The 56,876-nt window shown below is 67.6% G+C and carries 50 protein-coding genes and 1 pseudogene (1 of these 51 running past the window's edge); 28 read left to right on the top strand and 23 right to left on the bottom strand.

What is annotated here, in order from left to right; translation table 11 throughout:
• The first annotated feature begins 73 nt into the window (after window positions 1-73).
• From ULB03_RS26950 to ULB03_RS26925, 6 genes are all read left to right on the top strand, one after another.
• The gene (locus tag ULB03_RS26950) at window positions 74-547 is read left to right on the top strand and encodes an Lrp/AsnC family transcriptional regulator (protein WP_322486160.1); all 474 of its coding nucleotides are present in this window, start codon (window positions 74-76) and stop codon (window positions 545-547) included.
• Window positions 548-780: 233 nt separating this feature from the next.
• Entirely contained in the window at window positions 781-2,040 is a 1,260-nt protein-coding gene (locus ULB03_RS26945) for a sensor histidine kinase (RefSeq protein WP_322486249.1), read from the top strand.
• Between the two features lie 146 nt (window positions 2,041-2,186).
• Entirely contained in the window at window positions 2,187-3,812 is a 1,626-nt protein-coding gene (locus ULB03_RS26940; RefSeq protein WP_322486159.1) for a PAS domain S-box protein, read from the top strand.
• The gene (locus ULB03_RS26935; protein ID WP_322486158.1) at window positions 3,782-5,080 is read left to right on the top strand and encodes an ATP-binding protein; all 1,299 of its coding nucleotides are present in this window, start codon (window positions 3,782-3,784) and stop codon (window positions 5,078-5,080) included. The genes ULB03_RS26940 and ULB03_RS26935 overlap by 31 nt, the downstream gene beginning before the upstream one ends.
• The gene (locus tag ULB03_RS26930; protein WP_322486157.1) at window positions 4,987-5,181 is read left to right on the top strand and encodes a response regulator; all 195 of its coding nucleotides are present in this window, start codon (window positions 4,987-4,989) and stop codon (window positions 5,179-5,181) included. Before ULB03_RS26935 ends, ULB03_RS26930 begins: the two co-directional genes overlap by 94 nt.
• A complete protein-coding gene (locus ULB03_RS26925) occupies window positions 5,178-5,753 on the top strand; it encodes an Hpt domain-containing protein (protein ID WP_322486156.1) in 576 nt (191 codons plus the stop codon). Before ULB03_RS26930 ends, ULB03_RS26925 begins: the two co-directional genes overlap by 4 nt.
• Window positions 5,754-5,763: 10 nt before the next feature.
• Here the strand turns inward: ULB03_RS26925 and ULB03_RS26920 are convergent, their stop codons facing one another.
• From ULB03_RS26920 to ULB03_RS26885, 8 genes are all read right to left on the bottom strand, one after another.
• On the bottom strand, window positions 5,764-6,519 hold the full coding sequence (locus tag ULB03_RS26920; RefSeq protein ID WP_322486155.1) for a proteasome-type protease: 756 nt from the start codon (window positions 6,517-6,519) through the stop codon (window positions 5,764-5,766).
• Between the two features lie 244 nt (window positions 6,520-6,763).
• The gene (locus ULB03_RS26915) at window positions 6,764-7,714 is read right to left on the bottom strand and encodes an alpha-E domain-containing protein (RefSeq protein WP_145735868.1); all 951 of its coding nucleotides are present in this window, start codon (window positions 7,712-7,714) and stop codon (window positions 6,764-6,766) included.
• A gap of 6 nt (window positions 7,715-7,720) precedes the next feature.
• A complete protein-coding gene (locus ULB03_RS26910) occupies window positions 7,721-9,112 on the bottom strand; it encodes a circularly permuted type 2 ATP-grasp protein (RefSeq protein ID WP_416211201.1) in 1,392 nt (463 codons plus the stop codon).
• 424 nt (window positions 9,113-9,536) lie between these two features.
• Entirely contained in the window at window positions 9,537-10,427 is an 891-nt protein-coding gene (locus tag ULB03_RS26905) for a LysR family transcriptional regulator (RefSeq protein ID WP_322486153.1), read from the bottom strand.
• A gap of 98 nt (window positions 10,428-10,525) precedes the next feature.
• Entirely contained in the window at window positions 10,526-11,485 is a 960-nt protein-coding gene (locus ULB03_RS26900) for a hypothetical protein (protein ID WP_322486152.1), read from the bottom strand.
• A gap of 8 nt (window positions 11,486-11,493) precedes the next feature.
• Window positions 11,494-12,993, bottom strand: a complete 1,500-nt coding sequence (locus tag ULB03_RS26895) for a radical SAM family RiPP maturation amino acid epimerase (protein ID WP_322486151.1) — start codon at window positions 12,991-12,993, stop codon at window positions 11,494-11,496.
• A 49-nt stretch (window positions 12,994-13,042) separates the two neighbouring features.
• Complete coding sequence (locus ULB03_RS26890) at window positions 13,043-13,486, bottom strand: Nif11 family protein (protein WP_322486150.1); 444 nt, start codon at window positions 13,484-13,486, stop codon at window positions 13,043-13,045.
• A 52-nt stretch (window positions 13,487-13,538) separates the two neighbouring features.
• A complete protein-coding gene (locus tag ULB03_RS26885) occupies window positions 13,539-13,952 on the bottom strand; it encodes a Nif11 family protein (RefSeq protein ID WP_322486149.1) in 414 nt (137 codons plus the stop codon).
• A gap of 504 nt (window positions 13,953-14,456) precedes the next feature.
• Here ULB03_RS26885 and ULB03_RS26880 point away from each other — a divergent pair.
• Genes ULB03_RS26880 through ULB03_RS26870 form a run of 3 tightly spaced genes read left to right on the top strand, consistent with a single transcriptional unit; the run spans window position 14,457 to window position 16,725 of the window.
• A complete protein-coding gene (locus ULB03_RS26880) occupies window positions 14,457-15,488 on the top strand; it encodes an ABC transporter permease (protein WP_322486148.1) in 1,032 nt (343 codons plus the stop codon).
• Complete coding sequence (locus ULB03_RS26875; RefSeq protein WP_322486147.1) at window positions 15,458-15,718, top strand: ABC transporter permease; 261 nt, start codon at window positions 15,458-15,460, stop codon at window positions 15,716-15,718. Before ULB03_RS26880 ends, ULB03_RS26875 begins: the two co-directional genes overlap by 31 nt.
• Window positions 15,670-16,725 (top strand): ABC transporter permease, encoded by a 1,056-nt coding sequence (locus ULB03_RS26870; protein ID WP_322486146.1) that lies wholly within the window; start codon window positions 15,670-15,672, stop codon window positions 16,723-16,725. The genes ULB03_RS26875 and ULB03_RS26870 overlap by 49 nt, the downstream gene beginning before the upstream one ends.
• A gap of 52 nt (window positions 16,726-16,777) precedes the next feature.
• Here the strand turns inward: ULB03_RS26870 and ULB03_RS26865 are convergent, their stop codons facing one another.
• Complete coding sequence (locus ULB03_RS26865) at window positions 16,778-17,809, bottom strand: YeiH family protein (RefSeq protein ID WP_322486145.1); 1,032 nt, start codon at window positions 17,807-17,809, stop codon at window positions 16,778-16,780.
• Window positions 17,810-17,931: 122 nt separating this feature from the next.
• Entirely contained in the window at window positions 17,932-19,083 is a 1,152-nt protein-coding gene (locus ULB03_RS26860) for a D-alanyl-D-alanine carboxypeptidase family protein (RefSeq protein ID WP_322486144.1), read from the bottom strand.
• A 436-nt stretch (window positions 19,084-19,519) separates the two neighbouring features.
• Between ULB03_RS26860 and ULB03_RS26855 the strand changes: the two genes are divergently transcribed.
• Window positions 19,520-20,722 carry an MFS transporter gene (locus ULB03_RS26855; protein ID WP_322486143.1) on the top strand — a complete coding sequence of 401 codons (1,203 nt, stop codon included), beginning with the start codon at window positions 19,520-19,522 and terminating at the stop codon, window positions 20,720-20,722.
• A 57-nt stretch (window positions 20,723-20,779) separates the two neighbouring features.
• Here the strand turns inward: ULB03_RS26855 and ULB03_RS26850 are convergent, their stop codons facing one another.
• A complete protein-coding gene (locus ULB03_RS26850; protein ID WP_322486142.1) occupies window positions 20,780-21,898 on the bottom strand; it encodes an NAD(P)/FAD-dependent oxidoreductase in 1,119 nt (372 codons plus the stop codon).
• A 286-nt stretch (window positions 21,899-22,184) separates the two neighbouring features.
• Here ULB03_RS26850 and ULB03_RS26845 point away from each other — a divergent pair, with 286 nt between their 5' ends.
• Window positions 22,185-23,774, top strand: coding sequence for a hypothetical protein (locus ULB03_RS26845; RefSeq protein WP_322486141.1), 1,590 nt, complete (start codon window positions 22,185-22,187; stop codon window positions 23,772-23,774).
• A gap of 30 nt (window positions 23,775-23,804) precedes the next feature.
• Here ULB03_RS26845 and ULB03_RS26840 read toward each other — a convergent pair whose 3' ends face one another.
• From ULB03_RS26840 to ULB03_RS26825, 4 genes are all read right to left on the bottom strand, one after another.
• A complete protein-coding gene (locus ULB03_RS26840) occupies window positions 23,805-24,458 on the bottom strand; it encodes a type 2 periplasmic-binding domain-containing protein (protein WP_322486140.1) in 654 nt (217 codons plus the stop codon).
• 305 nt (window positions 24,459-24,763) lie between these two features.
• Window positions 24,764-26,944, bottom strand: coding sequence for a formylglycine-generating enzyme family protein (locus ULB03_RS26835; protein ID WP_322486139.1), 2,181 nt, complete (start codon window positions 26,942-26,944; stop codon window positions 24,764-24,766).
• Between the two features lie 12 nt (window positions 26,945-26,956).
• Window positions 26,957-27,943: a nucleoside hydrolase gene (locus ULB03_RS26830; RefSeq protein WP_322486138.1), complete on the bottom strand. Its 987-nt coding sequence runs from the start codon at window positions 27,941-27,943 to the stop codon at window positions 26,957-26,959.
• A gap of 157 nt (window positions 27,944-28,100) precedes the next feature.
• Window positions 28,101-30,302 (bottom strand): TonB-dependent receptor, encoded by a 2,202-nt coding sequence (locus ULB03_RS26825; RefSeq protein WP_322486137.1) that lies wholly within the window; start codon window positions 30,300-30,302, stop codon window positions 28,101-28,103.
• Window positions 30,303-31,076: 774 nt separating this feature from the next.
• Here ULB03_RS26825 and ULB03_RS26820 point away from each other — a divergent pair.
• From ULB03_RS26820 to ULB03_RS26800, 5 genes are all read left to right on the top strand, one after another.
• Window positions 31,077-31,931 carry an ABC transporter permease gene (locus ULB03_RS26820; RefSeq protein WP_322486136.1) on the top strand — a complete coding sequence of 285 codons (855 nt, stop codon included), beginning with the start codon at window positions 31,077-31,079 and terminating at the stop codon, window positions 31,929-31,931.
• Window positions 31,932-31,934: 3 nt separating this feature from the next.
• Complete coding sequence (locus tag ULB03_RS26815) at window positions 31,935-32,690, top strand: ABC transporter ATP-binding protein (RefSeq protein WP_322486135.1); 756 nt, start codon at window positions 31,935-31,937, stop codon at window positions 32,688-32,690.
• A gap of 62 nt (window positions 32,691-32,752) precedes the next feature.
• Window positions 32,753-33,634, top strand: coding sequence for a hypothetical protein (locus ULB03_RS26810; protein WP_322486134.1), 882 nt, complete (start codon window positions 32,753-32,755; stop codon window positions 33,632-33,634).
• Between the two features lie 15 nt (window positions 33,635-33,649).
• Window positions 33,650-34,417, top strand: coding sequence for a hypothetical protein (locus ULB03_RS26805; protein ID WP_322486133.1), 768 nt, complete (start codon window positions 33,650-33,652; stop codon window positions 34,415-34,417).
• Window positions 34,418-34,474: 57 nt separating this feature from the next.
• On the top strand, window positions 34,475-35,662 hold the full coding sequence (locus tag ULB03_RS26800) for an AGE family epimerase/isomerase (protein ID WP_322486132.1): 1,188 nt from the start codon (window positions 34,475-34,477) through the stop codon (window positions 35,660-35,662).
• A 3-nt stretch (window positions 35,663-35,665) separates the two neighbouring features.
• Here ULB03_RS26800 and ULB03_RS26795 read toward each other — a convergent pair whose 3' ends face one another.
• The 4 genes from ULB03_RS26795 to ULB03_RS26780 form a co-directional block, all read right to left on the bottom strand.
• Window positions 35,666-37,432 carry a hypothetical protein gene (locus tag ULB03_RS26795; protein ID WP_322486131.1) on the bottom strand — a complete coding sequence of 589 codons (1,767 nt, stop codon included), beginning with the start codon at window positions 37,430-37,432 and terminating at the stop codon, window positions 35,666-35,668.
• Window positions 37,433-37,470: 38 nt separating this feature from the next.
• Window positions 37,471-37,776, bottom strand: a complete 306-nt coding sequence (locus ULB03_RS26790) for a glycosyltransferase family 2 protein (RefSeq protein ID WP_322486130.1) — start codon at window positions 37,774-37,776, stop codon at window positions 37,471-37,473.
• A 14-nt stretch (window positions 37,777-37,790) separates the two neighbouring features.
• Window positions 37,791-39,608 (bottom strand): glycosyltransferase, encoded by a 1,818-nt coding sequence (locus tag ULB03_RS26785; RefSeq protein ID WP_322486129.1) that lies wholly within the window; start codon window positions 39,606-39,608, stop codon window positions 37,791-37,793.
• 95 nt (window positions 39,609-39,703) lie between these two features.
• Complete coding sequence (locus tag ULB03_RS26780; protein ID WP_322486128.1) at window positions 39,704-42,415, bottom strand: response regulator; 2,712 nt, start codon at window positions 42,413-42,415, stop codon at window positions 39,704-39,706.
• Window positions 42,416-42,673: 258 nt separating this feature from the next.
• On the opposite strand from ULB03_RS26780, the gene ULB03_RS26775 reads away from it, so the two are divergent.
• Both ULB03_RS26775 and ULB03_RS26770 read left to right on the top strand, forming a co-directional pair.
• On the top strand, window positions 42,674-44,737 hold the full coding sequence (locus ULB03_RS26775) for a methyl-accepting chemotaxis protein (RefSeq protein ID WP_322486127.1): 2,064 nt from the start codon (window positions 42,674-42,676) through the stop codon (window positions 44,735-44,737).
• A 58-nt stretch (window positions 44,738-44,795) separates the two neighbouring features.
• A complete protein-coding gene (locus ULB03_RS26770) occupies window positions 44,796-45,260 on the top strand; it encodes a GNAT family N-acetyltransferase (protein WP_322486126.1) in 465 nt (154 codons plus the stop codon).
• Window positions 45,261-45,277: 17 nt separating this feature from the next.
• On the opposite strand, the gene ULB03_RS26765 is transcribed toward ULB03_RS26770, so the two are convergent.
• A complete protein-coding gene (locus ULB03_RS26765) occupies window positions 45,278-45,700 on the bottom strand; it encodes a rhodanese-like domain-containing protein (protein WP_322486125.1) in 423 nt (140 codons plus the stop codon).
• Between the two features lie 180 nt (window positions 45,701-45,880).
• Between ULB03_RS26765 and ULB03_RS26760 the strand changes: the two genes are divergently transcribed.
• Both ULB03_RS26760 and ULB03_RS26755 read left to right on the top strand, forming a co-directional pair.
• Window positions 45,881-46,228 (top strand): VOC family protein, encoded by a 348-nt coding sequence (locus ULB03_RS26760; RefSeq protein WP_322486124.1) that lies wholly within the window; start codon window positions 45,881-45,883, stop codon window positions 46,226-46,228.
• A gap of 125 nt (window positions 46,229-46,353) precedes the next feature.
• Complete coding sequence (locus tag ULB03_RS26755) at window positions 46,354-46,716, top strand: hypothetical protein (RefSeq protein ID WP_322486123.1); 363 nt, start codon at window positions 46,354-46,356, stop codon at window positions 46,714-46,716.
• A gap of 114 nt (window positions 46,717-46,830) precedes the next feature.
• Here the strand turns inward: ULB03_RS26755 and ULB03_RS26750 are convergent, their stop codons facing one another.
• Entirely contained in the window at window positions 46,831-47,142 is a 312-nt protein-coding gene (locus tag ULB03_RS26750) for a type II toxin-antitoxin system RelB/DinJ family antitoxin (RefSeq protein ID WP_322486122.1), read from the bottom strand.
• 138 nt (window positions 47,143-47,280) lie between these two features.
• On the opposite strand from ULB03_RS26750, the gene ftrA reads away from it, so the two are divergent.
• Window positions 47,281-48,282, top strand: a complete 1,002-nt coding sequence (ftrA, locus tag ULB03_RS26745; protein ID WP_322486121.1) for a transcriptional regulator FtrA — start codon at window positions 47,281-47,283, stop codon at window positions 48,280-48,282.
• 34 nt (window positions 48,283-48,316) lie between these two features.
• On the opposite strand, the gene ULB03_RS26740 is transcribed toward ftrA, so the two are convergent.
• Window positions 48,317-48,688, bottom strand: coding sequence for a hypothetical protein (locus tag ULB03_RS26740; protein ID WP_322486120.1), 372 nt, complete (start codon window positions 48,686-48,688; stop codon window positions 48,317-48,319).
• A gap of 216 nt (window positions 48,689-48,904) precedes the next feature.
• Here ULB03_RS26740 and ULB03_RS26735 point away from each other — a divergent pair, with 216 nt between their 5' ends.
• Entirely contained in the window at window positions 48,905-51,223 is a 2,319-nt protein-coding gene (locus ULB03_RS26735; protein ID WP_322486119.1) for a beta-glucosidase family protein, read from the top strand.
• A gap of 117 nt (window positions 51,224-51,340) precedes the next feature.
• A pseudogene (locus ULB03_RS27600) lies at window positions 51,341-52,980 on the top strand (GMC family oxidoreductase).
• Between the two features lie 14 nt (window positions 52,981-52,994).
• On the opposite strand, the gene ULB03_RS26725 reads toward ULB03_RS27600, so the two are convergent.
• The gene (locus tag ULB03_RS26725) at window positions 52,995-53,291 is read right to left on the bottom strand and encodes an ArsR/SmtB family transcription factor (protein ID WP_322486118.1); all 297 of its coding nucleotides are present in this window, start codon (window positions 53,289-53,291) and stop codon (window positions 52,995-52,997) included.
• A 146-nt stretch (window positions 53,292-53,437) separates the two neighbouring features.
• Here ULB03_RS26725 and ULB03_RS26720 point away from each other — a divergent pair, with 146 nt between their 5' ends.
• From ULB03_RS26720 to ULB03_RS26700, 5 genes are all read left to right on the top strand, one after another.
• Window positions 53,438-54,184: a glucose 1-dehydrogenase gene (locus ULB03_RS26720; protein ID WP_322486117.1), complete on the top strand. Its 747-nt coding sequence runs from the start codon at window positions 53,438-53,440 to the stop codon at window positions 54,182-54,184.
• A 46-nt stretch (window positions 54,185-54,230) separates the two neighbouring features.
• Window positions 54,231-54,584, top strand: a complete 354-nt coding sequence (vapB, locus tag ULB03_RS26715; RefSeq protein ID WP_322486116.1) for a type II toxin-antitoxin system VapB family antitoxin — start codon at window positions 54,231-54,233, stop codon at window positions 54,582-54,584.
• A 1-nt stretch (window position 54,585) separates the two neighbouring features.
• Window positions 54,586-54,993 carry a type II toxin-antitoxin system tRNA(fMet)-specific endonuclease VapC gene (gene vapC / locus ULB03_RS26710; protein ID WP_322486115.1) on the top strand — a complete coding sequence of 136 codons (408 nt, stop codon included), beginning with the start codon at window positions 54,586-54,588 and terminating at the stop codon, window positions 54,991-54,993.
• A 469-nt stretch (window positions 54,994-55,462) separates the two neighbouring features.
• Window positions 55,463-56,668 (top strand): ABC-three component system protein, encoded by a 1,206-nt coding sequence (locus tag ULB03_RS26705; protein WP_322486114.1) that lies wholly within the window; start codon window positions 55,463-55,465, stop codon window positions 56,666-56,668.
• Window positions 56,665-56,876: the 5' portion of an ABC-three component system middle component 5 gene (locus ULB03_RS26700; RefSeq protein ID WP_322486113.1), read on the top strand. 289 nt of this gene lie beyond the right edge of the window; the window shows 212 of its 501 coding nt (coding positions 1-212); the start codon lies at window positions 56,665-56,667; its stop codon lies off the right edge, out of view. Before ULB03_RS26705 ends, ULB03_RS26700 begins: the two co-directional genes overlap by 4 nt.

Raw genomic sequence — 56,876 nt, 5'->3', positions numbered from 1 at the left:
CTTGAGAAAAATCCCAAACTGTCCCACAGTTGCAGCACAGTTGGTTGATTTTTTCCCAGGCTGATGGCGATTTATGGAACATCTTGATAAGACGGACATCCGCCTGCTGCAATTGCTGCAGGAGGACGCGTCCCTGTCCATCGCGCAGTTGGCGGAGACGGTGGCGCTTTCGACCAATGCCTGCTGGCGCCGGGTAAAGCAGTTGGAGGAGGCGGGCATCATCCGCCGCCGCGTCGCCCTGCTGGACGCGGACCTGCTGGGATGCGGCATCACGGTGTTCGTGGCCATCCGCACCAACCAGCATGACGAGGAATGGCTGGAAACCTTCGCCCGGGGCGTGGCCGAGATTCCCGAGATCGTGGAATTCTATCGCATGAGCGGCGACGTGGATTACCTGCTGAAGGTGCTGGTGGCCGACATCCCCCATTATGACCGGGTCTACAAGCGCCTGATCAAGGTGACGCGCCTGACGGATGTCAGTTCCAGCTTCGCCATGGAACGCATCAAGTCCACCACCGCCATCCCGCTGCCCCCAGCCAAACCTTGAGCCTGTCAAACCTTGAGCCCGGAGAGGCGGATGGCCCCGCCGGCGCTACCCCCGCCGGCACTACCAGAGTGGGCATACGCCTAAGGCAAGATCGCCAAGGCGTCGTAACTGCGGCATGGTCCGACTTTCACCAAGCCCGTCCGTGTGTGTAGCGCGGGGGGCTTTTTCATGAGCGGTCGGCGCGCCATTTATGGTTCAGGCGCGCATCGGGGTGAGGGGCGCAGGCCGTGGAAATGCTGCTGCGACAGCGGGTGCGACTGGCGGGGCTGGCGGCCCTGGGCGGAATCGTCGCCCTGCTGTTGATCATGCAATCCATCTTCGCGGAGGTGGTGAGCAGCGAGAGGTTGGTGAACCACAGCCACCAGGTCCGCACCACCGCGGTCCTGGCGCTGAGCCAGATCCTGTCGGCGGAATCGTCCCAACGGCTGTACCTGCTGATCCGGGGGCCGGAGGCACGGGACCGCTTCCAGGGCTATCGCGACGATGCCACCAACCAGTTGCTGGCGCTGAGCACCCTGGTCAGCGACAACCCGGACCAGACCCGCCGGGTGTCGACGCTGACGGCACTGGCCAATGCGCGGTTGGACGCCCTACAGGTGCTGATGCAGACACCCGCCGGCATGCCTCCCGACAGCATCACGGTGGAACGGGGCGAGTCCCTGATGGCCGAGGTGCGCGAACAGGTGGCGGTCATCGATGGGGCGGAGCAGACGCTGCTGGCGCAACGGCAGGGCCGAGTGGCCACCCTGCGCCTGTTGTTCGTGGCCGGCAGCGTGGTCATCTGCCTGGTCGCGGGCGGGCTGGTATGGCGCCTGTCCAGCGGCGCCATGACCGAGGCCGACCGGGAAAGCCGCATGCGCCAGCAGTTGCAGGAGATGCTGGACGAGAAAGGCCGCCTGCTGCGCGAGATCAACCACCGGGTTGGCAACGGCCTGTCCATGATCGGCACCCTGCTGCAGTTGCAGACGCACGACACCAAGGACCCCCAGGCGGAGCGCGCCCTGGCGGAGGCCCGCACCCGCGTGCTGGCCATCAACGAGGTGCACAAGCGCATGCTGCAGGCCGAAACGGTGGATGAGGTGGAGTTCGGCGCCCTGCTTCCCGCGTTCTGCCGGGAAGTGGCGGCGGAGTACGGCGCCTTGGACCGGGTGCAGGTCACCAGCACACCCGTGCTGCTGCCGGTGGAAACGGGCGTGGCGCTGGCCCTGATCCTGAATGAGATGCTGACCCCCACCCTGCGGCGGTCTGACCAGCTGTCCAGCCCGGTGACCCTGGGGCTGACGGTCGTGGACAACCGCCTGTCTTGCATCATCGATGACCCCAGCGGCCAGTTGCCGGCCGACATGGGGGCCGCCCGCCTGGCCGGTATCGGGATGACGGTGGTGCAGGCGCTGTGCCGGCAGATCGGGGCGGAGATGGCCTTCGACAAGGCGGGCACACAATTCTACATTTCAGTCACCGTGCCCCGGCCCCGGAAGGTGCGCGCCGCCTGACGTGGCGCCCCGCCGATTGATGGTCACCGCTAATCATTTGAGAAATCGGATCCGCAACGACCCGCTATACCTCTGCGCCTGTATTTTGTGGCGGCTTTCGCTATGATGGCGACGCCCTCTAGGATTGGCCGGAAAGGTACGACGGCTTGCCACCCCACTACCTGAAGCTGCGCGGCAGAGGCCTGCGTGCGCGGCTGCAAATCCTGTTGCTGGTGGTGGTGGCGCCCCTGACGGCCCTGTCCATCGCCGATTATGGCGCCCGGCGGTCGGAGGCCGTGGCCGCCGCCCAGGCCCAGGCCCTGAGCCTGGCGCATGCCATCGCCGGGCAACAGGCCCTGCTGGTCACCCAGGCCCAGCACATCGCCGATACCCTGCTGAGCGAAAGCGCCAACCTGCCGTTGGACCAATGCATCCAGGACGCCCGGCTGATGAAGCAGGCGCATCCCTGGATCAACAACGTCAACCTGATGGGCCCGGACGGCCAAGTCTTTTGCTCATCCGCCGAACGGCCCTTCCAGAATTTCAGCGACCGCGACTATTTCCAGGAGTTGCTGGAAACCGGCCAGCCCACGATCAGCGACTTCCTGATCGGCCGAACCAACGGCAAGCCCATCATGGTGGTGACGCGGGTGCGGGCAACGCCCGGCGGCGGTGTCACCCAGGTGGCCGGCACCGCCATCAACCTGCAATGGCTGGAGGATATGGGCCGCCAGATGGCGGCGCGGCGCCATGCCGTTTTCCTGGCCGTCGACCGCCATGGACACGTCCTGGCACGCTATCCCGACAAGGACGCCGCCTTGGGCGTGGGCGATGTGGGCCGGCCCTTGATCAGCACCATCCTGGCCACGGCGGACGGTACGGCCGACATGGCCGACTTGCGGGGTGAAAAGCAGCTTTTCGGCATCACCAGCGTGGGCGACACCGGCGCCCGGGTGGCCGTGGGCCTGTCCAAGGCCGAGGTGCTGGCCGCCGCCAACATCGATTTCCGTCGCAACCTGGTGGCGGTTCTGGCCATCACCCTGCTGGCCTTCGCGCTGGGGGTCGCGGGGCTGGAATTGTCGGTGCTGCGCTGGTTGCAGACCTTGGGCGAAGCGGCCCAACGCATCGCCGCCGGCGACCGCGCCATCCATCTCGACAGCCCCGGCAGCGGGCCGGAACTGGAGGCGGTGGCCCAGGCCTTCAACGCCATGGCCGACGCCGTGGCCCGGCAAGAGCAGGAACTGGTCGCGCGCGAGGAACGCTTTCGCGACCTGACGGAGGTGTCGACCGACTGGTATTGGGAAACGGATGAGACCCACCGCTTGACCTACATTTCCGACGGGATCCGGTTCGTCGGCATGGAGATGGCCTCGCTGCTGGGCCATACCCGGCGTGAGCTGTCCGCCGACGCCGATGCCGCCCACTGGGCGATCTATGAGAGCTTCCTGAACAACCGCGTTCCCTTCCGCGACTTCAGCTATTCCGTGCGCGGTCCCGATGGCGGGATGCTGCACCTGGAAATCTCCGGCCGGCCGTACCATGGGCTGGATGGGCAGTTCCGCGGCTTTCGCGGTATCGGCCGCAACATCACCCCGTTGGTGGAGGCCCGCCAGCGCCTGCAGGATCGCGACCGGCTGCTGACCGCCATCCTGGAATCCATCGACCAGGGCATCGTCGCCTTCGATGCGCGGTTGCGCCTGTCCATCCGCAACCACCAGTTCCTGGACCTGATGGAGCTGCGGCCGGAGGACTGCCCCCCGGCATGCCCCTGGCGGATGTGGCGGCCCTGCTGAAGGATCGCGCCGACGCCCCGCTGGTCGGGATGCCCCCGCAGGGTCCTCAAGGCCCCGATGTGGATCCTGCCACACCGGACGGCATGACCCCGGTGATCTACGAACTGGCACGGCCCGACGGCAGCACGCTGGAGGCGCAGGCCATCCCCATGGCGGGCAGCGGCTTCGTCGTCAGCTACCGCGACATGACGGTTCAGCGGCGGCAGGTGGGCGACCTGATCGACGCTCGTGACCGGCTGGCGGCCCAGGCGCGGGAGCTGCGCACCCTGGCGGAGGAGCTGGACGCGGCGCGGCGGGCGGCGGAGGCGGCCAACGCGGCCAAATCCGACTTCCTGGCCCATATGAGCCATGAGATCCGCACCCCCATGAACGGTGTCATGGGCATGGTGCAATTGCTGCAGGAAAGCCCCCTGACCCCCGATCAGGCTGCCTACACCGCCGTGATCCGCGACAGCGCCGACGCCCTGCTGTCCATCATCAACGACATCCTGGACATCTCGAAGCTGGAAGCCGGGCGCGTGGAGCTGGAGGAGGTGCCGTTCGCGCTGGCCGACGTCACCGCCGGCGTCATGGCCATCCTGGGTCCCCGTGCCAGGGACAAGGGCATCCGGTTGGAAACGGTGACAGGCGGCGCCCCCTCGGGGCATTATCGGGGGGATCCCCTGCGCCTGCGCCAGGTGCTGCTGAACCTGGTGGGCAACGCCGTCAAGTTCACGGAGAAGGGATCGGTCGTGCTGGAGGTCGAGGTGGGCATCGCCCAGGATGACAGGGCGCCGCTGCATTTCGCGGTGCGTGATACCGGCATCGGCATCAGCGCCACGGCCCAGGCGCAACTGTTTCGCAAGTTCGGCCAGGCGGACACGTCCATCTCGCGCCGCTTCGGCGGGTCCGGGCTGGGGCTGGCCATTTCCCAGCGCCTGGTGGCGCTGATGGGCGGGGCCATCGATCTGGAAAGCACCCTGAACCAGGGCAGCACCTTTTCCTTCACCATCACCCTGCCGGTCGTCCCGGCCAAGGACATGCCCAAGACCAGCCCCCCCAGACCGTGCCGCAGGCCCCACCGGCCCGCGCCGGACGAACCCCGAAGACCACGCGCCACGGCCTGCCCGGCGGGGGCGGCGCCCACTTGCTGGTGGTGGACGACAACACCATCAACCAGACCGTGGCCAAAACCATGCTGGAACGGCTGGGCTATCACGTCACCCTGGCGGGCGACGCGCGGACGGCGCTGGAGCTGTATGAGCGGAACACCTTCCAGGCCGTGCTGATGGACATCCAGATGCCGGAGATGGACGGCGTGCAAGCCACCCAGCGCATCCGCGCCATCCAGCAGGCGGCGGGCGCCCCCGCACCCCCGTCATCGCCATGACGGCCAACGCCATGGCCGGCATGCGGGAGGAATACCTGGCCGCCGGCATGGACGACTACATCGCCAAGCCTTTCGCCCTGCCCACCCTGGCGAACACCGTGGCGCGCTGGGTAGGCGTGGCCCAAGCGGCGGCCACAGCCCCTGCGGCCACACCGACGCCAGCGCCCGTCCCGGCGGCCGTCCCCCCGCCCGTGCATGAACCCCCGGTGCTGGACCCGGCGCCGCTGCGGCAGTTGGCGGAGTTGCTGGACACCGACACGCTGGCGGACCTGGTCATGTCCTCCGTGGCGGAGTGCGAGGCGCGGGTGGCGACGCTGCAGACGCTGGCGGCCACCAATGACGCCGACGCCATGGCCAAGGCCGCCCACACCCTGATCGCCACCGCGGGCGACATCGGCCTGCGGCAGATACAGGCCCTGGCCACGCGCATCCAGACGGCGGCCCGCGCCGGCAAGGCGGAGGCCTGCCGACCCGATATCGCCGCCCTGGGGGGCAACCTGCCCGCCGGAATGGCCGCCGTGGCCGCCGTGCTGAAACCGTTGCTGAAAAAGGGCCGGGAGGGGACGGCCTGACCCAAAAGGGTCAGCCCCGCTGCTCCCCCGCCCACCACTCATCCGCCGTGGGCAAGGTGCCGTAGCTTTGGCGCAGCGCGTTGGACCAATGGTCCCGCACATGCTGGAAATAGCTGTCGGTTTCGGTGATGCGGCGGTGGATGCGCAATTGCAGGTCGTCGCGGTGATAAACCGCGAGGTCGATGGGCATGCCCACCGACAGGTTGCTGCGCAGGGTGCTGTCCATGGACACCAGCACCAGCTTCACCCCGTCCTGCACCGGCGTGTCGTAGGAGACGACGCGGTCCAGGATGGGCTTGCCGTATTTGTGCTCCCCGATCTGCAGGTACGGCGTCTCGGGCGTGGCCTCGATGAAATTGCCGGGGGAGTAGATCTGGAACAGGCGCATGCCCCGGCCCTTGATCTGCCCGCCCAAGAGGAAGGAGGCATCGAAGCCCACCCCCTGGGCCTTCATGGCCAGGCCGTCGGTGTCGTACACGGCGCGGATGGCGGCGCCCACCAGTTGGGCCGCGCGGAACATGGACGGGACGGTGGCCAGCGTTTCCGGCTCCGCATCGCCGATGGCGACACCTTCCTGCAGGCGGTTGACCACCGACTGGCTGATGGACAGGTTGCCCGCGGAGAGCAGGACCATGCAGCGGTCGCCCGGCGTTTCGAACCGGTGCATCTTGCAGAAGGTGGAGATGTTGTCGACACCGGCGTTGGTGCGTGTGTCCGACAGCATCACCAGCCCGGCCCTCAGGAACAGGGCGACACAATACGTCATCTCTTGGGCCTCGACATCGCGGTTGCCGGCCCTTGGACTGGGCGGCGTTTTTCTTCAGATGAGGGACGGGCGGCCCCCCGGACAGGGGCCTATCCCGATGCCCCCTCATACCTCGAAACCCAGGGCCGCGACCAGGGGGTGCGCACGTTAAGTATTGGCGACGCCCCCGCCCGCGCAACAAATGGCCCCGCCCCGGCCCCCATGAGGGCGACCTCCATGCGGGGCGGGGGGCGGGACGCGGCGATCAGCGGACGTTCAGGTAGAAGCCGCTGATCTCCTGGCCCAGGCGCAGCATGTCATCGATGAACTGCGTCAGATATTCATGCAGGCCGAACTGGAAGATATCCTCCACCCGGCCATAGCGCAGGCGGGCGTGGATTTCGCCCGCAAGGCGATGGCATTCGCCCCGCTGGCCACCGTAGCGCACGGCCATCGCCTCCAGCAGGTCCACCACATGCGCCAGGCAGGCGACCAGGGAACGGGGCATCTCCGGCTTCAGGATCAGCAGTTCCGCGATCAGCCAGGGCTTCAGCCGGTCATGGTAGACCCAATGATAGCTGCGCAGCGCCGACACGGCCCGCAGGATGCTTTGCCACTGGTAATAATCCAGCACCCCGCCCACGCCCTCGTGGTCCGGCAGCAGGACGTGATACTTGACGTCCAGGATGCGGGCGGTGTTGTCCGCCCGCTCCAGCAGCGTGCCCAGATGGGTGAACAGGTAGCTGTCGTTGCGCAGCATGGTGTTGGCATAGCTGCCGCAGAACAGCAGGGAGCGTTGCACCACCCAGTCCATGAGCCCGGGCAGGCTGTCCGCCGCCAGGCGGTCGGCCTTCAACGCCCGGGTCTGCTGCCATGTCTCGTTCAGCGCCTCCCACGTGTCCACCGTCAGGGCGGTGCGCACGGCGCGGCCGTTGCGGCGGGCGGTTTCGATGCAGGACACGATGCTGGACGGGTTTTCCGGGTCCAGCACCAGGTAATCCAGCACCAGCGAGGGCACCACCTCGCCATGCTTGGCGAGGTAGCCCGGCTCCGTGCCCACGGCGATCAGGGTGGAGCGCCATTCATTGCCCGGATTGTCCAGGGACAGCGACATGTTGGACATGCGGTTGCCCACCTGAACCAGGCGCGCGACACTGGCCGCCCGCTCCATATAGCGGGCCAGCCAGAACAGTCCGTCTGCGGTACGGCTCAGCATTTCTCGTCAGCGCTCCAGTACCCAGGTGTCTTTGGTGCCGCCGCCCTGGCTGGAATTCACCACCAGGGAGCCCTCGCGCAGGGCGACGCGGGTAAGGCCGCCGGGCACCACCCGGATCTCCCGCCCGTTCAGCACGAAGGGCCGCAGGTCGACATGGCGGGGGGCGATGCCCTGTTCCACGAAGGTGGGGCAGGTGGACAATGCCAGCGTGGGCTGGGCGATGTAGTCGGCCGGCCGCGCCTTGATGCGGTCGGCGAACACCGCCCGGTCGGCGGCAGTGGATTGCGGGCCGATCAGCATGCCGTAGCCGCCCGAGCCGCGCGTCTCCTTAACGACCAGTTCGTGCAGGTGCTCCAGCACGTATTTGCGGTCGTCATCGCGTTCGCAAAGGTAGGTGGGCACGTTCAGCAGGATGGGCTCTTCCCCAAGATAGAAGCGGATCATTTCGGGGACGAAAGGATAAATCGCCTTGTCGTCGGCGATGCCGGTGCCCACCGCGTTGGCCAGGGTGACCCGGCCGGCGCGATAGGCCGCGAACAGGCCGGGCACACCCAGCGCGCTGTCGGGGCGGAAGGTCAGCGGGTCCAGGTACTCGTCGTCGATGCGGCGGTACAGCACGTCCACCCGCTTCGGCCCCTGGGTGGTGCGCATGTAGACGAAGCCCTCGTCCACGAACAGGTCGCCGCCCTCCACCAGTTCCACGCCCATCTCATCGGCCAGGAAGGAGTGCTCATAATAGGCGCTGTTGTAGGACCCGGGCGTCAGCACGGCCACGGTCGGCGCGTCCCGGCAGGCCGGCGGCGCCACCGACTTCAGCGTGTCCAGCAGGTCTTCCGGGTAATGGGAGACGGGCGCCAGCTTGTGCATGCCGCAGAGATCGGGCAGCAGGCGCAGCATGGCCTCGCGGTTCTCCAGCATGTAGGAGACGCCGGAGGGCGTGCGGCAGTTATCCTCCAGCACATAGAAATTGTCCGGATCCAGGCGGACGATGTCGATGCCGGCGACATGGGTGTAGGCGCCCGCCGGCGGCAGGAAGCCCTGCATCTCCGGCCGGAAGCTCTCATTCCCCAGCACCATGCGCTCCGGCACCTTGCCCGCCCGCAGGATGTGGCGTTCGCCGTAGACGTCGGCCAGGAAGGCGTTCAGCGCCTTGACCCGCTGCTGCAACCCCAGCGATAGCCGGTCCCATTCGGCGCGCGCCAGGACGCGCGGAATGATGTCGAAGGGGATCAACCGTTCGGGATCGCCGCCCTCGGTATACACCGCGAAGGTGATGCCCACGCGCCGGAACAACGTCTCCGCCTCGCGGCGCTTCAGTTCCAGTTTGTCGGACGGCATCTCGCGCAGCCATCGTTCGATGTCCGCATACGGGCCGCGCACCTCATCCGACATGCCCATTTCATTGAATGGACCGTCTGCTTTCGCCATAAAACCCTTCCCCATCGGTAGGCCCGACTGTGTGATTGAGCAAGAGCCACGCCAACTTGGCCTAGCCAAGGAATTGCCCAGGAAACGGGCGCGGCACCGGGGAAGGTAACGCCCCGACGCCCAATTCGCAGGCAATACCCGGCCGCTCATCGCCCATAAATTGTGCAGCAACCATAGCAGACAGCCCACAGGCCGTCCCTCGCGCCCCGGATGGCGGCATCTCCACGCGCACTCCCTCCTCAACGCGCGCCCGGCCTGGATGGTAGGCACAAAGGCGCGCTTATCCTTGGCAGCCTTCAATCGGATAGGCCCTGCGCCAGGTCAAGCCCCTGGCGGAACAGTCAAAAGAAGTTCATTTCGCTGGCCCTGGTTTTCAAGCGGCGGGCGCTATCGCTTAAGCGAGGTCGGGGCGGCCCATTTCGTCTAGAAAGGCGCTAGCCGCGCGGCTTAGCCCACGCCCCGCATGGCGGACCAGGGTGAAGGCGCGGGGCGCCAAGGTCAGGCGCACGGGGTGCAGCAACCCCACCTCGATGCTGCCGCTGGCGACGGACGCGGACAGGGCCGCCGCCCCGCCGCCCGCCTCGACCGCCGCGCGCACCGCCTCGTTTGAGGGCAGTTCCAGGGCGATGCGCAGGGCGGCGGTGTCGACGCCCAGGTCCGCCAGCGCGGCCAGGAAGGCGGAGCGGGTGCCCGACCCCGGTTCCCGCATGATCCAGGGCGTTTCATGCAGCACCGCCGCCGGCACGGTCTCGCGGAAGGCCCAGGGATGATGGGGGGCGACCACCACCACCAACTGGTCCTGCGCCACCTGGTGGGCCGACAGGTCCGGGCTGTCCACCGCCCCCTCGACAAAGCCGAGGTCGGCGGTGCCGTCCAGCACCGCGGCGGCCACCTGGGCGGTATTGCCGATGGCGAGATCCAGGTCCACGCCGGGATGCCGCTCGCGGAAAGCGACCAGGTGGCGGGGCAGCCAATAGCTGGCGATGGTCTGGCTGGCCTGCACCCGCAGATGGCCCCGTTGCAAGCCGGACAGCTCGGCCAGCGCCCGTTCCGCCCTGTCGGCCCGCGCCAGCACGGCCTTGGCCTCCGCCAGGAACAGGCGTCCGGCCTCGGTCAAGGTGATGCCGCGCCCCACGCGATGGAACAGCGCCGTCTGGTAGCGGTCCTCCAGCGCCGCGACCGCGGCACTGGCCGCCGACTGCGCCAGGTTCAGCGCGCGGGCCGCCTGGGTGACATGCTGCCGTTCCGCCACGGCCACGAAAATGCGCAACTGTTCCAGCGTCAAGGAAGAGGCCCCGTTGGTGAGGGAGCCGCCGGAGGCGGCGGCGTCGCCACCACTGTAGCGCAGGCGGCTGGCCCGGGTGAATTGTCCCGGCCAGCCCTTCAGCGGTTACCCTGGCAGGTCAAAACGGGCGGCAGGTCAAAACGGGCGAACAGGCTGAGACGCTCGATGGCCGGGGGCAGACGCCTGCAGATAAAACGGGCGAAGCGGTCCTGGAACAAGTCACAGGTGAAGGCCAAGCGGCGGATGCCCAGAGCCTGCTGCCGCTGCAAGGCCAGGCGCCACAGCAGCAGGATGGCTACCGCCCCTTCATGCCCCGGCCGCACGGCGGAGCAGGTCCAACTCAGCGTGTCCAGGCCGATGCGGCAGGGCAGGTGCCAGGCAACCACCCGCCCGCCCCGCAGCAGGGCCAGGCTGAGGGCGGGGAGCGCCCTGGCCTCATAGCCGGCCGGGTCGATATTACGGCGCTGCAGCGGCGGCAGGGCAGCCAGGTCGGCGGTCAGATCGGCCCGCTGGGCGGCATCCACCACTGTCCAGGGAACAACGGCATAGCCCTCGCGGGGCTGGCCATGGGCGCCAAGGAAGGGCAGGGCCAGCATGGCCGCCGTCGTGGCCCGCACCACCAGCCGTTCCACCGCCGGCCCCCGCCAACCGCAGCCCTGCAGCAAGCCCGGAGTCAGGACGTCGTCGGCGTCGTAGGTGGCATAATACAGCCCCTGTGGCCGGCCGGCGGCGGCGCAGCGCCGGGCCAGGGCCTGCAACAGCGCCTGGCGCACCCGGCCGTCGGTATCGTCTTGGGCGCCCAGGCTGACGATCTCAAAGCCGTCGGAGGCCAGCATGGCCAGGGCCAGGCCACGCGGCCGGCGATCGCCGGCCGCGGTTACCTGGTCGGCGGCAACGTGCACCAGGCCGCTGGTGCCGGGACCCAGGTGGCGGTGATACAGCGGGTCGACGAAGGCGGCATAGCGCCGGGAGTCCGCCGCGTCGATGGAGCCCACCCACAGCGCCGCGGTGGCGTCCATCGGCACGGCCACCGGAACGAGGCTGGCGAATGAGGTCATCCGGCCCGTCAGGCGGCTTGCGGCGGCAGGGAGCGGCGCACGCCACTGATGCCCGGCCGCCCCGGCTCCTCGCTCAACACCCCCAGGGCGAACAGGCGGTGCAGCAGATTGGCCAGAGCCCGCAGATCGATCCCGGCCGTCAGGCAGGCGCGGTAAGCGTCGCGCACCGTGTGCCTCCCCTGCAGCAGCAGCGGCAGCAGCAGCGCCGCCGCCGGGTGGTGCACCTGATACTGCTGGCCCGCGTCGCGCAGGGTGAAGCCGGCGGCGTCCGGGGTGGCAGCCAGATCGGGGCGCAAGGTCAGGACGTCATCCATGGCCAGTTCGTCGGGCACCTGGGCCAGCAGGTAGCGCAGGGCGGCGCCAAACTCATCCGCGGTGGTGAAAGACGCCTCCCCCAAGGTGTGGAAACCGTCGGGACAGGCGTCGGTGGCGCGGGTGGGCGTGACCAGCCGCACCGTGCGCTGCGGCAGGTTGACCAGGAAGCCGGTGACGCAGGCGATGGTGGGATGGTCCTGCGCCTCGTCCAGCGGGCGCTTGGCGGCCGGGCGGCGACGGGCACGGCCCGCGAAGGCCTTGGCGTTGAGGCTGTCCTGCTGTTGCAGCACCAGTTCCACCCCCAGCAGTTCCTCCGCAGTGAAGGCGGCGTGGATCTGCCGCAGCAGCCGGGTGTTGAGCACCGAGAAGCGGTTGATGGTGGTCTGGTGACGCTCGGTCAAGGCCAGCACGGCGCGGGTGAGGTCAGGGTTCTTCAAGGGCGCGGCGGTGGTGGTCTGCGGCACCACCCCGATGGCGGCGTGAAAGTCGGCGATGAAGGCTGGATAGTCGGGATTGTCGGCGGGATCGGTGGCCCAATAGCAGAAGCCGGTGCCGGCGGCGGTGGCGCCGAAAAAGGCCACCGTCTGGGCCAGCATGCCCCGCCACAGCACTTGGTTGTCGGCGTAGGGCGCGTGGCCGGCGAAGGCGCCGGCGGAAATGCCGCAGAACCAGCACCCTACCGAGCAGCCAGACGACAGTTCGAAGGCCACCACTGGATGGACGATGGAGGAAGCGGTGGATCCCAGTTCGCCACGGCAGCGGGCGATCTGGCGGCGACGCCAGCGGTCATAGGCTGGGTTGTGCCCGCCGGTGTCACCGCGCACCACCACCCCGTCGCGGTAGGCGAACTGGCTGGCCATGTGTGCCTGCCACAGGCGTACCAGGGGATAGTCGGCGAGATCACCGCCAAAGCCCGGCTCCAGCAGCGGCCGCAGGGCGCGCACGTCCACCGTGATGCCGTGTTCCCGGTGCAGCGCGGCCGCCCCGTCATCCGCGTCCTCCCCACTCTCCACAGCCCCGCCCACGGCCCTGCCTTCCATGGCGGGACTGGCCAGCAGCACCTGACAGCCTTGGCGGAACGCGCTGTCGCCCAGGAAACGTTCCAGGCAGCGCTTGATCTCCGCTAATTGGCGCCGCTCCTCCGGCGGGCGGCGGAAAAAGGCCGGTCCCACCGGCGACGCGCTGTCGGTCATGGTCTGGCTTCCTGACGAGGGAGACGGGCTGAAGGGCGGGAAGGCTGCCTCAGGCGACGGCGGCAACCGTCACCGTGGTGGTGGCTGCCGCCCCCGCCACGCCGACCGCAGCGGCGGCGGCAAGCGCGGTGGAGATGAGGCCGTCGACGGCGGCGGCGGTCGCCACGTCGATGGCCGCCGCTCCCACCGCCGCATTGACGACGGCACCGATGGCGCCGCCAGCAGCGGCGATACCCACCGCCACCTTGGAATGGCTGGCCACGGCGCTGTGGTGCTTGCGGGCGGCGGACGCCCCGGTCAGCGTTGCGTCGGTCGCCTCGCCCTCCGGGTGCGCGTCCAAATAAGCCTGCACGTCGGCGGCGGTGATAGCGTAGCCATGGGCGTTGGCGTAGGCGATGATGCCGGCGGCATCACCCAGGCCGGGCAGCGCGTCTAGGATTTGCGGGTTGGCCTGGATGTCGGCCAGCAGGCGATCCACTTCGGTTTGGCTCATGATGTCCTCATGGGGCGGGAGGGCGGGGGAAGGAGCGGAGGCGGCGACGCCGTCAGGCCACGCCGATGGCGGTGGTGGCGGTGGCCGCAGCGATGCCGGCAATATTGATGGCGGCGACGCTGCCCACCGCCGCTGCGGCCACCACTTCCGAGGCGGCGGCACCGCCGATGGCCACCGTGCCGCCCACGGCGGCGGCGTTGGTGATGCCCACCGCCACCTGCCCATGGGAAGTGACGGCGTTATGATGCTTGCGGGCGGCGGACGCCCCGGTCAACGCCGCGTCGGTCGCCTCACCCTGCGGATGCGCCTCCAGATAGGCCTGCACGTCGGTGGAAGTTATGGCGTAGCCATGGGCGTTGGCGTAGGCAACGATGCCGGCGGCGTCACCCAGGCCGGGCAGCGCCTCCAGGATCTGCGGGTTGGTCTGGATGTCGGCCAGTAGGCGGTCCACTTCGGCCTGGCTCATGGCGTTCTTCTCCCATCGCGGATGCCGCTTGTGGGGCAGCCGCCGCAGGGGGCGGGCGGCAATGCTCTGGAGACATATTTCAATTTGTGATAATTTGCTGCAGAATTACTACTCCTAAAAGCAATCACGCTCAACTATTTTTTCTTCCTTTAAGAGTGTCCATCCGTATAGGGTGGTTGTGCGCTGGGCTGCGGCAAACGGGGTCGGAGAACGTGCCGCCACCTCAGCGGAAGTTACTTGGCGCTTGCGCCCCCGGCTGGATTGCGGCCGGCAGGCCTTCCCCCTCAACCACGTCCGAAACGCCTCAACAGATGCCGCGGTTCGGATAAGGTATGGCGTGTTCACAGACCATTGTCCGGAAGCGGGCAACAGGGCTGTCCGGAAACGGACAAGGCGCGGTTCCGAACAGTGGCTTCGGGGCTCCATCTTCAGTCTCTGAGGTGGTCCGCGCTTTGCTTACAAGTGCCGCGATCCCGAAAACGGGTGGGGAACAGGGAAGCGACCATGCTGTACATCGCGGCAAGCCAGGCCATCCGGTCCTTGCGGCAGGCGAAGGCCGACATCGTCATCAGCCTGGCCGGGCTGGTGGTGGGGCTGACGGCCAGCCTGTTGATGGCGCTGCTGATCCGCGACCAGATGGCCTACGACACCTTCCTGCCCGACCATGCGCAGCTGTACCTGGTGGACAGCGTCCTGGCCCCGGTGGATGAGGACCGGGAGACGGGACCCTTGGTACGCTGGCGCACCCCGCCCGACCTGGCCGCCACCCTGGTGGCGGAGGCGCCGGAGGTGGAGGCCGCCGCCCGCCTGCTGGACGACGCGCGCAAGATCCGGTGGGGCGATGAGGCTTTCCGCGAGTTCGTCACCTGGGTCGACCCGTCCTTCGCCGACATTATGCACCTGCCGGTGGTGGAGGGCGACCTGAAGGCCAGCCTGGCCGACCCCGGCGCCGTGGCCCTGACGCAGACCATGGCCCGCAAGCTGTTCGGGCCGGAGCCCGCGCTGGGCAAGCGCATCGACCTGGATGAGCGCACCACGTTGCGCGTCCGCGCCGTGCTGCGGGACCTGCCCTTCCGCAGCCATATGCACGAGGTGATGCTTCTCGCCTCCTCCGCCTCCGTCTATTCGCCCTTCAGCGCCCCCCAGTCACGTGTCAATGGGCCGCGCACCGACGGCGGCGACGCCGACCCCGCCAGGGGGCGGACGCTGGGCGACGTCTACACCTATGTCCGCCTGCGCGACGGGGCGGACCCGGTGGCGGCGCAAGGGACGCTGGACGGGCTGGCGGCCCGGCACTGGGGGGCGGGACACCCGGGCGGCCAGTCGCCGCAACTGGTGCCCATGACCGACCTGCAGTTGCATGCCGGCCTGAACCCCGACCGGCTGAACCGCATGTGCATGATCGGCGGCATCGCCCTGCTGACCCTGCTGATCCCCTGCATCAATTTCATCAACATGGCCACGCCCAGGCCACCCGCCGGGCCGTGGAGGTGGGGGTGCGCAAGATGGGCGGCGCGCGTCGGCGCGACCTGGTGACCCAGTTCATGCTGGAAACGCTGATCCTGGTGGGCATCGCCATGGTCATCGCCCTATCGCTGACCGAACTGGCCATCCCCCAGGTCAGCCGCTTCCTGGACGCGCGGCTGTCGCTGGACGCCGCCTCGCCCGAGGTGGGGCCATTGTCGCCGGCCTGGGCGCGGGCGTCACGCTGCTGGTCATGCTGCTGGTGGGCGCCTCGGTCACCTATCGCCAGCAACAGCTGCTGACCCGCGACAGCGTCTCCTACGACACCGCCGACATCCTGATCCTGGACGGCAGCTGCCCGGAATCCATTCGTATGGGCCTGCAGCACCTCGATGGGGTGAAGGGCGTAGGTTGCACCGGCATGGAAAGCCTGGAGCGCAGCCGCCCCCTGGTGACGGCCACGCTGGACAACAGCCATGCCGTCCGCCTGAACCGTGTGGCGGCCGATCCCGGCTTCCTGCCCGTTTTCCACCTGCCGGCCCTGGCCGGGCAGCTGCCGGATCCCAAACGCCCCAGCACCGTGCGCCACAAGGTGGTGATCAACGAGACGGCCGCGCGGGCCCTGGGCAACGACCAGCCGGACGACGCCCTCGGCCAGGCGCTGCACCTGCCCGGCGTGGACGGCGATGTGCAGGTGGCGACGGTGGTGCCCGACTTCCCCATGGGGTCGTTGCAGGACAAGATCGCCCCCACCTTCTTCGTCAGCGATTCCGGCGGGTATGAACTGATGTACGTGAAGCTGGCGCCCGGCGACCGCACCCGGACCCTGGCCGCCATCGACACGCTGTGGCACCGCATGGGGGAACTGTCCCCCAGCGGCCGTTATTTCTTCGACGATCACCTGAACTCGCTGACCAGCCTGATCCGGCATGAGACGCAGATGATCACCCTGTTCAGTCTGATCAACCTGGGCATGGCCTGCGCCGGCATCTATGGCCTGTCGGCGGTGACGGCGGAGCGGCGCACCAAGGAGATCGGGGTGCGAAAGGTCTACGGCGCCTCGCTGGCCGACATCCTGCGCCTGCTGCTGTGGCAGTTCACCAAGCCCGTGCTGCTGGCCAGCGCACTGGCCTGGCTGCCGGCCTATCTGTTCCTGCGCCACTGGCTGGCCAGCTTCGCCTATCACGTGGACATCGGCCCCTGGACCTTCCTGGGTCCTACCGCCCTGGCCATCGCCGCCGCCACCGTGGCCGGCCAGACCATCCTGGTTGCCCGCGCCCGGCCGGTGCTGGCGCTGCGGTACGAATAGGGGGCCCGCCGGCGGCACCGGCGGGCCTTTCGTCAAATGGTCGAGGATCGCTTCACGCCCACACCGTCACGATCAGCGCCAGGCTGAGACCAGCGATGAACAGGCTGGCCAGGGCGCCCAGGGCCAGGGGGGCGAGACCCTTGGCGGCCATGCGGCCGACGTGGGTGTGCAGACCCATGGCGGCCAGGGCCAGGGTCAGCAGGCTGGTGGTGACACCGGGGGCCCAGTCCTTCACCACGGCGGGAACGGCGTGCAGGCTGTTCAGGGCGACCAGGGCGACGAAGCCCAGGATGAACCAGGGCATAGGCATGGGCTTGCCGCCCGTGCCTTCGCGGCGGCGGCGCAGGGCGCCCAGGGACAGCACCAGGGGGGCCAGCATGGCGACACGGGTCAGCTTGGCCACCGTGCCGAATTCGCCGGCCTGCTGGCCCGACTGGAAGGCGGCGGCAACCACCTGGGCGATCTCATGGATGGACGCGCCGGCCCACAGGCCGACGGCCCGCGGCGCCAGGTGCAGGGCCGCCCCCAGGGCCGGATAGCTCAGCATGGCGATGCTGCCGAAGACGGTGACGCAGGCGACGGCGTAGGCCGCGTCCTCATCATCCGCCTGGGTGACGGTGTTGGCCGCGACCACGGCCGAGGCACCACAGATGGAGGTGCCGGCGGCGATCAGTTCCGCCAGGGGGGCCGGCACGCCCAGCCAGCGGCCCACGGTCTTGGTGAAGACGAAGGTGGCCACCAGGCTGAAGGCGATGATGGCCACGCCGGTGGGCCCCACCGCCGCCACCTGGGCGGCCGTCAGCTGCAGGCCCAGCAGGGCCACGGCGATGCGCAGCAGGCGTTTCAGCACGAAGGTCACGCCGGCCTGCGTCGCCCTCGGCAGGCCGACCGCGCTGCGCAGCGCCATGCCCACCACCACGGCCAGGATCATGGGGCTGAACAGCCCCAGGGCCGGCACGCGATGCAGGGCCAGGCCCGCCACCGCCGGGATGAGGCAATAGCCCAGACCGGGCACGAGGCGGGTAGCGGAGGCCAGGGCGGACCGGTGCGAGCGGGGAGCGGCGATGTCGGCGGTGTGGGCCATGATGCGATGCCTTGATGAGGAAAGGGCGCGGCCCTGTGACTGGACCCGCGCCCCCTGAACATCGCTATTTCACACAAACCATTCCAACGGATAGTTCCGCTGATATTGATCTGATTTCCAGATTATTCAGCGGCGACCTTGCGGTGGTGGTGCGCCTTGGCCGCGACCTTGGCCTTGCCGGCGTGGCCCGCCACCTTGGCCGCCTTGCCGTGAGCATGAGCCTTGGCCACCACATGCTTACCGGCATGCTTGCCAGCATGGGCGGACGCCACGCGCCGGTGGGCGGCGGCATGGCCGCGCCGCTGCACCGGCGTCACCGACGCGTGGGCCACGCGGGCGCGGCCAGCGTGGGCGACACGGCCGGTGCCCCGGGCGCGCGCCACCCGGGCCAGGGGGCGGCCGGCCGCCAGGGCCACCAGCTTGGGGTCGGTGTCGCGGTTGGCGAAGGCGTTGTCCAGCAGGGTTTCCATCAGCTTGTCCCGCGCCTTGGCGCTGCTGCCGCCGAACACGACGCCGAACAGGCGGCGGCCATCATGCACGGCCGACGACACCAGGTTGGAACCCGAAGCGTTGGTAAAGCCCGTCTTCATGCCGTCCATGCCCGGGTAGCGGTACATGAGGCGGTTGTGGCCGGTGAGGTGCCGGCCCTCGAAGTCGAACTCACGCGTGGCGAAGTAGTGGTAGTCCTGGGGGAAATCGTGATGGAGGGCCATGGCCAGGCGCGACATGTCGCGCGCCGTCGTCACCTGCTCCCGATCCGGCAGGCCCGAGGCGTTGCGGAAGACGGTGTTGGTCATGCCCAGCTGACGGGCCTTGTCGGTCATCATGCGGGCGAACACCGACTCGCTGCCGCCGGCCAACGCCTCGCCCACCACGGTGGCGCCATCGTTGGCGGAAATGACGATCATGCCCAGGACGCAATCCTTGACGCTGATCGTCTGCCCCACCTCCAGCCCCAGCTTGGTGGGTTCCTTGTTGGCGGCGTTGCGCGACACCGGCAGCTCGTCCTCCCAATGCAGGCGCCCCTGGTGGATGGCCTCGAAGGTCAGGTAGAGCGTCATCATCTTGGTCAGCGACGCGGGATGGTTCGGCTCATCCGGGTTGACGGCGTTCAGCACCGCCCCCGTACCGCCATCCACCACCAAGGACGCGTACCCCGCCTGCGCCGGGTGCGGCACCGCCAGACAGGCGACAACCGCCCCGATCGTGGCGATGACAGCCCCCAGCCGGCCAAGAACACGCCGTGCCGCCCCTATCGCCCCCTCAAATGCCACCGTGCCGCTCCTCTCGCCCCTGGGCGGATCCACGCCCCCCGAAGCGGGGTCAGGCGCGCAATCCGCTTATCCACATCTCGTCCACATGAGAGCCGGTGCCACGTGCGGCCCCGGCTTTTCGAATACTGGCCTAGGGGTAGAAGATTCGGCGGAATCTGTCCAGGTATTGGGGAGGGTAAAGATGACGCAACAAGATAAAGCGTGAATCACCGGGCTTGGATGGGGTCGACGGAGGCGCCCGTGGACACGGCGGTGACCCCAGCCGTCGGCGCCACCGATGCCGAGATATCGCAAAGCCCGATTTTACCGCCCGGCCCGCGACCCACTAGTTTAGGGGCGCCATGGTTCGGAGGCCGGCGGGAAAAGCCCGCCCCGGACATGACAGGAGGATAACGGAGGGGCGCCCGCGCCCGATCCCCAGGGAGGATGTTTGACCATGGCTTCCGAAAATCGGACGGCCGGCCTCGCGCAAGGGCTGGCGCTGCTGCTGCCCAGCACCATGTCGGTGATGGGTGTCGTCGTGCTGGCGCCGGTGTTGCCGCAGATGCTGGACCATTTCAAGGACATGCCCCAGGCCGATTACTGGGTGCCCCTGATCCTGACCACGCCGGCGCTGTGCGTGGCCTTGTTCTCCGCCCCCGCCGGCTGGCTGGCCGACCGCTTCGGCCGGCGCGGGCCGTTGATGCTGTCCATGCTGCTGTATGCCATCTGCGGCGTCGCCCCCCTGGTGCTGGACAATTTCTGGGCCATCCTGGCCAGCCGCGTGGTGGTGGGGGTGACGGAGGCCGCCGTCATGACCCTGACCACCACCCTGATCGGCGACTATTTCAAGGGCCACCAGCGGGAGAAGTGGCTGGCGGCGCAAACCGCCGTGGCCTCCGTCGCCGCCGTGGCGCTGTTCGTCATTGGCGGTGCCCTGGGCAGCATCAGCTGGCGGGCGCCCTTCGTCGTCTACGCCAGCAGCCTGTTGTTGCTGGCCGGCATCCACTTCTTCACCTGGGAACCGGAGGAGACGGAGGACGTCATCCTGCATCCGGAAGCGCACCGCAACGTGGCCTTCCCCTGGGCCCGCCTGGGCGGCATCTGCGCCATCACGGTCTTCGCCGCCGTCCTGTTCTACACCGTGCAGGTGGACCTGTCCCTGGCGCTGACCGGCCGGGGCATCACCGACCCGGCCGCCATCGGCGGCATGACGGCGGCAGCCAGCCTGGCGGTGCCGGTCGGCACCGTCGTCTTTCAGCGCCTATCCGGCCTGCCGGTGGCCGTACTGCTGTTGATGGCGTTCCTGCTCTGCGGCACGGGCTTCACCGGCATGGCGCTGATGACCGGCCATGGCTGGCTGCTGGCCTCCGTGGCGCTGGCCCAGTTCGGCTGCGGCCTGATCCTGCCCACCCTGCTGACCTGGGCCCTGCGTGGATTGGCGTTCGAGATCCGCGGCCGGGCCACGGGCCTGTGGCAGGCGTCGTTCTTCGTCGGCCAGTTCCTCAGCTCCTTCGTCGTCACCACCCTGACGCATCGCTTCGGCGATGTCTTCAGCGCCTTCCTGGGCCTGGCCATCGCCAGCGGCCTGGCGGCGGCCCTGGCGCTGGCCGGCGCGACCCTGGTCGCCGGCCGCACCCGCAAGGTGCTTACCGTCTGATCATCGTGACGGAATGGGGCGGCCCTGTCGGTCGCCCCCCTTCGGCCGCCCCTTTTCTCAAACGCTCAAGAGGTCAGCCACGGCCTCACCGATGGCCAGGGACGACGTCAGGCCCGGGCTTTCGATCCCGAACAAGGCCACCAGTCCGGGCAGGCCATGAACATCCGCCCCATCCAGGCGGAAATCGGGCTGCGCCTCCCCGGGACCATGAATCTTTGGCCGCACGCCGGCATAATCCGGCACCAGGGCGCCATCGGGCAACCCCGGCCAAAAGCGGCGGATATAGCGGTAGAACCCATCCGCCCGGCCTGGATCGACGCGGTAGTCGGGCGCATCCACATATTCCAGGTCCGGCCCGAAGCGACCCTGCCCGCCCAGGTCGCGGCGATAATGCACACCCAGCGCCCCGGGAATGGGGGGTGGATAGACCAGGCGCCGGAATGGCGCGCCGCCCTGAAGCGCGAAATAGCTGCCCTTGCCGTAATGCGCCTTGGGGATCAGCGCGGCGGGAAAACCCTCGATGCTGGCGGCCACGTCCTGGGCCGAGAGGCCCGGTGCCGTGACCAGCAGGCGGGTGGTGACGGCGTAGGGGTCACGCCCGCCGGTGTGTACGCTGAAGCCCCCGCCGTCCAGCGGCGTCACCCCCAGGACCGGCGTCCCGGTGACGACGGCGCCGCCCCTGCCCTCGATCTCACCCCGCAGGGCCACCATATAGCCATGGCTGTCGAAGATGCCGCTTTCGGGGGAAAGAAGGGCGGCGACGGCCCGCAGCTCCGGTTCCAGCGCATGGACCTCCGCGGCGGACAGCCAGCGCATGCCCTCAACATCGTTGGTCTGGGCTTGGCGCAGGATGCCCTCCAGCCGGGACAGCTCGGCCTCCTCCGTCGCCACCACCAGCTTGCCGCACTTGTCATAGGTGACGCCGTGGGCGTCCAGGAAGGGATAGAGCAGGCGCCGCCCGGCGACGCACAACCGGGCCCGCAGCGAACCCGTGGGATAATACAGGCCACCGTGGACGACCTCCGAATTGCGGGAGGAAACGCCCTGGCCGATGGCGTCCTCCGCCTCCAGCACCGCCACGGACAGGCCACGCGCGGCCAAGGCACGGCCACAGGCCAGGCCGACGGCCCCCGCACCCACCACGATCCCGTCGAAATCGGTGTCCGTCACCGCCATGCCAGGCTCCTTTTTTTCCGCATCCCGCATCAGAATCGCGTCCCGGCAAATCTGCCTGGCCGACAGGGCTGCGCGCAATGCCGCAGGAGCGGTCGGGCCCCCGCCGTCGCCTGGCACGAACCTTTAAGATAATTGTCGGCCAACAGCCCGGGGCGTATTACCTTGGGCCAGGTTGGTTTACCTGCCGGAAATATCGCCGGTGGGCTGGATGCGAGCGGCGCTTGGGTTATGAGGTTGGAAGCATGGGGTTGAGCACGGCGTGCCACCGCGGCCATCGGGGTGGGGCATGAGCCCGGCGGAAGAAGAGCGCGCCCGCACGCTGAGCGACCTGGTGGATCGGCTGTCGCCCGAGGCGGCACGCAAGCTGTTCGAGGAGGTCGACGCCAGCCCCGACCAAAGCCGGGCGGTGGTGCGGCGTGCCCTGATCCAAAAACTGAACGCCCAGCGGCAGGCCCACGCGCGCCGCCAGTTCACCCAACTGTTCGAGCCCTTCCTGACCAGCGACCCGTGGCTGCTGCGGGAGGAATTCCATTGCCCGGGCAGCATCCATCCCCTGGATGTGGGCGGGCTCTGGTCGGCGTTGGCGGCCAAGCCCTTGGCGCCGCTGAGCCGCTCAGTCGATGAAACCCTGTCAGCCCTGGCGCAGGAACAGCCGCTGTTCGTGGTGCTGCGCACGCCCAAGGCCCTGGCCCTGCGGGAAGAGCTGCGCGTGGCCGCCGCCGCGCGCCTGGGCCAGACCCTGCCGGACAAGGCGGCCACCAAGGATTTGCTGGAGGCGATGAACGCCTGGCGCCGGGCGGAGGCCACGCGCAAGGGCCTGGGCTTCGTCCCCCGGCCCCTGACGGCGACCGATCTGTCGCTGCTGCATGTGCTGCTGGAAAACGGCAGCCATTACAGCCGCCTGGTCCTGGGCCTGAACAGTGACGATGAGGGTGGCGGGGCCGAGGACGCCGCCGCCGTGGTGGCGTTCCAGCCGCCATCCGTGCCCCCGCCCCAGGCTGCCCAACTGGCCCTGTTGATGCCGCTGGTGCTGCTGAACCGCCATCGCGCCTACCGGCAGATGAGCGGCTATCTGGTCCAGGGCCCCGCCGACTGGCAACCCGTGCTGCTGTCGGCCCTGGTGCGCCATCTGGCCCGCACCTGCCAGGTGCTGGCCGATGAGCTGGGCCAGTTGGCTGGCGCTGGCGAGGTGGCCCGCCGTCCCCTGGTGGTGGCGTCCGACCGGCGGGAGCTGCTGGAGCGCGAGCTGATCCACCTGGATGACCTGCTGACCCTGTTCGACGAATTCGACATGCTGCGGGATGGCCGGGAAGCCAGCCTGGCCCATGGCAACCTGGACACGATGATCAAGAAGGTGGAGGGCACCCTCTACCCCTATCTGTCCACCCGGGTGTCCGTCACGGCGCACGCCAAGGGCCGGGCGGCGCTGGACCATGCGGCGCTGGCCTGGGCGCTGGGCTACACCATGCGGTGGCGCAACACCCTGACGCGCAGCCTGCATTGGGGCACCCGCTACAGCGATTTCCGCGACCGGCTGGTGGAGGATCTGACGGATGCCTACCGCGCCGCCTTTTCCCGCACCGAGGTGGGCGACAGCCGGGAACGGCTGGGCCAGGCGGTCCGCGCGGCCGAACTGTCGCAGGCCGTGGGCGCGGACCTGCGGGAAAGCATGACCCTGCTGGACCAGGGCCTGGTGCAGACCGCGACGGATCGCCTGCGCGACGCCACCCCCCTGACCGGCGCCGAGATCACCCTGATCACCACCCTGCTGACGAAGGCGCAGAACGAACTGCGGCGGACCAAGCATTGGCGCGATGCCAACCTGGTGACCTTCGTCACCCTGGCTGAGGAACGCCGGCTGGGGAACGCGGGCTGAAGGGCTGACGGCGGCGGGCCATCGGCCCGATCACACATCAGAGCCCAGGCGGGTGGCCACCATGCTGGGACGCGATTTGCGCCAGCGTGCCGTCCGTGACCAAACGGGACAGGGCCGCCTCCAACCGCTCCCGGAGCTCGGGATCCAGGTGGGGGAAAAAACCAGGTACTGGTCATCCACCGCCAGCGGCCGGGGCAGGATGCGCACCCGGTCCTCCCACCCATTGTTCCGGAGGGTTTCCGTCAAGCCGGGGTTGCGGAAGATGTAGAAGCGGCCGCGGCCGCTCATCAGCTTGCGCAGGTTGGTGTCGCTGTGGGCGCCCCAGGCGTCGATGTACCGGTTGTCGATGCCGGCCTTGTGCAACCGGTCCAGAAAGGCGGAGCCGGCGTTGACCAGAATGGTGTCGTGCCCCTCCTCCAGCGCGGCGCGCAGTTCCGCGAAGGAGGTGATGGCCGCCGGGTCCCCGGCGCGCACCGCCAGCACCGTTTCCAGCCTCAGGACGGGCTGGCGGGAATAGAGCACACGCGTCTCGCGGGCCGCGGTCCGGTAATAGCCGCAGTCGAAATCCAGGCGGCCGGCGGCCAATTCCTGCACCGCCCGGTCGTGGGTCAGCCAGTCCGTGGACCATACCAGCCGCACCCCGGACACCTGCTGGATCAAAGCCTGCAGGATTTCATCACACATGCTGGGGGCCTTGGCATCGAAGGGGCCATGGCGCGGGACGCGCAACTCCTGAACGGGAACGGGTGGGCCCGCCGGCGCTGGGTTCGCGCGCGCGCCGGACGCGGCCGAAAGAACCACCGCCAGCAGGAGGGCAACGCAGCGAAAGCGCCGCAGCAGCGGTGATCCGCCTTGCCGATGTCGCCGACGCCGTTCCACACGGTCCCCCCGTCTTTGCCCAGCACCGCCACCCCCGGCATACTGGGCTTGGATGAGGGTACACCCGGCCGTGTCGGCCGGTAAGCGCGCCTTAGGGTAGGGCCGCCCCGTCAGCCCGCGTCCTTGACGCAGCGGAACCCCACCAGGGCGGAACGGTCGCGCGACGGGGCCATCAGCAGCAGCTTGCCGTGCTGATCGTTGCGGTAGGCCTGGGGGAAATACCAGATGGAACCCTGGGGCTGGTACAGGCTGCCGCCGCGCAGGATGGCGGCCCGGGTATGGTCGTCCTGGTATTCGTCCGTCCATTGCCAGACATTACCCACCAGGTCCTGCACGCCGAAGGGGCTGGCCCCCACCGGATGGGTTCCCACGGCATCGGGCGACCGCACGGCGCGGCCCCGTTCCGGCACCGGCACGGCGTCATCCCGCCAGGCGTCGCCCCAGGGGTAGCGACGGCCGTCGGTGCCTTGCGCGGCGTACTGCCATTCCCATTCATGGGGTAGGCGCTTGCCGGCCCAGGCGGCGTAGGCCCGCGCATCCTCCTGCGACACCCAGGTGACCGGCCGGTCGGCCCAGCCGGCGGGATAGGTGCCGCCCGTCCAATCCTTCAGGAAGTTGCGGTCATCCCGGGGGTGGTAGCCGCTGGCATCCAGGAAGCGTTTGAACTGCGCGTTGGTCACGGGGAAACGGTCCATGAAGAAACGCGGCAATGACAGGCGATGCTCATGATAGCGCCGCGCCTCCCCCTCCCACGGGTAGGCGACATCGACGCCGGCATTGGTGCCGCCCTCGATCTCCAACCCCTGGACGCGGAAGGTGAAGTCGCCGGCCGGGATCTCCACCATGTCCTCGGGTGCCGTGGCGGCGGGAACCGTGGCCAGGATATCGACCAGGCGCTGAGGCAGCGGGGCCCAGGTGCGCGGCAGGCTGGCAAGATCCGTGGCCGCCAGCGCCCTCATGCGCTCCATCAGGCCGCGGGTGGCGGCGTCCGGCGCCCCGGGCAGGGCCAACACGGCGCCAAAGCCCTGGGCCTCCAGCGGGAAGGACAGCAGTAGTTGATCCCCCTCCCGCCGCGGCGTCAGCTCCACGCCGTGGTAAAGGTCGAAATAGCGCAGCGCCGGTCCGCCCGCCGGCACGGCCAGCACCGTCTGGTCCAGGGCATGGTCGTTGCGGTTGACGAGGGTCCAGGCCACCCGGCCGTCGGCGCCGGGCCAGCGGCTGGCGTACACGCCGGCGGCGCGGGTGGGGTAGAAGGGCTGCCAATCCGGGCTGGACAGCAAGGGCGCCAAGCCCCGTTCCAGGATCGCCACCCGGCGCATCGCCTCACCATCGCGGGGGCTGATGCCGTTCCAGATGCCCCAGACGTTCTCCCACGCCTCCCAGCCGACACCGTTGAAGAAGGCGTAGTGCAGGTCGTCGGTCTTGTCCCGGGCCCAGCGGTCCGAGATGTTGACCATGTGCCGCGGCTCCAGCCATTTGTAGCGGTCGACCTTGGGCACCGGCGTGAAAGTGTACTGGCCCCAGGACATGAGGTCCCAGGCCACGGCCTCATCCGCCATCACCCCTTCGGGCTGGAAGGCCAGCGGGTGGCCCGCCTTGTCCGCCGCCAGGGAAAAGGCCAGCGGCACGCCATCCTGGGTGTCGCCGTTGATGCCGTCGATGCCGATCTCCCGGGCCAACGCGGCGATGGCCTGCGGCCAGGGCTGGGCCGGCGCCCGCGTCCCCTGGTCCCACATCATCATGGGCAGCAGCACGCGCACGCCCCGGCGATGGAAATCCGCCACCATGGCCTTCACCGCCGGCAGCCCGCCCGGCAGGTTGGCCACCTGGTCCAGCTGGTTGCGGTCGTCGATGCCCATGTTGGGGTAATCGGGCCACAGCAGGACGGCGTCGATGCCACCGAAGCGGGCTGTCAGATCATCCAGGTAGCGGTCGACGGTGTAGCGCCCGGCCACAGGGTCATAGAAATAGCGATCCTCCACCATCATCTGCGTCTGGACGATGCTGGTGCGCGTCCAGGCCAGCCGGGGATCGTCATAGCGGGCCGGGTCATAGCCGATGCGGATGCGGCGTTCCTGGCGCCAGTGGCGGACATCGGCCAGCCAAGCCTCATAGTCGGCGGCCGCGCACTCCCGCGTCCCGCCCTCCCACGCCTCCCGCCAGGCAAGGCAGGCGGGACCGTTGATCATCGGCTGCTTCCAACTGCCGTACGGCACCGCCTGGGTGTCCTGGGCCCAGGCAGTGCCATTCAACAGCGTGCCCAGAAAAGCGGCAGCCAGCAGGCGGCGCATGGGCTGTCCCTCCTACTGCCGGGCCAGCAGGCCGGTCATCAGCAGGTCCAGGATGCCCTCCTTGTCTTCCTTCAGGCAAACCTGGGCATTGGCGGGGCCGGCCGTCGGTATCGTCTCGCCCTTATCGCCCACGGTCAGGTGCAGGGGCGTGGTGGGGCACAGCTTGGGGTCCAGCACATAAGCCACGGGCACCAGGTCGAACAGGGTGGGGGTGATTTGGCCCCAGCCGTTCAGGTGGCGCCACTGGTGGTACATCAGGGCCAGGGCGTCGGTCATGGGCGTGCCGGCGGCGAACAGCAGGTCGCGCTTCACCTCATCCAGCTTCAGCCGGGTGCTGTCCAGCGGCATGACCACCAGGGGCACGCCGCTGGTGAACAGCTTCTTGGCCGAGGGGATGTCGGAGAAGATATTGTACTCGGGCGTCGGGCCCTTCAGCGGGCCATAGCCCGTATCGTCATAACCGGCATGGACGGACCCACCCATCATCACCACCCGCTTCAGCTTGGCGAAGCCGGTAGGGTCGCGGTCGATCAGGGCGCCCAAGGTGCTGGGCGGCGCCAGGGAAATCAGGGTGACCTGACCCGGATAACGGCGCGCCTGGCCCAGGATGAAATCCACCGCGGACGGCGCGGGTGTGGCCGGGGCTGGCTGCCCCTCGGCCCAACGCTTCTGCGTATAGGGCGTGGTGTTGGGCGTGGCGGGCCCCTGCGCCACGGGAACGTCGGTCCGGCCGGCGATGGTCAGCAGGCGCTGCAGCTGGCGCACCCGCAAGCCCGTGTCCCCCCACGCCGCCGTGACCCCCAGGATATCCAGGCGCGGGTCGTTCAGCGCGGCGGCCAAGGCGAAGGCGTCGTCGATGTCATCGCCGATGTCGGTGTCGATGATGACCTTTTCCGCCGCCGGGGCCGCGACGCTGGGGCCCGCCGCCAGGACGGCGCAGCAGCCCGCCGCGCGGAGCATCCGGATAAGAAAGGCGATGCGAAGCATGAAGCGGGTCATGGGTATCCCCCGGTGCACGGGATGGGCCCCGCCATCATGGGGGGGCACATAGGAACAAGGACCCGCCGCTGCCACGGTCGGGCCCTTGCCTGTAGTCTGCACGCATCACGATCACCCGGCGGCGGACCAGCCGCCACCGGGATCATGCGACACCGTCTTAGAACGAGTACTTGGCCTGAACACCGATGATGCGGGGTTCGTTGACCATGCCCGTCAGGTTGTTGAAGTCGATGGCGCCGATGACGCGCACCTGGTCCAGCACGTTGCGGACGAAGGCGGCGACCTCATAGCCGGAGTCGTTCTTGTAGCCCAGGCGCAGGCCACCATCCAGCAGCCACTTGCCGGTGAACTCCGTCGACTTGTACAGGAAGAAGTTGACTTCGCTGCGGTAGGCCCAGTCGGTGTAGAAGAACACCTCACCGTTGGCGCCCACGGGCACGCCATAGCGGAAGGTGGCGTTCAGCACCCATTCCGGCGCCTCGGGCAGGGGATTGCCGTTCAGCAGGGCGTTGCCCTGGGCGTTGAGCGCGTTGGTCACGGTGCAGCCGCCGCCGCAGGTGGCGACCGACACGTTCGGATCCTGGATTTCCGTGTGGTTGTAGCTGCCACCGGCGGTGACCAGCATGTGCTCCACCGGCTTGGCCTCCAACTCCACCTCGACGCCGTAGCCGACGGCATGGTCGGCGTTCAGCAGGCGGGCGGTGTTGCTGGCGCCGCCCACGGCGGTCAGCTGCATGTCGCTGGTGTCGTAGTAGTAGCCCGTCAGGTTCAAGCTGGCGCGCTTGTCGAACAGGGACGACTTGACGCCGGCCTCATACGAGATGGTGGTCTCGGCCTTGGCGGTCGAGGTGTTGTTGGCGAAGGTGATGCGGTCCTGGATGGACGGGGCCAGGTAACCGGTCGCCACGCGGACGAAGGCGTTGACGTCGCTGTTGATGGCGTAGTCGGCGGACACGTCCCAAGAGGCGTTGCCGCCGTTGACGCTGGTGCGCAGGTAGATCGGGCCGGTATAGCCGAAGTCGCGGATGGACTCGACCGACTTGTTGTCGTGCGAATAGCGCACGCCGCCGCCCAGGGTCAGCGCATCGGTGACCTTGTACTTCACCGAGCCGAAGACGCCGTCGGTCTCGCTGCGGTCCTTGTGGCGAACCTGGTCATCGATGGCGCCGGTGGCGGTGATGTAGTCGTAATCCTTACCGGCCAGGTAGGAGTTGAAGTAGTACAGGCCGCCCTGCAGCAGCCACGGCCCCAGGTCGTTGGAGGCGAAGCGCACTTCCTGGCTCAGCTCACGCGGGGAGTTGTAGCCGCCGGTTTCCACCGAGAACGGCACGTCGGAGGGCACGCCGCCGTCGATGTCGCCACGGCTGAACACGTTGGCGCGCTCATAGCCGCTGACCGACGTGACGGTGACGGGGCCGGCGTCGTAAACGATGTGCAGGTTGGAGCCGAAGGAATTCAGCTTCTGCGGGTTGGCGCCATCCTGGTTGGCCTTCTCGATATCGAAGCCGGGAACCAGGTCGTTGGTGCCCTTCTGGATGATGTTGGCGCGGAACAGGCGGGCGGAACCGTCGAGCTGACGGCCATGGACGTTCAGCAGGACGTCCAGGTTCTCATTCGGCGTGTATTCCAGCTGGAAACGGCCGGCCAGGTCGCGGTAGCCCTCGAAGTCCGTATCGTTCTTCGTGGAGATGTCCTCGTTCTGCACCCAGTCGTTACGGCGCTGCAGGTTGACCGAGGCGCGGTACTTCAGCACGTCCTTGACGATGGGGCCGCCCACGGCACCGGTGAAGTTCACCGTGTCATAGGTGCCGTAGCTCAGGTCGGCGAAGCCGCCGAAGGTGTCGCTGGGCTTGGCGCTGTCGATCTTGACCACACCGGCCGGGGTGTTCTTGCCGAACAGCGTGCCCTGCGGACCGCGCAGCACTTCCACGGCACCCACGTCGAAGACCGGGAAGGCCTTCAGCATGGGGTTTTCCATGGCGACGTCGTCGAACACCACCGACACCGGCTGCGACGCGTTGGGATCGAAGTCGGCGTTGCCCAGGCCGCGGATGTAGAAGCGCGGATAGGTGCGGCCGAACGACGATTCCGCCTGCAGGCTGGGCGCGCGGCCCGCCAGGAAGCGGATGTCCATGCCGCTGGAGTTCATGACGTCCAGCTTCTCACCGCTGATGGACGTGACGGCGATCGGCACCTCACGCTCCAGCGCCGGCCGGCGCTCGGCCGACACGATGATCTCGTCCAGCTTGTCGGAATTGTCATCGGCGGCGTGCGCGACACTGGCCAAACCCAGCAGGCTCAAAGCCGACATACCCAGCAGCGCGGACTTCAGCCCGCGGCTCTTCTCAACCCTCATCATGCTCGATCCCTTCACTTTTTCCAGGCCCTTGCCGGACCTGTTTTTGCGTTGCCCGTCGCACCGGCCCCCGCGCCCTAAAGGCTAGGCTGAAGCCAGCCGGGGGAGGGTACATGGCAGATTTTGTTTATGGCAGCCCCACTACTACTGAAGGTCTTTCAAATCCAACAAGAAAGCGACGACCCATCAGAATTTTGCGGGGATGCGCCTATTTGATGCGCGAGTGTTGCCGCAATGCGGCACCCGCGCCCTTGCCCTGCCTGCGACTAGCAAGAAAGGCGCCAGTTTCTGATTGCCGCAGATGCGCAAGGAAAACCAACGGATGGAAAAGCGCGACGGCCAATGTCCGCCCGCGATTTAGGCACATACCCCAGCATTTGCCCAAATCATGGGCGATCAGAGTCGGCTACCTACTTCGCGACCACGCCTCGAAGCGATATCCGGCGGGACGCCCCACAATAGCCACACTATATATAAGTGCAGTCTGGCGCGGCCCCGCACGAAGGGGCACGGCCGGCGATGAGGTCCGAGGTTTTAAGATGGAGCCGGGGGACGAGGTTATGGTACCCCCCTCTGCGATAAGGATGCTCATGATCACGCCTGCGGCTTTGGATTTTTGCGGGGCGCGTGGATCGCTTCAAGACACGCTCCGCTGTGATCATGTTGCTTCCAAGACAGGCAGGCGGGTGTCCCCTTGTGACTGGCGAGCAAGAAGTCCGGTGAACCCGCATCCGGGACCGAGAGCATGGTGAGATTTGTTTTGGAGCCGCGTTTCCCATGACAGTTGCCGGTAAGCCGCTTTCCGCCCAGGCGGATCCCGTTCAGACCGCCAAGCCCGCGACGCCCAACCGGGGGCGCCTGGCCCTTCGTGACTTGGCCAACGGCATGAGCCAGCATTGGCTTTGGCGCGCCATGGCCATGCAGGATATCGTCCTGCGCTATCGTGGCTCCGTCCTGGGCCCGCTGTGGCTGACGTTCAGCACCGCCGTCATGATCGCGGCGATGGGCTTCGTTTATTCCAAGATTTTCCATCTGGATCCGGAACGCTATGTTCCCTTCCTGACCCTGGGCCTACTGATTTGGCAGTTCATCTCATCGGTAATCACGGATGGCTGCTCCGCCTTCATGTCCGTGCAGCACGCCATCCAACAGGTTCGCTTGCCTTACACCGTGCATGTGCTGCGCAGCGTCTTCCGCAACCTGCTGATCATGGGCCATAACGCCGTCCTGATCCCCATCGTTTTCCTGATGATGGGGCATGGCATCGGCTGGCAAGCGCTGATGGCCATCCCAGGCCTACTCATTCTCTGCATCAACGGTGTCTGGATCAGCATCCTGCTGGGCATGCTCAGTGCCCGGTTCCGCGACGTTCCGCCGATCGTGGCCGCGCTGCTCCAGGTCGTCTTCTTCGTGACGCCCGTGTTCTGGACCGTGGAAACACTGGGGGAGTACCGCCATGTGGGCGATTTCAACCCCTTGTTCGCCGCCATCGATGTCGTCCGCGCACCATTGCTGGGCGAGCCGTTCGCCCCTTATTCCTGGCCGATCGTTGGCATCATGACCGTGGGCGGGTTGTTGGTGACCGCTGTTTTCTTCAGCCGCTTCCGGTCCCGGATCGCTTACTGGGTGTGATTTATGGCCTCCCTGCGTTTGCAAGACCTCACGGTCGAATTTCCCGTCTACCAGGCGAACGGCCGTTCCTTGAAGAAGGCGCTGTTTTCGGTGCCGATGGGCACCAACCTAGCCCGTGACGCCGCCAATCGTATCCTGGTTCGCGCGCTGAACCATCTGACCCTGACCATCGACAAAGGCGACCGCGTCGGGCTGATCGGCCCGAACGGCTCAGGCAAGACGACATTGCTGAAGACCATGGCCGGGATTTATGAGCCGACCAGCGGCAGCCTGCACACCCAAGGCCGCGTTTCCGCACTGCTGGATGTGCAGATGGGCATGAACCCGGATGCCACCGGCCGTGAAAACATCATGCTGCGCGGCATGTACATGGGCATCCACCCCAAGGACATGCAGGTCCATGTCGAGGAGGTGGCCGAGTTCACCGAATTGGGCCCCTATATCGACATGCCGGTCCGCACCTATTCCGCCGGCATGATGTTGCGCCTGGCCTTCGCGGCGTCCACCTGTGTCGAGCCCGAAATCCTGCTGATGGATGAATGGCTGGCGGCGGGCGACAGCCATTTCCTGGCCAAGGCCCAGAAGCGCATGGAAGACTTCGTGCAGCGCTCCAGCCTGATGGTCCTGGCCTCGCATTCCCCGGAATTGCTGGAGAGATGGTGCAACAAAGGGCTGTACTTGCGGAACGGCAACCTCATCGCTTACGGTCCCCTGGCCGAAGTGGCCGCAGTCTATCAGCAATCGCTGGCTGAGGCCTGACCCGCAAGGGCGTTGGCCGCCCCTCGACACTTCATTGGACATTCTGGAAAACGCCGTCGACCATGGTCAGAAAATACGTCTGGGCGGGCATCGCCATCGCCGTCGCCCTTATCGGGTTCAAGCTGGCCCAGGGCGGTGACTCATCGTCCTTTTTTCTGACGATCCGTGAACTGGCCAAGCCGGTGGCGGTGATTTACCTGGCACTGTTCGGCCAGCCGGAGTTCGCCCTGGTACTGGCGGCAGGCATGATGGTGGCGTGTTTCGGCCTCTTGGCGGGCTTCTGGATCGATCAGGTGCGGCGGACCTTGGATACCCTGAAGTCGGTCACCGCGTCGGCCATGTTGATCATGGCGGAACCCAATGACCGGCGATCGGCGTCGATGAAGCGCTTGATGGAGTCCAGGCCCCTGCTGATGGACGAGTGGCGGATGTTCGAATCCACGCTGCTGGATGCCGGCCACGGCCCCCAGCGGCGCGCCTATTCCACCATCAGGCCCCAGGAGTATTTTTCCATGGAAGCCATGGAAAGCCGCGGCCTGGATTTCCGGTTCTACGTGGCGCTGCCCAATTATTTCGTAGGCGTCGGCCTGATGTTCACCTTCCTGGGCCTGGTGGCCGGGTTGTACTTCGCCAGCAAGGGCCTGCAGATGGGCGACCTGGCGCAGGCGCGCCAAGCCTTGGGCCAATTGCTCGCCGCCTCCACCATGAAGTTCGTCAGCTCGGTCGTTGGCATCGGCGCCTCTTTGGTCACCTCCATCGTCGTCCGGCACTGGCAGCGCAAGGTGCAAGCGGCGCTGGATGACCTGTGCCGCGCCGTCGAGCTGTGCTTCCCCTTGATCTCCGCCCACCGGCTGTTGGGAAACTGGCCGCAGGACAGTAGCGCCGCGGCGGCGCCCCTCCAGGCCACCTCCCTGCCGAATGCGGCGGCCGGGCCGGCGTCCTAAGACGGGAACGCGGTCATGCGACGGGGAACCAGGGCACACGGTGACGACCAGGAGAGCTATTTCGCCTCCATGTCCGACCTGATGGCCGGTATCGTCTTCATCTTCCTGATCATGCTGATGGCCTTGTCGATGTACAACATCGATGAAACGTCCGCGCCAAAGGATGAGCAATCTGAAAAAACCTACCAGGAAACCATCGCCAAGCTGATGGATGAGCGCGCGCGCATGATCGAGGCGCTGCGCAAGGACTTGCAGGCCCACCAGATCGACGCGTCGGCGGATGCCGCCAGCGGCACCCTGACGCTGCCAGCCGCCCAGTTTTTCGGGCCCGACGCCACGGCGCTGAAGCCCGAGGGCCGGGAGAAGATGGCCACGACGGCCGCGCTTCTGGCCCGCTATCTGACCTGCAAGGCCGATACGCCCGACATGCCCGACATGCCCGCCGGCGCCTGCCCCACCATCGCCCCGGTGGAGCGGGTGGACGCCGCGGTCATCAAGGCCACGCCTCCGGCCAATGGTCTGGCTGCGCAAACCGCCGCCCGCATCCAGGCGCTGGAAACAAGCGCCGCGCTGACCTCCGCCCAACCGACGCTGTATGAGTTGCAGGGTCGGGCCGGCCTGCCGGTGCTGACAGTGCATGGTCAAGCCATGGAGCAGCCACCGTCGTCTTCCAGCGTGCCAGCGGACCGGCACCACCGGCCGGCCCCCCTGCCCTCGGCGGTGCCGCCGGCCGTGGATAGATTGATCCTGAGTTTCACCATGGCGGTGCCACCGCGCAGCTAAGCCGCTACGCTGGCAACCGATCAGGTGCCCTTTCAACCAAATCGAGACAGGTCCCCCATGTTGTCGACTGTCGCCTTGACCCGCTACGCCCTGGATCGCTTGTTCCCCTTGTGCCGCGACCGGTTCGCCGACGCGGCGCTGGGCGGTTTTCATGAGCGCCTGGATGCAGCGGAACAGCCTTTGCCCCTGGGCTACAAGCGATCCATGGTGCAGGCGCGTCAGTTGTACGTCCTGTCCCATGCCGCCCTGGTCGGCGAGCGGAGCGGTCAGGCGGCGGCCGAGCGCGGCTATGATTTCCTGGTTCGCCATTTCTGGGACACGCGCCACGGCGGCTGGTTCTTCAAGGCTCAGCCGGACGGCCAGCCCCTGGATGGGGCCAAGGACTTTTACGGCCACGCTTTTGTCCTGTTCGGGCTGGCTTACGCGCACGCGGCCTTCGCGGCGCCCCGCGCCATATCGCTGGCACAGGAAACCTGGGGTCTGATGCGGGACCGGCTGGCGATGCCGACCCTACCGGATGGGGGGTGGGGCGGCCTGGCGGAGGGGTCGGCCGCGGACTGGACATTGAACGGCGCAGTCCGGCGCCAGAACCCGCACATGCACCTGCTGGAAGCGCTGCTGGCCTTGCATGAGTTCACCGGCGACGATACCTGGCTGAGCGAGGCCGGCACCGTGGTCGGTCTGTTCCGCAGCCGGTTCTATGATGCGACGACCCGTACCCTGGGCGAATTCTTCACCCAGGACTGGCGCCCCGATCCCGCCACGGGCCATATCGTGGAGCCTGGGCATCATTTCGAATGGGCCTGGCTGCTGGATCGCTATGTGCGCCAGGGGGGTGACGCCACGGTGCTGGGCCTGGCGGACGCCTTGTTCGACAAGGCCGTCGCCCATGGCTTCCTGGCCGATGGCGGGATCATGGACCAAATGGACCCGCAAGGAGCGCCCCTGCTGCGAACCCGGCGCATCTGGCCGGTCGCCGAGGCGATCAAGGCCGCGCTGGCGCAGGCGCGCAGACACAGCGGAACACCTGCCGGCGATGCCGCCGCCGCCCTGGCGCAGCGACTGGCCAGCCACCTGGATACCGCTTTCCTGGCGCCTGCCAACGGGGACCATGCCAGCGGGCGCTGGATCGAAACCCAGGATGAGACCGGCGCGCCGACCATGCGCGACCTGCCCGGCAGCACGCCCTATCACCTGTTCCTGGCGGCTATGGAGGCCGCCGGCAGCCCCCTTCCCGCCCCCTGACCTCTATCCCGCCCGACGGGCGCTGTCGGTCCAAGGGTCAAGGTTGGCGAGGGGGCGGAGCGCATCGGAAAGCGGCACCGGACGGTTCAGCAGGTCCACCAACGGCCACGCCGTCTCAAGCGCGGGGGCGGGCGCCCTTCCTTGGGCGAGAGCGGCGGCATGATCGCCGATGAAGGCCATGGCACCGTCCATCAAGGCCGCGGTGGCCTGGGCGTGATCGCCTTCGGCGTCCCAGCGTTCATCCTGAAGACCCCGCGCGCCATCCGGCGTGGGCTCCAGGCCGATGATCGCATTTTGGAGCGGGCTGAAGAGCAGTCGCACCAACGAACGGTTGCTCTGAAGGCGACGCACGATGGCGGGGGCGACATTATCGGCGTCGAAAAATGCCGACCGCTGCTGCGGGCTTAGCCGTTGAGGGCCCTCTCCCCCTTCCGCAGGGCCCCCTTCCGCAGGGCCCCCTTCCGCAGGGCCGAAGAAGGAATAGCCCTGTAGGGACAAGGTCACCAACCCGCGCAAGGCCGCCTCAAATGACTCCTGCACCGCGCCGTCCCAGCTCAAATCGACCAGGGCAACGCAACGGCCCGGCTCTAGGCCCAGATGCCGGAGGTGGGAAAGGAGGGCCCGGCGATTGCGCCGGCAGACCTTTAGGATTTCGAACCGGTACTCGAATAGGAAGCCGCGCAGGCGGGAATGCAACGCCGGGGATAGGCGACTCTCATCCCCCAGGCCGTATCGCGCCATGATCTCCGGCGCGGGAGCCGGAACGCCAATACGTTCCAACACCTCAAAGGGCCGCAAGCCGTTGGAGCCGGAGATCAGAAATGGCAAATGCTCCCGGAAATTCTGATCGTCCATCGCCGCCAAGCGGAACGCGACCTCCGATCCGGGTATGAGGCTATGGCCAGGCAATGCCCACAGGCCGGGGTAGTTCTTTAGCGCGCGATCCAGCAGATGACCGGCCGCGACGGGGAACAGCACATGGCCGATACCATCCTTCCGGACCCGGCGCTCAATCCAATTCAAGAAGCCAACGGCGGCCGGACCCGCCACGTGATACCCCAGGTCGCGGGCCGAAAGCGTGTCCGGGGGCGGGAGGGGCACGACGCGGGCGATATCGTCTTCGTCACCGCTCGAAGCCGAATGATGAAGGACCATGAGGCCTTTGGCGCGCGCCTGGGCGACATCCCCAGCCAGATCGCCACCGATGTGAAGTACCCGGTCACGCGGCGTGTCGAGGTAATCGATGGCCAGATCGAATAAATCACCGCTGCCGGCCGCCGTCAGGTTGCAATCGCTGGACACGAACACGGCGGCGGAGGGCAGCCCATGACGACTGAGCGCCTCGCGCACAAAGGTGCGGCCCAGATGGGTATCAGCGACGACCAGGACCGGAAGTCCCCGGGCATGGGCATGCCGGAAGGCGTCGGACGCCTCGGCGTCCGGCCGCAGCAGATCCAGCTCCAGCGCGATCTCCGCCGCCATGACGGCGCGCGCCAACGCGGACTCGATCGGCAGGGCATCATAGATGTCGGCTAACGTCACTTCCCGGCGGCCCGCCAGCCGCATGCGATCACGGGCGTCCACCCCCGCCGCCGCGCGCTGCTGGGCGAACTTCGGCAGGCCGAAGCGGCGCCCCAAGATGTCGAACACCGCCCCCGGCGTCGCCACGGTGCGGTGGAATAACGTCCCGTGGAAACCGAAGGAGACCGCCGCCGCGGCCATGACGGCATCGCGCAAGGACGGGGGGCTGGATGCGGCCGTGATCGCCACGGTGGGGCCCCTGGAGAGGCTATCGGTCATGGCCGTCCTCACACGATCTCGAAATTGGTGCCGTTGGGGTGCAGGTTGGGGTTGTTGAAGGGATCGTGCAGGAAAAGATCGGGATGGCGGTCATAGAGGCCGATCCGCTCCCGCTCCAATCGCGCCATCTTTTCTGGCGACACGAAATCCAGGCCCCGGCTGATGGACTCATGGTGGATGAGTTCGGCGGCCTGGCACATGACGTTGTAGTAACCCGCCTTATAAAGGCGCATGCACAGATCCACGTCGTTATAGGCCACGGGCAGGCCCAGGTCGAAACCCCGGATCGCGTCGAATTTTCGCCGTTCGACCATAAGGCAGGCCCCAGTCACGGCCAGCCAGTTGTATTCGAGAAGATTGCGCAGGAAGTAGCCGTAATGGTTCCGATCCTGCTGCAGGAAAGCATGGCTGGGCCCGTTATGAAGATTGAGCACGCCAGCGTGCTGTATTTCTCCGCCCCGGGGTAGAGCAGCTTGGCACCCACCGCGCCCACATGGTCCAGCTGGGCGAAGCCCGCCATACGCTCCAACCAATCAGGCGTCAGCACCTCGGTATCGTCATTCAGGAACAGAAGGATATCGCCCGAGGACGCCGCGACGCCCAAATTGTTCAGTTCAGAATAATTGAACGGCGCGTCATGGCGGATGACTTGGACGCCGGGCCAGGACCGGATGCGGTTCAGGTAGCCCAGCGCGGCCGGCTCGCGGCTGCCATTGTCGAGGACCACGATCTCATACCGGCCGTAGCTGGAGCGGGCACGGATGCTGTCGAGGCAGGCGGACAGCACCGCTTGGTTGTCGCGCGACGGGATGATGATGGAGATGGTGGGCGTGCCCCGGACATCATAGCGAACGCGATGATAGCTGGGCAGTTGGGGCAGCGGCTCAAGCGCCCCCTTCAAGCCGCGGCGGGCCAGGGTGTCGGCGCGCAGGCGTTCGGACACGGACACGACATAGGGCTTGGCGTTCAGGTCGGCGGCGGTGGATTGGGGGATGATGCGCCAATGATACAGAACCTTGGGCACATGCTGGATGCGGCGGGTCCGTTCCGCCAGCCGCAGGACCAAATCCCAATCCTGGCAACCGTCATACTCCGGCCGCAGACCGCCCAGCTCACGCAGCAGGCTGGATCGGACACAGGCGACATGGCACGTGTACATCGTGCTCATGATCGTGTCCGGTGACCAATCCGGCTTGAAGAAGGGCTGGGTGAAGCGGCCGTCTTCGGTCAGTTTGTCCTCATCGCTGTAGACGAAGTCCGGATCATGCGCCGCGATGGACAACGCCAACTCATAAAGACAATCCGGCGTCAGTTCATCGTCGTGATCCAGAAAGACGACGAAGTCGCCGGTCGCCGCCGCCAAGCCCGCATTGGTGGTGTTGGAAATTCCACCATTCGCGGGCTGGCGCAGAAGGGTGATGCGCGGGTCGCGAATCCGGTCAAGCGCCGCCTGGGTCCCCGGGTTGGGACTGGCGTCGTCCACCAGTACCAACTGCCAACGGGGATACCATTGCGCCTGCACGGAGGCGACGGCCGCCTGCAACAGGGCGGGCGGCGTATTGTAGACAGGCACCACGATGGAAAACGTCGTGGACAGGTTCTTCAGCCGCGCCTCGAAGCCGGGCGGCCGCCGCGGCGTACGGTAGACATACCCGTCGGGACCGCGCAAGTCCGCCAACGCGGCATGGGTTGACGACAAATCGCTTCCCGGCACGGCACGCTCGGCGCCACCAGGAGCAACGCCGTTCAAGAGCCAGAACTTAATACCGGAGATACCGTGCCCCTGCCTGAGCCGCCGGATCTCCGCGACGGTCGCGGACGGGCCCCGCCGGCGAATGGCCCACAGTAGCGTTTCCAGGGAGGCGCGCCCCTGCGCCGTCCGACGCAAGGCCCAGCGCAACGGCCCGGTGAGCCTCCAGCTGCTGGATTGGTGGGTACGGGTCAGTTCCGCCCGCAGCGCCGCGTTTTCCGACCGCATCTCATGCAACGAACGGCCGCGCTCGCCTAATAATTCGTGGAGCCGGGCGATCGCGGCATCGCGCTCCGCCAGCGCCTGGGTCAGGCTGGCGACAGAGCCATCCCGTTCCGCCAGGGCAGGCGCGGCGTGATCATCATCGCGCCGGACCGGCGTACTGGAGGAGTCCATTGTCAATACCGGTCCATTGTTTGGATGATGGTGCCGATCATTTAAATAACATTGCCTATTACTTAAAATCCCCTAACGGAGAGGGCCGGCGAACGCTATAGGGATCGGAGAGGGCTGTCAATAAACCGCCCTGACGCAGCAGGGGCGACCGTACCGCCAAATCGACGATCCACCGCGGCCCAGCCCTGGCGCCCCGCCGTGACGGTGTCGTCGGCCAAGGACAAGATCCGGTCGAGCTGACGATCCGGAGCGGCGCAGGCGGCGTGCAGCGCTTCGCCCAGGGCCTGCAGCCGCTTGAGGCCCGCGTTGCCCGCCGTTGAAATGAGATCGTGGGCTTCGGCGCGTATCCCCTCAAGATCGCCACGGGCCCGCAAGGCCGCCACCCGGTCGAGCCGTTCATTGCCATGCGCCACCAGGCTGGCGATGAGGCTGCGGAATTGATCCCGGCCGGCGATCGCCTCCAGCCGCCGCAGGACGCTCTCGTCCAGCGCCGGGGTGGATGCCAGGGGATCGGCCTCCACCGCCGGAGCGGGCTCGTGAGGCGAGGCGCTGGTCCAGCGCGCCACCGCCGCCAGGAACTTGCCCTGATCGAAGGGCTTGGCGACAACGTCGTCCATGCCCGCCTGAAGGTATTCCTCCCGCATGCCCGCCATGGCGTTGGCCGTCAGGGCGATGATGGGCACCCGCACGCCCGCCTGTCGGGCACGGATCAGGCGTGTGGCCTCCAGACCGTCCATGCGCGGCATCTGCACATCCATCAGGATCAGGTCGAAGACAGCGCCCGGCGCCGTGGCCACGCGCACGCCCTCCTCCCCATCCTCCGCCAGGGTGACGTCGTACCCTTCCTTGCGCAGCATCAGCAGGGCGACCTGCTGGTTGATCTGGTTGTCCTCCACCAGCAGCACGCGGCGGCCCGTGGCACCGGTTGCCGCGGCCGGGGCGTCCCCGTCGCTCCCCGCCTCCTTGCCGGGTCCCGCCGCCACCTGGCTCAGGAACAGGCGGCTTAGAACGTCCAGCAGGGTTTGGCGCCGTACCGGCTTGGCCAGCACTGCGGCGAAGACATCGACGTCCGCGCTGCCCCGGTCGATCACCCCGAAGGAGGAGATGAGGACCAGCTTCGTCTCGGCAAACCGGCTGTCATTGCGGATACGCTGGCCCAGAACGTCGCCCCGCACGTCGGCCATGGCGAAATCCAGCAACACCAGATCCGGCGGACGGCCTTCCGCCCAGCTCCGCTCCAGCGCCTCAAGGGCGGACGCGGCCCCATCGGCCAAGCTGACCACCAAACCCAGGTCGCTGAAGGCGCGCTTCAGGATTTTCTGGTGCAGGGGGATGTCGTCCACGACCAGCACCCGCAGGCCCTTGATGCCATCCACCAGGGTATGACGATCCACCAGCGTGGCCGCCACTGGGCGCAGGGGCACCACGAACCAGAAGGTGCTGCCAGCACCGGGCTCACTGTCCACCCCGATGTCGCCGCCCATCAGTTCCACCAATTGGCGGCAGATGGACAAGCCCAGGCCGGTGCCCCCGAAACGACGGGTGATGGAGCTGTCCGCCTGGTTGAACTTCTGGAACAGGCGGGCGCGCTGTTCCGGTGGAATGCCGATGCCGGTGTCGCTGACGGCGATACGAAGGCGGCGCCGGCCCTCGGTGTCGGCGGAAGCACTGGGCTCCACGCCAATCTCGATGGCGACGGAGCCGCGGCTGGTGAACTTGATGGCGTTGGCAACCAGATTGGTCAGGACCTGGCGCACACGGGTCGGGTCGCCGCGATAGGCGCCGTGGGCCGCGTCCTCGACGTAGCAGACGAGGTCCAGGCCCTTTTCCGCCGCCTTGGGCGACAGCAGCATGGCGACGCCATCGGCCAGTTCATCCATGGAAAAGTCGATCTCCTCCAGATCGACCTTGCCGGCCTCGAGCTTGGAGACGTCCAGGATGTCATTGAGAATGGACAGCAGCATCTCGCCGCTGTCGTGGATAGCGGCGGCCAACATGCGCTGTTCGCTGTCCAGCTTGGTGTCCAGGATCAACTGCGCCATGCCCAGCACCCCGTTCATGGGCGTGCGGATCTCGTGGCTCATGTTGGCCAGGAATTCGGATTTGGCGCGGCTGGCCGCCTCCGCCGCCAAGCGGGCGTGGTCGCGCTGCTCCGCCAAGGTCGCCATTTCCAGCGCCTGGGCCTGCAGCGCCGCCTCGGCGCGGCGGCGTTCCGCCACCTCAACCTCGAGACGGGCGATGGTGGCCGTCCGCTCCTCCAGCAGGAGTTGCTTTTCATGGAAACTGAGCTGCTTGCCCAGCGCCCCGCCCAGGGCCTTGGCCATCATCTGCAGCAGGGCGACATCGTCCGAGGAAAAGGCGTTGGGTTCCGTGCCCATGACCTTCAGCACCCCGACCGCGCGCCCCGCCTCGAACAGCGGCGCGCAGACCATGGAACGGACACCCACCGTGCGGCAGGCGGCACGGTCCACACGCTCATCGGTTTCGCTGTCCGCGCACATCAGGACCCTGGCGGTCTCGACGCAATAGCCGGAAAGACTGCCCTTGCGCTTCAGGCGCACGCCGACGAACCGGGAAACGGCGCCGCTGGCGGCGCGATAGACCATGTCCTCGCCCTCGGCCAGCTCGACCACGGCGCCCTTGGCGCCGGTCAGGCGCTGCAGCCGGTCCACCACCGTCTGCATAAAGGCACCCAGGTCCAATTCGGAATCGGCCAGCAGGGACTGGGTCAGCACCACCTCGCCCAGGCGCTCCACCTGATGCTCCAGCGCCCGGATGCGCTCCGTCTCCGATACTGACCGGGTCACGCTTGCCTCTTCCACGCTCAAGCTGTCGCCCTTAGCTATATACCAATGACCACTATACGTAAGCCGCGATCGGTGGGCATCGTCAGAATTGGAACTTCGGGATTATCTTTGGCAGTAAACGTTGTGCGAGGCCGCCAATAAAGGGGCGGCAAAGGCCAGCACACCCCGGCCCGTTCACACATCCTTAACCTTGGCACTTTAACGCTACTTTCAGTGGAAGCACCCTCTGTCCCGTAAAGGCCAGCCAGAAGGTACCCAATGAATATCAGCAAGACCGTCTTGTCCGGTATTGGCGGCATCGCCGCCTTGGCCGTCGCCTTGTCCGGCATCATCGCCTTCGTCGCCGCCCGCGACCTCGCGGCCCAAGCGTCCGCAGGACGCTACTTGGCCGCCTATGGCCAGACCTTGAAGTTGGGCGCGCTGTTGGCGTCGGAACGCAGCGCCTGGAATGCCGCCTTCAGCGCCGAGGGGTCAGCGGACACCGGCCCCGGCAGCGCGCAAGCCAAGGCGATGGCGGCCACGGACGCCGCCCTGGCGGAGGCGCGCGCCGTCACGACGGCGGCGCACCTGGACCTTGCTGGCCTGGCGCAGGCGGAAAAGCTGCTGGCGGACACGCGGGCGGGTGCCAAGGCCGCCACGGCCCAGACCAAGGCCGACCGGCCCGCAGACGCGGCCGGCCGCATGCAGGATGGCATCGCCGCCACCGCCACCGCCGTCGACCACGCCGCTGACCTGGCCTTCCGCCGCACCGCCGCGGCATCGGCCGACCTGACCGTTCCCTTGCAGATCGCCGCCATGGCCCAGGATCTGCGCGCCGCGGCCGGAACCCGCTCCGCCATCCTCAGCCTGTTCCAGTCGGGGCAGACGCTGGATGCCAAACGCCTCCAAACCGCGACACAGCTGACCGGCCAGGTCGCCACCCTGTGGCGCCTGCAAAAGCAGGCCGTCGCCAACCTGGGCAGCCCCGCCAAGCTGGCCGAGGCGCTGGCGACCGAGGAAAACACCCTGATGAAGGAGGGGGAGCCGCGCTACCAAGCCATCCTGGAAGCGGCACGCACCGGCAGCCCCAGCCCCATGGACAACGCCGCCTGGCGGGCCTGGACCAGCCCCATGCTGGACAACGCGCTGATCCTGCGCGACCGGGCCCTGGAAACCGCCCGGGACATGAATGAGGAAGCCTTGAGCGACGCGCGCGTGCAGCTGTTGCTGGGCGCCCTGACCCTGGCCTTCGTGGCCGCCATCACCGCCCTGGTGGCCTGGGTGTTGCGCCGGCGCGTGACCCTGCCCATCAAGGGCCTGACCCAGGCCATCACCCGCCTGGCGGAAGGTGATCTGGAGGTGGTGATCGCCGCGCCCCGCGTGCAGGACGAGGTGGGTGCCATGGCCACCGCCCTGACCGTGCTGCGCGACAACGCCGCCCAGGCCCGCGCCGCCGAACGCGAGGCCGCCGCCGCCCGGCAGGCGGCCCTGGACCGCGCCCTGGCGGTGGATGGCCTGTGCCGCACCTTCGACAGCCGCGCCAGCGCCGGCCTGAACGCCGTTGAGGAAGCGGCCGGCCACCTGGCCGCAACGTCCGCCACCATGACGGAAACGGCACAGCAATCCAGCCGGCAGGCGTCCACCGTCGCCAGCGCCGCCCAGACGGCGTCCAACGGCATCAACACCGTGGCCGCGGCGGCCGAGGAACTGTCCGCCTCCATCGCCGAGATCAGCCGCCAGATGGCCCAGTCCACCACCATCGCCAACGAGGCGATGGCCAAGGCGGAGGAGACGGACCACGCCATCGCCGCGCTGGCCGCCGCCAGCGCCAAGATCGGGGAGATCGTGGGCCTGATCACCGCCATCGCCAGCCAGACCAACCTGCTGGCGCTGAACGCCACCATCGAGGCCGCCCGCGCCGGCGAGGCGGGCAAGGGCTTCGCCGTGGTGGCGTCCGAGGTGAAGCACCTGGCCAACCAAACGGCGCAGGCGACCGAGGACATTACCCGCCAGATCAACGAGATCCAGGCGGTGACGCGCAGCGCCGTGGACGGCGTGCGCGCCATTTCCGACGTCATCCACACCATGGGGGGCATCACCTCCGGCATCGCCGCGGCGGTGGAGGAACAAGGGGCCGCCACGCAGGAAATCGCCCGCAACGTGCAGGAGGTGGCCGCGTCCACCCACCAGATCACCGCCAGCATCGATGAGGTGCGCGAGGCGGTGGAACAGTCGACCACCGTGGCCGGGGACCTGCGCCAGGCGGCCACGTCCATGACCGACAGGGCGGAGCGGCTGAAGAGCGACGTGGCGGGCTTCCTGGGCGGGGTGCGCGCCGCCTGATCTGGTCAAGCGGTGCGTTCCTCCCTACAAGGGTTCCCCGAAACGACGGGGAAGCCCCATGGCGCTGACGCACCGCCCACTGACACCGGACGATCTGGACCTGGTATGCCGGCACCGCGCCGCCATGTTCCGTGACTCCGGCCGGCCGGAGGCCGCCATCACGGCCATGACAGCACCCTTTCGCGCCTGGCTGGCACCCCGCTTGGCCGATGGACGGTACTTCGGGTTCGCCTTGGTCGACGCCGAGGGCGCGGTCGTGGCCGGCATAGGCCTGATGGAACTCGACTGGCCGCCCCACCCGGCACATCCGGAGGAAGCGCGGCGGGGCTATGTCCTGAACGTCTATGTCGAGCCTGGCCATCGGCGCCAAGGCCTGGCCCGGCGCCTGATGACCTTGGCGGAGGCGGCGTTCCGTGAGCGCGGCATCACCTATGCCGTCCTGCACGCCACGGCCGCCGGCCGCCCGTTGTATGAGCAGGCGGGATGGGCCCCGACCACGGAAATGGCCAAGGCCCTGATCTGAAGCCTGATCAGATCCCACTAGCCGCGCGCCAGGCCCAGGCCCTCGTCGATCCAACCGGTCAGGCCGCCGATCATTTCCTTCACCGGTCGGCCCAGGCGCGCCAGCTTCAGCGCCGCCTTGGTGGAACCATTGCAGTGCGGGCCGGCGCAGTAGACGATGAACAAGGTGTCCGCCGGGTAGTCCGCCAGCCGTGCCTCGGTCAACTGCCGGGTCGGGATGTTGACGGCGCCCGGCACATGGCCCGCCGCGAACAGGGCCGGGGTGCGGACGTCCAGCAGCACGAAGTCTTTGGTCTCCTGGGTCGTGGCGTACCAGACGTCGGCGCAATCGGTCTCAAACGCCAGCTTGGCGGCGAAATGCGCCACGGCGTCGTCCGGCGCGGCGGCGGGCGTCTTGGCGACGACGGAGGGGCCGGCGGAAATGGGAGCGGGGTCGGCCATGGCGGGGTCTCCTGTCAAACGGCGGCGATGGCCCTTTGTCCCCTATGCGGCGCCCGGCCGCCAGGGGCACCCCCGCCAAAAGGCGGGCGGTTCCAGCCAACATCCTGCTGACAGCGGCTGTCATCAACCTGGGCTAAGGCTCCGCCATCAACGACAACCGCCGACAGGAAGGCACATCCCATGGCCCGGCCCAATTACATCGAACTGCCCACCCGCGACCTGGCCACGTCGCAGAGCTTTTATGAACAGGCCTTCGGCTGGTCGCTGACCGGCTTCGGCCCCACCTACGCCTGCACCATGACCGGCGACGTGGACATCGGCCTGCAGGCCGACGCGGCGGAGGCGACCAAGGCGCCCCTGACGGTGATCCAGGTGGAGGCGCTGGAAGCGGCGTTGGCCGCCGTCACCGCCGCGGGCGGCACCATCGTCCGCCCCATCTTCAGCTTCCCCGGTGGCCGCCGCTTCCACTTCACCGACCCCTCGGGCAACGAATTGGCGGTGATGCAGGCGGAGGCCCACCAGGACTGACCCACGCATCGTACGCAGGGCTCGGACCACACAGTCCTGCGTCACCAGGTGGCAGGCTTGCCTTAAAATGCCCTCATCGCGGGTGGGCCTCGATCATCATGGGGCCACCCGGATGGGAGGTTTTCGTGGTTCACGCCCATTCCTTGCCCAGCCTGGCCCTGCTGTTGCTGATCCTGGGGGCGTTGTTCACCCTGGGCTTCGGCTTCGTGCTGTTTCATGTGCCGGGGGAGCCCGCCGTGCGGCGCGCCATCCTGCCCTATTACTGCGCGGTGATCGTCGTCCTGCTGGGCGCCGCGCTGCTGCTGAACGTGGGCCTGGCCCACGCCTGGCCCGGATTATTGTTGATGGGCGCCATCGCGGCCGTGGCCCTGGCCACGTCCCGCGTCTGCGGCCACTGCGGCATCGCCGTCCAACCCCGCAGCCTGGTCCCGCCCAGACACTGCGCCCATTGCGGCCATGCGTTCAGCGACGCGGGGGACGACCGGTGAGCCCAGCCTTGAGGTCGATGACAGCGTACGCTACGGCCGCCTCCGGATTGCGCTCCGCGAGATAGTCGAAAATCCTCTCTCGGTCCGTGACCGCCCAGGGCGACCAGCGCAGTTTCATGCACCACCCTTTTTCACGGCGACCCGGTCCCGCAGAATGGCCCGCCGCGACGCGAAGTGGTCCTCAACATCGTCTTCATCCAGGCTTGGACGGGGGTCCTCAAGCGCTTGTCGCACCTTCGCGCGAAACCAGGCATCGTGGGTGGCGCCATCCGCCAGCAGGAAAGGCAGCGCGCCTTCATTGGCGGTTCGCGTCAGAAGAATGCGGACAGCATCCGATACCGATAGACCCATTTTTTCCAGTACAGCGGCAGCCCGATCCTTCACGTCCGCATCGATACGCGTTTGCACCAGGGCATTGCTGGCCATGGGGGCCTCCTTTATTGCTCGCATGACAATGTAATGCATTTGATGGCAAGGAACCACCCTCGCCTGTCCGCCAATAGGCGGGCATTTCCGGCCAGGCTGCCATCAGCCCCTGGCGCCCCCTGGGGCGCCGGTGTTTTCATGGCATCCATGACCCTGCCCCGCTCCGCCCCACCGGCCCCGACACCCCCGCGCAACCGCACCGTGGCCGTGCTGGCCTATGACGGGTTGTGCACTTTCGAGTTCGGGGTGGCGGTGGAGGTGTTCGGCCTGCCCCGGCCGGAGATGGCGGACTGGTACCAGTTTCGCGTCTGCGCCGCGGAACCCGGCCCCCTGCGCGCGGTGGGCGGCATCCAGGTATTGGCGGACGGCGATGTGCGCGACCTGGCCGCCGCCGGCACCATCATCATTCCCGGCTGGCGCGGCAAGGACGCGCCGGTGCCCCCGGCCCTGCTGGACGCGCTGCGCCATGCGCACGCCGGCGGGGCGCGGCTGGTGTCCATCTGTTCCGGCGTGTTCGTCCTGGCGGCGGCCGGCGTGCTGGCGGGCAAGCGTGCCACCACCCACTGGCGCTATGCCCAAACCCTGGCGGCGCGGTTCCCCGACATCCGCGTGGAACCCGACGTGCTGTATGTGGACGAGGGGTCGGTGCTGACCTCCGCCGGCAGCGCCGCCGGCCTGGACCTGTGCCTGCACATCGTGCGCCGCGACCATGGCGCCCGCATCGCCAACCAGGTGGCCCGCCGCCTGGTCATCCCGCCCCACCGCGACGGTGGCCAGGCGCAGTTCGTGGAGGCGCCGCTGGCCGATGAGGCCGCCCCCCTGTCCGCGCTGTTCGACTGGATCCGCCGCAACCTGGACCAGGATTTGACCCTGGCCCGCCTGGCGTCCCAGGCGCGCATGAGCGAGCGCAGCCTGGTACGCCGCTTCCGCGAGGCCGCCGGCACCAGCCCCAAGGACTGGATCCTGACCGAGCGACTGGGCCGCGCCCGCACCCTGCTGGAGGCCACCTCCCTGTCGCTGGAGCAGGTGGCGGCGGAGTGTGGATTCGGCGGCGCCGATACCCTGCGCCACCACTTCCGCGCCCGCCTGCGCACCAGCCCCACGGCCTATCGCGCCCGCTTCGCCGCCGCCGCCGAATAGCCGCCCCTAACCGCCCCGGCGGCTGGGGCCGCCGTTAAAGACTCCCGCCATGGGCGTTGACGGCCGCCACGACGACAGCGACATCCTCCGCCACCGTCTGATGGCCACCACCCACGGTCAGCGTGGCCTTGGCCGTGCCGCCGGGCGGGATTTCCGTGGGCAGGGGTGGGCGCACCAGCGACACCGAGGAGCCACGCACCCAGAGGGGCGAGCCGTCGGGCCGGGTCAGCCGGGCGAAATGCGCCGTCAGGCCCAGACGGGCCAGCAGGGCGTCCGGCGCCTCCGCCGTCGTCACCGCCTCACCCAGGCCGCCCAGCGCGGTGCCACCGGGGCCGCCCGTGAGCGTGCCGATGTTCCCGGCGTCGATGTGGATGGTAATGCCCGCGGATATCCTGATCTCAGCCATGGCTCTTTCCCCCTGACGGTTTCCCCAGCCAAACCCGACAGCGGGCGGGCGGCATAGAGGCGCATTCGGACATCGCCGATTGGGTCCCCTTGGGCCCGCCCCACAAACCGGTTGCGCGGGCCGGAGCCGAACCCTTAGAGTGCGCGCCATATGACAAGGTTGTCATACGCTCCGCCGGGCCCGTCCGGCGGCAATAAAATCCAGGGAGTATCGCCCATGCCCCGCGCCCCCCTCCGCCGTCTGGTAGGCCGCCTGGCCGCCGGCGCCGCCCTTTGCGCCCTTGCCGCCGGCGGTGCGCTGGTTTCCCCGGCCCAGGCCCAAATCCCGCTGGAGGCCGAGATGTCGGCGCGGGCCACCGCCGCCGCCGTGCCACCAACGCCGTCGGTGCCCGGCCCGTGGATGGACGCCAAGCTGTCGCCGGATGAGCGCGCGCGCCTGCTGGAAAGCCGCATGACGCTGGAGGAGCGCATCGGCATGCTGCACGGCATCATGGCCCTGCCCTACAAGATCGACCGCCTGCCGGAGGGCGTGGTCTGGTCCGCCGGCTACATCCCCGGCGTGCCGCGCCTGGGCATTCCCGCCCTGCGCGAGACGGACGCCAGCCTGGGCGTCACCACCCCCCACCGCCTGCGCCCCGACGGCGCCACCGGCCTGCCCGCCGGCCTGGCCATCGCCGCGACCTGGAGCCCGGAGCTGGCCTACCAGGGTGGCGCCATGGTGGGGGACGAGGCGGCGCGCAAGGGCTTCAACGTCCTGCTGGGCGGCGGGGTGAACCTGACGCGTGAGCCCCGCAACGGCCGCAACTTCGAATATCTGGGGGAGGATCCGCTGCTGGCCGGCACGCTGGCGGGCCAGGCCATCCGCGGCACCCAGGACCAGCACATCGTGGCGACGGTGAAGCACTTCGCCATCAACAGCCAGGAGTCCAGCCGCCGCGCCGTGAACGCGGTGATCGATGAGGCGTCGCTGCGCGAAAGCGATCTGCTGGCCTTCCAGCTGGCCATCGAGGCGGGCAAGCCAGGCTCCGTCATGTGTTCCTACAACCGCGTCAACGGCCCCTGGGCCTGCGATAACGATTTCCTGCTGAACAAGGTGCTGAAGGGCGACTGGGCCTATCCCGGCTGGGTCATGTCCGACTGGGGCGCCACCCCGGCGCTGAGCGCCGCCATGAACGGCCTGGACCAGCAGTCGGGCGAGCAGATCGACAAGGACGTGTTCTTCGACAAGCCGCTGAAGGCGGCGGTCGAGGCCGGGCAGATTCCGGCGGCCCGCGTGTCGGACATGGTGCGGCGCATCCTGCGCTCCCTGTTCGCCACCGGGGTGTTCGACGTGAAGGCCTCCACCGGCCCCATCGACTTCCAGGGCCATGCCGACCTGACCCGCACGGTGGCGGAGCACGGCATCGTGCTGCTGAAGAACAAGGGCGGCGTCCTGCCCCTGGCCAAAGGCAAGCGCATCGCCGTCATCGGCGGGCTGGCCGACGCCGGCGTGCTGTCGGGCGGCGGGTCGTCCCAGGTGCTGGCGGCCGACGGGCCCAACCATGATTACAAGAACGGCGCCTTCGTCCACATCGGCGGCACCGGGGAACTGGTCCACATCTCCGACGCCGTCTACCAGCCCGACGCGCCGCTGAAGGCCATCGAGGACAAGGCCGGCAAGGACGCCGTGTTCTTCGCCGACGGCCGCTACGTCAGCGAAAGCGTGGCCGCCGCCAAGCAGGCGGACGTGGTCCTCATCTTCGCCACGCAATGGAACATCGAGGGCCAGGACGTGCCGGACCTGACCTTGCCCCAGGGCCAGGACGCGGTGATCGCCGCCGTGGCCGCCGCCAACCCCAACACCATCGTCGTGCTGGAAACCGGCGGCCCCGTCGCCATGCCGTGGCTGGACAAGGTGGCCGGCGTGGTGGAGGCCTGGTATCCCGGCATCCGGGGCGGCCACGCCATCGCCAACATCCTGTTCGGTGACGTCAACCCCTCGGGCCGCCTGCCCATCACCTTCCCCCGGGACGAAAGCCAGTTGCCCAGCCCGGAGCTGGCCGGCTTTTACGAGCGCGACCGCACCAAGCTGATCGACGCCCATTATCCGGAGAAGGCGGACGTCGGCTATCGCTGGTACGCGGCCAAGGGCCTGGCGCCCCTGTTCCCCTTCGGCTATGGCCTCAGCTACACCACCTTCGCGCAAGGCGGGCTGAAGGCCGCCGCCGGCACCCGCGCCGGGGAGGCGATGAAGATCAGCTTCACCGTCACCAACACCGGCGCCCGCCCCGGCCAGGACGTGGGGCAGGTCTATCTGGTGTCGGGCCCGCAGGGGAAGCGCACCCGCCTGTTGGGTTTCGGCCGCGTGGACCTGAAGCCGGGCGAGAAGAAGACGGTCAGCGTCACCGTCGACCCGCGCCTGCTGGCCGATTTCGACGCCCAGGCCCATGAGTGGAAGGTGGCGGCCGGCAGCTACACCGTGGCCCTTGGCAGCGACGCCCTGACCCTGGGCGAGACCCAAACCGTGACGCTGAAGGCCCAAAGCCTGAAGCCGTGATGACGATCCCGCGGCGCCGGGTGCCTGGCAAGCGCCGGGGATGACACCCCGGCGCTTGCCAGGCACCCGGCGGGCGGCCGACACTGGCGGAAACAACCGCCTGGGAGGGCCGCCCGCATGACCACCGCCGCCGCCGAAGACGCCGACATCTTCGACTACATCGTCGTGGGCGCGGGTTCGGCCGGGTGCGTGCTGACCAACCGGCTGTCGGCCGATCCCACCGTGCGCGTGGCCTTGGTGGAGGCCGGCGGCAAGGACGACTGGATCTGGTTCCACATCCCCGTCGGCTATCTCTTCGCCATCGGCAACCCCCGCGCCGACTGGATGTTCAAGACCGAGGCGGTGCCCGGCCTGAACGGCCGCAGCCTGGCCTATCCGCGCGGCAAGGTGCTGGGCGGCTGCTCCGCCATCAACGCCATGATCTACATGCGCGGCCAGGCCGCCGACTATGACGGCTGGCGCCAGATGGGGCTGCCGGGCTGGGGCTGGGACGACGTGCTGCCCACCTTCCTGGCGCAGGAGGACCATGTGGCCGGCGCCGGCCCCTTCCACGGGGTCGGGGGCGAGTGGCATGTGGACCACCCCCGCATCCGCTGGGCCCTGCTGGACGCCTTTATCGACGCCGCCGGTCAGTGCGGCATTCCCCGCACCGAGGATTTCAACCAGGGCGACAATGAGGGCTGCGGCTATTTCCAGGTGAACCAGAAGGCAGGCCGGCGGTGGAGTGCCGCCCGCGCCTTCCTCGACCCCGTGCGCCACCGCCCCAACCTGACCGTTATCACCGGCGCCCTGGCGGAGCGCCTGACCTTCGACGGCACACGCGCCACCGGCGTGCGCCTGCGCACCCCGCACGGCCCCCGGATTCTGGCGGCCCGCACTTTGGTGGCACGGCGAGAGGTGGTGGTGGCCACCGGCGCCGTGGCGACGCCGGCCTTGCTGGAGCGCTCCGGCATTGGCGCCGGCGCGCGGGTGCGCGACCTGGGTGTCGCGGTCATCGCCGACCGGCCGGGGGTGGGGAGAATTTGCAGGACCACCTGCAACTGCGCCCCATCTTCAAGGTGACGGGCGTGCCCACCCTGAACCTGCTGTACCAGTCCCTGCCCCGCCGGGCGTGGATGGCGCTGGACTATGCCCTGCGCCGGCGCGGGCCCCTGACCATGGCGCCGTCGCAGCTGGGCGCCTTCACCCGCAGCGGGCCGGAATACGCCACCCCCAACCTGCAATTCCACATCCAGCCCCTGTCGCTGGACAAGTTCGGTGACACCCTGCACCCCTTCGGCGCCTTCACCGCCAGCGTCTGCAACCTGCGACCCACCAGCCGGGGCAGCATCCACGCCCGTGGCCCCGACCCGGCCGACGCCCCGGTAATCCAGCCCAACTACCTGGCGACGGAGGAGGACCGGCGCGTGGCGGTGGACAGCCTGCGCCTGGCCCGCCGCATCGCCCAGGCCCCGGCGCTGGCCGCCTTCCAGCCGGAGGAATACAAGCCCGGCGCCCATCTGCGCAGCGACGCCGATATCGCCCAGGCCGCCGGCGACGTGGGCACCACCATCTTCCACCCCGTGGGCACCGCCCGCATGGGGCCCCAGGACGATCCGCACGCCGTCACCGACGCCCGCCTGCGCGTCATCGGCGTGCAGGGCCTGCGCGTGGCCGACGCCTCCGTCATGCCGCGCATCACCTCGGGCAACACCGCCGCCCCCACCATGATGATCGCGGAGCGGGCGGCGGCGATGATCCGGGAGGATGCGCGGTAGCGGTGGTGGGTTCCCTATGCCCCTGCCTTCGCGTAGGCGCTCAGGATCGCCGCCATAAGCCCCGGGAAGCGCTGGTCCACCTCGGAACAGCGCGAATGGTTGCGCATTTCCACGCCGTGCCGCTCGCACCGGATCAGGCCGGCCTCCCTCAGCACCTTGATGTGGTGGGACAGCGACGATTTGGGGATGGCCTTGTCGCCCACCATCGCGACCTCCGAGCACGCCTGCACACAGCCCTGCCCAGAAATCTGGGTGAAGATCGCCGCGCGCACGGGGTCGGACAGGGCGTGAAGGATGGCTTCCGGTCGCATGTCCGCGACTGCGGGATGGAATAACGGCCTCATGATTTTTTAAATATGAGGGGGCTTGTTGCCAGCTTCAATAGTTCCGATATTCCGAACTATGGGACTATGCCGGCATCCTCCGGCCATCCCCGAAACCGAAGGGAACGGAAAACATGGGAAAGCTTAGCGGTAAGGTCGCCGTGGTGACCGGCGCCTCCAAGGGCATCGGTGCCGGCATCGCCAAGGCGCTGGCGGCGGAAGGGGCCGCCGTGGTGGTCAATTACGCATCCAGCAAGGCCGGCGCGGACGCGGTGGTCCAGGCGATCACGGCGGCGGGCGGCAAGGCCATCGCCGTGCAGGGTGACGTCACCAAGGCGGACCAGGCACACGGCCTGATCGACGCGGCGGTCAAGGAATTCGGCCGCCTGGACATCCTGGTCAACAACTCCGGCGTTTACGAATTCGCCGCCATCGGGGAGGTGACGGAGGAACACTACCGCCGCATCTTCGACGTCAACGTGCTGGGCCTGCTGCTGACCACCCAGGCGGCCGCCAAGCACCTGGGCGAAGGGGGCAGCGTCATCAACATCTCCTCCGCCGTCACCAGCCTGTTCGTGCCGAACTCGGCCGTCTATACCGGGACCAAGGGCGCGGTGGACGCCATCACCGGCGTGCTGGCCAATGAACTGGGCCCGCGCAAAATCCGCGTCAACGCCATCAATCCCGGCATCGTCGAGACCGAAGGCACGCACACCGCCGGGTTCGTCGGCTCCGACTTCGAGCAAGGCATCGTGGCGCAGACCCCGCTGGGCCGCACGGGCCAGCCGGACGACATCGCGGCCATCGCCGTCTTCCTCGCCTCCGACGACGCCCGCTGGCTGACCGGCGAACGCCTGACCGCCAGCGGCGGCCTGCGCTGAGCGGCACGCCCGCTTCCCGTCGTGTGCTCCCCATTTGGGGGAGCACATGCGGGAAGATTGGGGCGGTCAGCGACCCGGCGTCCCAATCCAGGCCGCCGCAAGGCTGGACGTATATCCATTTGACATATCCGGACCAAGGATATACAGTTTGTATATCCCGGCGGCGAGGATGCTTATGACCAGGACGACGACCCTTTTCCTGAGCAACCGCTCACAGGCCTTGCGTTTGCCCAGGGACGTTGCGTTTCCTGACGGTGTGCGAGAGGTGACGATCATTCGTGATGGGCCGCGGCGCATCATCGTTCCAGCGGCGGCGGTATGGGACGATTTCTTCGCGGAACCCGGCGTTGACCTGCCCGACCGGGAACAGCCCGCCCTGCAGGAGCGTGAAAGCTTCTGACATGCTGCGCTTCATGCTCGACACCAATTTGTGCATCCGCGTCCTCCGGGATCGCCCCGCCGGGCTTAGGGAGCGGTTTAACGCTGAAGCGGCCTCGCTCTGCATCTCCTCCGTGACACTGGCCGAATTGCTCTATGACGCGGAGAAATCCGCCAAGCCGATCGAGACCCGAAACCAGGTCGAGGCGTTTGCGGCACGGCTGGAGGTCCTGCCGTTCAATGAGCGGGCAGCGGCGCACTACGGCAACATTCGCGCCGACCTCGAACAAAAGGGCCGCGTCATCGGCCCCTACGACCTGATGATCGCCGGACATGCACGCAGCCTGGGCCTTGTCGTGATCACAGGAAATCTCGACGAGTTCCGCCGTGTGGATGGCCTGCTGTCGGAGGACTGGCTCAGTCCCGCCTAAACAGGTTGGGGGATTTGAACGTGAAGGAGCGGCGATACGCGCGATGGTGCGCCGACCGTGAAACTCCGACTGATCATAAGGTGAAGAAAGCGGGTCGGCGCCGGCAGCAGCCCACAAGCCCCCTGTGGGGGACGCATAAGGTGAGAATAGTGGGCTAGGCGCGGGCCGGCAATGCTCAGGTAAGCTAGCTGCATTTCCTGAGCAAAGCTTCACCCAATTTTTATGCGGAAAGCGACTGTCCTGACATTATGGTTTGAAAATGCCGCCTCTGTCAGCTTTGCGCCCATCTCCGTCATTCTGCGCTAGCGGTGCCGGTTCCAAAGACTGCGATTCGCCAGCCAGTCAATTAACATGCTTGTCACGGCAAGGTGAGCGGCCCACAAGCGAGAATTTACTTTCTATATGCCGCCTATTACGCGATATTATCGGAGAGGTAAGCGGCTAGATAGTTCAAGGTTGCGTTGGCAGGATGTCATCTTTCACATTTGAACTGATCGCAGGAGGCACGGGGTCTTTCGATGTGATCTTCATCCATGGGCTCTCGGGGAATCCGAAGGGGACATGGACCTGCGCAACCGCAACCGATCCCGCCGATGCGTATTGGCCCCTATGGGTCGCGCAGGATGTCGGGATGGCAAACGTATATGCACTCGGATATCCGGCAGAGCTTTTCGCGAAATGGATCGAGGAGAGCATGTCGCTCTACGAACGCGCGAAGGCCGTACTTGAATATCTCGCCGGGCAGAATTTCGGGTCGCGCCCGATCGCTGTGATCGCGCATAGCCTCGGCGGCCTTCTGGCTAAGCAAATCATTCGCACTGGCTTGGAATCCGAAGATCCCGACTGGCAGGAAATTGCCAAAAGCATCAAATTCGTCGCATTTTTGGCCACCCCCCATTCCGGTTCGAGCCTCGCGTCGGTGCTCGGCTTCGTCGCGACCAAGTTAATCTCGAAGAACATCGAGACACTGAAAGCAGGCAGCACGCTGCTAGACGAGCTCAACCAATTCTACCGGACGCTAGCCAGCAAGCAGGGAATTGCGACTATCGCTTACTATGAGATGTTTAAGACCAAGGGCGTGCATGTCGTCACCAAAGAGAGCGCGGATCCTGGCGTTGGTGGTGTCAACCCAATACCGATTGACGCAGACCATGCGACGATTTGTAAGCCAGTAGATCGCAACGCACCGATTTATCGCAGCGTTCTGCGCCATCTCAAGAAATTGGCAGATGGCTGTCCGCAACCGGCTAGCCTGGCCGCCGGGAACGAGCCCGACGCTTTCTTTGCAACCGAGGACTATAGCACCAAGTCCACGGATCGACGTGACCTGCTTGAGAAGCTAGCCGCTGCGAACCGCGAGCACGAATATCGCATCGCCAATGAGGCGCAGAACAAGTTCGCGCAATCCTATATGAAGCTTGGCTTACACGCGGCAGCCAGGGAAGCGAACGACAATCTTCTCAGTGAAGTGCAGCAGCGTTTCGAGACGCATGTCTACCTCGCACAGATCTGCAAGGGTGCCTCGGATAAAGCAATATCAAACGCAATTCAGATCGAAGTAGTCGACGCCTTGGTTAACAAATATGGGAGCAGCCATAGGTTGCGCGCCAAAACCGTAATTGATGCCATGTATTTTCTCACAGAACAGTGCCATCTGCGATGGGACCCAGAATGAAACTGCGCTTATGGTATCCGCAACTTGACGTTTACGACACGGTTAGGCGTATGCTCGGCTTGCTGATAGCTTGGCCCAACCAGGATCTAACCTTAGAGCGACTTTATATCTCGGACTTCTATTTAGCCAATCCGCCGCTACTGCATAAAACGCATATGCCCTTGGAGATCCGCAAGGAATTCCAGGCATTGTCAATCGTGAAACCCGA

The organism is Nitrospirillum goiasense, assembly GCF_034427435.1.
Lineage (GTDB): Bacteria > Pseudomonadota > Alphaproteobacteria > Azospirillales > Azospirillaceae > Nitrospirillum.
This window is presented reverse-complemented; position numbering and strand designations above follow the sequence as displayed.

What these genes read in the sequence shown, in the direction of transcription:
- ULB03_RS26950 (WP_322486160.1), top strand. Translation starts at nt 74, where the DNA reads ATGGAACATCTTGATAAGACGGACATCCGCCTGCTGCAATTGCTGCAG.
- ULB03_RS26945 (WP_322486249.1), top strand. Translation starts at nt 781, where the DNA reads ATGCTGCTGCGACAGCGGGTGCGACTGGCGGGGCTGGCGGCCCTGGGC.
- ULB03_RS26935 (WP_322486158.1), top strand. Translation starts at nt 3,782, where the DNA reads ATGCCCCTGGCGGATGTGGCGGCCCTGCTGAAGGATCGCGCCGACGCC.
- ULB03_RS26930 (WP_322486157.1), top strand. Translation starts at nt 4,987, where the DNA reads ATGCTGGAACGGCTGGGCTATCACGTCACCCTGGCGGGCGACGCGCGG.
- ULB03_RS26925 (WP_322486156.1), top strand. Translation starts at nt 5,178, where the DNA reads ATGACGGCCAACGCCATGGCCGGCATGCGGGAGGAATACCTGGCCGCC.
- ULB03_RS26920 (WP_322486155.1), bottom strand. Translation starts at nt 6,519, where the DNA reads ATGACGTATTGTGTCGCCCTGTTCCTGAGGGCCGGGCTGGTGATGCTG.
- ULB03_RS26915 (WP_145735868.1), bottom strand. Translation starts at nt 7,714, where the DNA reads ATGCTGAGCCGTACCGCAGACGGACTGTTCTGGCTGGCCCGCTATATG.
- ULB03_RS26910 (WP_416211201.1), bottom strand. Translation starts at nt 9,112, where the DNA reads ATGGGCATGTCGGATGAGGTGCGCGGCCCGTATGCGGACATCGAACGA.
- ULB03_RS26900 (WP_322486152.1), bottom strand. Translation starts at nt 11,485, where the DNA reads ATGACCTCATTCGCCAGCCTCGTTCCGGTGGCCGTGCCGATGGACGCC.
- ULB03_RS26895 (WP_322486151.1), bottom strand. Translation starts at nt 12,993, where the DNA reads ATGACCGACAGCGCGTCGCCGGTGGGACCGGCCTTTTTCCGCCGCCCG.
- ULB03_RS26890 (WP_322486150.1), bottom strand. Translation starts at nt 13,486, where the DNA reads ATGAGCCAAACCGAAGTGGATCGCCTGCTGGCCGACATCCAGGCCAAC.
- ULB03_RS26885 (WP_322486149.1), bottom strand. Translation starts at nt 13,952, where the DNA reads ATGAGCCAGGCCGAAGTGGACCGCCTACTGGCCGACATCCAGACCAAC.
- ULB03_RS26880 (WP_322486148.1), top strand. Translation starts at nt 14,457, where the DNA reads ATGCTGTACATCGCGGCAAGCCAGGCCATCCGGTCCTTGCGGCAGGCG.
- ULB03_RS26875 (WP_322486147.1), top strand. Translation starts at nt 15,458, where the DNA reads ATGGGCGGCGCGCGTCGGCGCGACCTGGTGACCCAGTTCATGCTGGAA.
- ULB03_RS26870 (WP_322486146.1), top strand. Translation starts at nt 15,670, where the DNA reads ATGCTGCTGGTGGGCGCCTCGGTCACCTATCGCCAGCAACAGCTGCTG.
- ULB03_RS26865 (WP_322486145.1), bottom strand. Translation starts at nt 17,809, where the DNA reads ATGGCCCACACCGCCGACATCGCCGCTCCCCGCTCGCACCGGTCCGCC.
- ULB03_RS26855 (WP_322486143.1), top strand. Translation starts at nt 19,520, where the DNA reads ATGGCTTCCGAAAATCGGACGGCCGGCCTCGCGCAAGGGCTGGCGCTG.
- ULB03_RS26850 (WP_322486142.1), bottom strand. Translation starts at nt 21,898, where the DNA reads ATGGCGGTGACGGACACCGATTTCGACGGGATCGTGGTGGGTGCGGGG.
- ULB03_RS26845 (WP_322486141.1), top strand. Translation starts at nt 22,185, where the DNA reads ATGAGCCCGGCGGAAGAAGAGCGCGCCCGCACGCTGAGCGACCTGGTG.
- ULB03_RS26840 (WP_322486140.1), bottom strand. Translation starts at nt 24,458, where the DNA reads ATGTGTGATGAAATCCTGCAGGCTTTGATCCAGCAGGTGTCCGGGGTG.
- ULB03_RS26835 (WP_322486139.1), bottom strand. Translation starts at nt 26,944, where the DNA reads ATGCGCCGCCTGCTGGCTGCCGCTTTTCTGGGCACGCTGTTGAATGGC.
- ULB03_RS26830 (WP_322486138.1), bottom strand. Translation starts at nt 27,943, where the DNA reads ATGACCCGCTTCATGCTTCGCATCGCCTTTCTTATCCGGATGCTCCGC.
- ULB03_RS26825 (WP_322486137.1), bottom strand. Translation starts at nt 30,302, where the DNA reads ATGATGAGGGTTGAGAAGAGCCGCGGGCTGAAGTCCGCGCTGCTGGGT.
- ULB03_RS26820 (WP_322486136.1), top strand. Translation starts at nt 31,077, where the DNA reads ATGACAGTTGCCGGTAAGCCGCTTTCCGCCCAGGCGGATCCCGTTCAG.
- ULB03_RS26815 (WP_322486135.1), top strand. Translation starts at nt 31,935, where the DNA reads ATGGCCTCCCTGCGTTTGCAAGACCTCACGGTCGAATTTCCCGTCTAC.
- ULB03_RS26810 (WP_322486134.1), top strand. Translation starts at nt 32,753, where the DNA reads ATGGTCAGAAAATACGTCTGGGCGGGCATCGCCATCGCCGTCGCCCTT.
- ULB03_RS26805 (WP_322486133.1), top strand. Translation starts at nt 33,650, where the DNA reads ATGCGACGGGGAACCAGGGCACACGGTGACGACCAGGAGAGCTATTTC.
- ULB03_RS26800 (WP_322486132.1), top strand. Translation starts at nt 34,475, where the DNA reads ATGTTGTCGACTGTCGCCTTGACCCGCTACGCCCTGGATCGCTTGTTC.
- ULB03_RS26790 (WP_322486130.1), bottom strand. Translation starts at nt 37,776, where the DNA reads ATGGTCGAACGGCGAAAATTCGACGCGATCCGGGGTTTCGACCTGGGC.
- ULB03_RS26785 (WP_322486129.1), bottom strand. Translation starts at nt 39,608, where the DNA reads ATGGACTCCTCCAGTACGCCGGTCCGGCGCGATGATGATCACGCCGCG.
- ULB03_RS26775 (WP_322486127.1), top strand. Translation starts at nt 42,674, where the DNA reads ATGAATATCAGCAAGACCGTCTTGTCCGGTATTGGCGGCATCGCCGCC.
- ULB03_RS26770 (WP_322486126.1), top strand. Translation starts at nt 44,796, where the DNA reads ATGGCGCTGACGCACCGCCCACTGACACCGGACGATCTGGACCTGGTA.
- ULB03_RS26765 (WP_322486125.1), bottom strand. Translation starts at nt 45,700, where the DNA reads ATGGCCGACCCCGCTCCCATTTCCGCCGGCCCCTCCGTCGTCGCCAAG.
- ULB03_RS26760 (WP_322486124.1), top strand. Translation starts at nt 45,881, where the DNA reads ATGGCCCGGCCCAATTACATCGAACTGCCCACCCGCGACCTGGCCACG.
- ULB03_RS26750 (WP_322486122.1), bottom strand. Translation starts at nt 47,142, where the DNA reads ATGGCCAGCAATGCCCTGGTGCAAACGCGTATCGATGCGGACGTGAAG.
- ftrA (WP_322486121.1), top strand. Translation starts at nt 47,281, where the DNA reads ATGGCATCCATGACCCTGCCCCGCTCCGCCCCACCGGCCCCGACACCC.
- ULB03_RS26740 (WP_322486120.1), bottom strand. Translation starts at nt 48,688, where the DNA reads ATGGCTGAGATCAGGATATCCGCGGGCATTACCATCCACATCGACGCC.
- ULB03_RS26735 (WP_322486119.1), top strand. Translation starts at nt 48,905, where the DNA reads ATGCCCCGCGCCCCCCTCCGCCGTCTGGTAGGCCGCCTGGCCGCCGGC.
- ULB03_RS26725 (WP_322486118.1), bottom strand. Translation starts at nt 53,291, where the DNA reads ATGCGACCGGAAGCCATCCTTCACGCCCTGTCCGACCCCGTGCGCGCG.
- ULB03_RS26720 (WP_322486117.1), top strand. Translation starts at nt 53,438, where the DNA reads ATGGGAAAGCTTAGCGGTAAGGTCGCCGTGGTGACCGGCGCCTCCAAG.
- vapB (WP_322486116.1), top strand. Translation starts at nt 54,231, where the DNA reads ATGCGGGAAGATTGGGGCGGTCAGCGACCCGGCGTCCCAATCCAGGCC.
- vapC (WP_322486115.1), top strand. Translation starts at nt 54,586, where the DNA reads ATGCTGCGCTTCATGCTCGACACCAATTTGTGCATCCGCGTCCTCCGG.
- ULB03_RS26705 (WP_322486114.1), top strand. Translation starts at nt 55,463, where the DNA reads ATGTCATCTTTCACATTTGAACTGATCGCAGGAGGCACGGGGTCTTTC.